The organism is Bartonella sp. MM73XJBT (assembly GCF_028618465.1).
Classification (GTDB): Bacteria; Pseudomonadota; Alphaproteobacteria; order Rhizobiales; family Rhizobiaceae; genus Bartonella.
In genome coordinates this window covers 57,672-115,342 of record NZ_JAQISY010000005.1, presented here as the reverse complement: position 1 = coordinate 115,342, position 57,671 = coordinate 57,672, and the positions used below count along the sequence as shown (strand labels likewise).

Here is a 57,671-nt window from a genome sequence, read left to right as displayed (position 1 = left end):
TTTGACTGAAGCAATATCACAGGATATCATAGAAAGTTCATTAATTCCCAATCCAGTCAAAATCATTGCTGCAAAAGGATCGCCAGCCATACCGCCACAAACACTAACCCAACACCCGTGTTTTTCTGCACCTTGAACAGTTTGATGTATCATGCGTAAAACTGCTGGATCAAGACTATCAGCTTCAGAAACGAGATAAGGATTCTGTCTATCAACAGCCATTGTATATTGTGTTAAGTCATTGGTTCCAATCGAAAAAAAATCAACATAAGCACTTAAAACATCTGCCATAATGGCAGCTGCTGGAACTTCAATCATAATACCAAGCTTTAATTTTGGTGCATCAATATCGTTGCGAATTTCTTCTGTGATCTTTTTTATAGACAAAATTTCTGAAACAGACATGACCATTGGAAACAGAATCCATAGATCTCCACCTTCTTTTGCAACTCGATAGAGAGCACGTAACTGAGGAACCAAAAGATCACGCCGTCGCAACAAAAGCCGCGTTCCCCTAACACCCAAAAAGGGGTTGTCCTCTTTAGACAAATGTAAATGTGTAACCTGTTTATCCCCACCAATATCAAGTGCACGAACAATTAATGGCTTATCTCCTACTGCTGCAATCATCGCACGGTACACATCAAATTGTGCGTCTTCATCTGGAATATGTGGACTATCTAAAAACAAAAATTCTGTACGCATGAGCCCAACACCCTCAGCCCCTAAATCTAGTGCAATAGGAACCTGATTTGCGTAGTTGACATTAGCCATGATACGAATTCTTTGGCCATCTGTCGTTTGTATTGGTAATTTACACACACCTATCTCATGGACACGCTTTTGCGTGGCAATACTTATCTGCCTTTGAGCATCCTCAACATCTTCAGCAGCAGGATCAAGATAAACAAACCCGTTATCGCCATCAATAATAGCTTGGACACCACACTCAACTGATAAAATATCTACACCCATAGCGACAACCATCGGAATACCAAGGGTACGTGCCAAAATAGACGTATGAGAGAGTGGACCTCCCCATGCCGTTGCTAACCCTTGTACTTTTGTACAATCAAGCTGCGCTACATCAGAAGGAGAGAGATCACCCGTAACCAGAATAACACCGCGTGGAATATCATTTAAAAAGAATGATCTATAGGATGGATTGATTTCTCCTAAAACACGACGACCAACATCAATTAAATTAACAGCACGTCCTGCTAATATAGGATTGTCTATCTTAGAGAACATATCTGTAAATTGCCGAACTGCTCTATCCCAAGACCAAGCGACACCATGACCTTCTGCCATAAAACGATAAGCCTGAGCTATCAAATTTTCATCTTCAAGCAAAACCATTTGTGCAGAAAAAATCGCAGCCGAATCTGCACCCATACGTGCTGTAATATCAGCAATAACAGATGCCATTTTATGTTTTGTTTTTGTAAGAGCATTTTCAAGACACGCTGCACCAGCTGCAAAACCTATTGGCTGATCTATTATGGAAATATCGTTTTGCTTTAAAACAAAAATCTTGCCAAAAGCTAACCCTGAACTTGCCCCAACACCAGAGATCTCTTTTTGTCTGAAACGTGGATACCAACCATGAAAAGTCTTTGTTTGAGATTCCATTTCTCTCACCATACACTTTTCACTTATACTCACTTTCTTCACAACAGAAATCGCATTCTTAAGAAGTTGTGTACCTTCTACAGCATCCGTTGAAAAAATGAGAACATCACCGTTTTTTGCTCCTAATTGCAATAAACCAACCAAATTTTTCATTTCAACGGCATATTGACCGTGGCGAACTCTGATAGAGCTTTGAACTTTTTTCGCAAAATCAACCCAAAGAGAAGCTGGGCGCGCATGAAGACCACTTGGATAATCTAAAGTCCATGCTAGACACACTGAAAGATCACCTATAGATGCCTTTCCTATTTTCATGTCCTTACCAAAAAGAGTTGTGACAATCTGTTGTTTGTCAGCAGTTGTCAAAAGTGTTTCAAGCCGTTCCTTATCAAATAAAAGAGGTGTTAACTGTTGGCAAATTTCTCTATAGCGATCCGCACAAGCAGCAATGGCAATAACCAAACGCGCCTTATTTCCATCCCACCACTCAACACCAGCAGGAATCTGTATAACAGCAATAGCATCCCTGATAATCAAATCACCACTTTCAAACATTCCGTGGGGAATTGCTATACCATTCCCAAACCAAGTATTCGTTATTGATTCACGTTTGAGCATACTTGCTAGATAACATTTGTTAACAGCACCAACCTGCACAAGCAATTCAGCAGCAGCATGGATCACATCATGCTTATGATCAAAAGTAGCTGCAAGCTGTACAGATCTGACAGACAAGATTTCACCCTCATTAAAATCTGTATCCATTGCCTCCACTTCCTCACGTCTCATAATAAATTTAAACTGCCTCACATTTAAGTATGAATCTGTCTGATCAATTTCATTTCAAAGCCGCAGTTTTCAAAAATACAAACGATCAATAACACTACAATTTGCCTCTGTTATACAGAAGATAACTTAAGTAAAGCATCCAAATGCCCCAACATGACTGATTCAATAATTGGAAAACAACAGCACCAAAATTGCCCTAAAACTATCATAGGCAAATATGATTTTCCTTCTGTACTTCACAAAGACAAATGCCCCGCTCTTTACATACCCAACTTACTAAAAAACTATTTTAAAAAATGCTCCCACTCTCCCAAGTTACTCTATATAACTTGTTATTATTCCCCATTACTAAGAAAGCCATTCCCCCATCATCTGCAACTTTAACTGATCTCCTCTCAACTCAGCAAGCCATATTTCTCTCTTTGCTTCTCTCTGATCCACTACAGAACACAAATACCTCCACGTCATTTTCCTCTTTAAAATCCGGCGTCGCTAAATATCTCATAACATAAAATCCTCACCATATCATTTTAACGATATCATATGTTTTCCTTTCTCAAATCAATAATGCAACCACATAGCCCCTCTGTCTCCGCACCAGTTAAGTATCTCTCCCTAAAAATATGTGAGATTGCTAAAGAAAATAAAATTATAAAATGAAAAACGCTTTTAGCTTAGATCAATCTTCTCTTAAATACTGATAGAATTTATATTCATAACATCCCATAATAGATAGATCAAAAAAACCTCGATATCACTGATTACATACCTGTCATTTCGATCATCTCAAACCACGACTCCTTAAAGGTGATTTCCCCTCTTCTAGATGGTCCTTCCCTAAAAACATTTCATTTCAAAATAGTTTTGATCAACACTTTGTATAACCTCTTTTAAATATTTTTTCTCTCCCAAACGGATAACCCCATCAATATCTATAACCGTTTAAAGAATATTTATGTACACCCTTAACCTCTGCAAATTTGTTCACCCTTACCCAAATGATCAAGCAAATATTCCCATCAAATTTCTCTAAAATTCTCTGAAAAGATAAATTATTGAGCATTTTTTGCACGTCAAAAGAAAAAATCTTCTTACTCATATTATACACCAACTTATCGGAAAGTTCTATCACCGTATCAACGTCTTCATTACAAACTCAATAGAGTCGTCATTTTTTCATTATTTGAGAAAAATAGTTGCCTAAATTCTACCGTTTCAATTATCTACATGCTTCTGTGTTTATTATACCATCAACAAAAAAAGGGAAAGATAGTATCCTATCTTTCCCTTTTTAATATTCATGATCTTACCACTAAATTCCAATGAAATTTCGGCTTATATAGAAAATATTATAATCTATTCTGATGCCTCTCCCACAGGAATGACCGAAACATAGGAACGATTATTGGCTTTTCTTTGAAAAGAAACTACGCCATTTGACAGTGCAAAAAGGGTATGGTCTTTTCCAATACCAACATTGTTACCAGGATGCCAGCGTGTACCACGCTGGCGAATAATAATATTTCCAGCGATAACGGCTTCACCACCAAATTTTTTAACGCCAAGACGTTTCGATTCTGAATCGCGACCATTACGCGAGGAACCACCAGCTTTTTTATGTGCCATGGACGTTCTCCTTTAATCTTCTTTATTCTTTGATGCTCCTGCCGCTTTTTGGGGCGGCATAGTCTTTTTTTCAGCTGCTTTCTTAGCTGTTTTTTTAACAGAAGGAACCGCTTTTGTTTCCTCTTTTAATGCAGTTGCTTCTTCTTTTTCTTTAATTGGTTTTGTTGCTGCTTTTTTAGGTTTTGCACCACCCATTAAAACTTCTAAAATACGCAGTGTTGTTAGCTCTTGGCGATGACCACGCGTACGTTTCGAATTTTGACGACGACGCTTCTTAAATGCAATAACCTTACGTCCACGTATTTGCTCTACAATTTCAGCCGTAACTAAAGCATCCGCAACAACAGGAGCACCAATAACCGCATCACCCTCTTGCCCTACCATCAATACATCATTAAATTCAATGATGTCACCGGCAGTGCCAATAATTTTTTCAACTCTCACCACTTGGTTAGCAATAACGCGGTATTGCTTACCACCAGTTTTAATGACTGCGAACATTTTTTATCCTTTCGTTCACTCCAGCTCTTATTTAACTCTTATTGAATTTCTACCTTGTCAATAAGGAAAAATAGGCCGCTTTTTATCAGTCGTAATCAATTTTAAAAGAAGGATAAAATACCCCTCTAAACACAAATATGCGCAGATTTCTCCGCGCTTGTATTTCGCATATATGACGGAATTTCTCTTCTCTGTCAATAAACCCCCATAAAAAAACAAAAAAGGGTTGTACTAGGAGCAATTGAAGTTTATCTACCCGTCATATACTTATGATAGTATAAATCTTGTTGTGCTTTTATACGGAGAGATGGCTGAGTGGTTGAAAGCACCGCACTCGAAATGCGGCATAGGGGCAACTCTATCGGGGGTTCAAATCCCTCTCTCTCCGCCAAAGCGCTCAATAAAGTATCTTTTTTAAATTATTTTTAATGCATGTGTGTAGCTTGCCGGCAGATTTTGTATATTTTGACACCTAGTTTTGTATCAATGTTATTCTTTTCAAAGTTTTTTAAGGGGTTCTCAAAGGATTTTCAGGGACCTTTCAGAGATCATTTAAAATCCCTTTAACAAGTCTTTTTTTCTTTTAAAGGTCACAATTTTTGAGAGTAGGTCATCAACAGAAATCGTATTATAGGAATTACATTATTTGAGAAGCAGCATACATAAAATGCTATGATTTCTTTCAGTGTAAATTGGCTGAAGGCTTTTTGGATTTCTGGCACGTTATTAAAAAACAAAAGAAATTTTGAAGAATTCGGTCAAGTTGACCGAATTGTGCTTCAATTTAATCTAGTGGACAAACACGAATAATGTGGCCGTCGGGATCTTTGATGAGGAAGGTACGTCCAAATATGTCAGTATATGGTTCCTTCAAGACATTTATCTCAACAGTGGTTTGCTCTTGCCATTCCGCATAGAGCTTATCTACATCTTCTCCAGTAGGCAACATAATACCAATTTCTGAAAAACGAGGCACATTTTCCTCAGGCGTATCACCCCCAGACCAAAGTGCAAAGAGTGCATCACACGAAGAAGCAAATGCAACATAGCGTGGCGAAATGAATACAGGCTCTTTCTTAAAGATGAATTTGTAAAAAGCAGTAGAATACTCTACGTTTGATACGTATACTAACTGTAGGTTTGGGGTAACAGGATAAGTAGAAATATTACTCATAAATCCTCCGTGATTTAGTAGCTGTTGCTTGACACGATATACCTATTAGAGGATATCTCAATAAGAGTTTGTGATGCTTCCATTCGCAGTGTGCTCTATTTATATCTTTTTACTCGCTTATTGCTCGAAGCCACTACTTTATAGTCTTCTCTAACCTGATTTTACCACCAATATAAGCAGCTGCTGATGTGATAGGATCAACCGATTTTAATTTTTTATGATTGTCCGCTCTTTGTTGATTTTCTGCTGCTAAAATTCAATTAACAAACAATCTATGAATGATAAATGTACATAAAATGGTGAATTATAACGCATTCTTCTCTCATAAATCCCTTTTCCACCTGATTTAGAATTACTATAACTTATGTTGCGACACTGTATTGATTTATAATGGTAATTTACCTTTTTGCATGTTAAATGACAGTCTCGAATATTGTAAAGTGCTCTCCTTTTACGTCATAAGCTGAGGATGAGGGTGTGAATTAAGAAATTAAAAGCTCTTTATAGACTATTAAATACAAGGATTATCGCAATATTTTGAGCTGATAAATAGAATGATGCGGGCTTACTCTCTCATAAGCGTAAAGATGGTGGTACACAATGGATTCTGCGTTATTTTGCACGTCTTGCCTGAATATGTGCTAACAATCCTAATGTTGAGCTATCGCGTTTATCTGCTTTATTTTCTCCGCGAAGTATTGGTAACAATTCATCTGCTAATTCTTTACCAAGCTCAACCCCCCATTGATCAAATGAATTAATGTCCATTAAAATACCTTCGACAAAAATACGATGCTCATAAAGTGCGATGAGACGACCGAGCGCAAAAGGTGTCAATAAATCCTGAATCAACATAATACTGGGGCGGTTTCCTGCAAAGCTTCTATGAAGTGCTAATTTATCCGCTTCACACGCATCAATGCCATTTTTTAAAAGAATACGCCGCGTATCTTCGACACTGCGTCCTTTCATTAAGGCCTTGGATTGCGCTAAGCAGTTTGCTATCAACATATCATGCATAGGACATAAATTTTGCTCATGCCCTTTGATAAACAAAATAAATTCTACAGGAATAACATCTGTTCCTTGATGCAGAAGCTGAAAAAAAGCATGTTGTCCATTGGTTCCTGAATCTCCCCAAACAACTGGACCACTTGAAAAATTTAATGGTTTGCCTTCCAAAGAAACTTGCTTACCGTTGGACTCCATATCAAGTTGCTGTAAATAAGCTGGAAAATGCTCTAAACGTTGTGCATAGGGAATAACAGCACGCGATGAATAACCACAAATAACACGATGCCAAAATCCTAAAAGTGCGAAGCGAATAGGAATATTTTTATGGAAAGCCATTGTTTTAAAATGCTGATCCATTTGGAGAGCGCCTTGGAGAAACTGACGAAAATTATGCCCCCCTATTGCTAACATCACAACAAGACCAATAGCTGACCAAATTGAATAACGGCCTCCAACCCAATCCCAAAATCGAAAAACTCTCGAAGAATCTATGCCAAATTCCTCTACTTTATCAAGGACACTCGAAACAGCAACAAAATGTTTACAAACAGCCGTTTCCCCTAAATGTGAACGAATCCATTGACGTGCAACTTGAGCATTTGCCATTGTTTCAGCCGTTGTAAAAGTTTTAGAAGCAATGACAAATAGTGTTGTTGCTGGATTCAAAACAGAGAGAACATCAAAAATATCTGCACTATCCGCATTAGAAACAAAATGGCAATGGGGACCATCATGATAAGGTTTTAATGCACGTGTAACCATCGCCGGTCCAAGATCAGAACCACCAATACCAATATTTACAATATCGGTTATCTTCTCACCACCATGCCCCTTATAGCTGCCATCACGCACTCTTTCAGAAAATCTCTCCATATCATGGAGAACAGCTTGAATATCCTGAATCAAATCATGGCCATCCAACATGAAAACTTCATCAGCAGGTAAACGGAGTGCAATATGAAGAACTGAGCGCTTTTCCGTTGTATTAATAGCCTGCCCCGAAAACATTGCTTCACGCCTGCCTAACACATCTGCTGCAACAGCCAAATCATCTAGGAGTTGCAATGTTTTAAACGTTACGCCACATTTTGAAAAATCAAAAAGGAGATCGTCAAGTCTTAAAAAAAAATGGGAAAAACGCTGTTTATCTTCCAAAAAATGCCTACGGATGTCACTCACACCATCCTTTGTAGCGTGTTCTCTTAAAGCCTTCAAAATACCCTCAAAAGCTTTCTCGTTCCGTAGCGACAAACGATCTTTCATAGATTTATCCCGTACAGTTATGACAATGAAATCTACACACAAAACGCATCATAAAATAGTGAATACCTCCTTTATTACTCATCCTTTTACTGCTCACATACAAAATGAAGGGGTATAAAGAAGAAAAATAAGACCCGAAAACGACATTTTTAAAACAAATAAAAAACTTCTCAATTTTTTTATCAAATGTATCATTCAACTTGGCTGAGTTCTGTTGCTAAACGTACCGCTTCTTCTGCTTTTGGCCTTACAAAACTTCCAAGAAAAAGATAAACAACCGGTGTGACGTACAACGTAAAAATAGTTGCTAAACCCAGACCACCAACAATAACCCAACCTAAAGCTACACGTGCTTCGGCACCAGCACCTTTGGCTAATACTAAAGGAATTCCTCCTAAAATGGCACAAATCATCGTCATACAAACTGGACGAAGACGAATATTTGCCGCTTCTTCTATAGCCTCACGAACAGTTTTGCCTTGATTTCGTAATTGATCTGCAAACTCAACAATGAGGATACCATTTTTGGCCATAACTCCAATCAACAAAATCAAGCCAATTTGACTGTAAATATTAAGGCTGACACCGCTCAACAACATAGCAATCACAGCGCAACCAATCCCTAATGGTACGGTCGCCATGATAATAAATCCTGAAATAAAACTTTCAAACTGTGCAGCTAAAACCAAGAGAATAATCACAAAGGCAATTCCAAATACAATCATAAAATTGGAAGATGTTTCATCAAGCGTTGCCGCCTCCCCTAAAGGAACCACATAGTTCCCTTTTGATAACAGAGGAGCAGCAATTTTTTGTACAGTCTGATAAGCGTCCCCTAAAACAACCCCTGGAGCAAGATTGGCACTTAAAATAACAGCATTCATACGTTTTTCCCGTTTTAATTGGGGCGCAATAGCTTTTTCATGTAAATTTGCAACGACAGATAAAGGAACATATTGTTTTCCTTTTGTTTTTAAAAAGATATTTTCCAAATCATGAGGACTTCTCATAGGATTCTTCCGCGAAGTCAGTTTAACATCATAAGAATGATCATCTACATAGATGGAACCTATCTTTTTACCATCCAACATTGCTTGTAATGTATTGCCCAAATTAGTGATATCAATCCCTAAATCCGCAGCTTTTTCTCGATTCATTTCAATAAAAAATTGTGGTTGCGTTGCATCAACAGTAAGACGTGGACGAATAAAATGTGGATCAGCTTGTAGGGCACTCACAAGCTGATCAGCAATTGGCTGCAATTTTGTGTAATCATTGCCAAGAATTGCAAATTGCAACCCTTGCCCTGTTCCTCTCACACCTAAAGAATTTCCCTGCGCTGCAAACACAAAAACTGCTGGAAACTGTCTTACCTTTGCATTAACATCTTTTACAATCTCTTGTTGACTACGCAAGCGTTTATCCCAAGATGAAAGCAACAAAACCAAAAAAGCAGTATTGGGCGAACCCCCAACCCCCGCAATAGAGTAGCTATTAACAATCTCTCCAGCATCACGTAAAGGTTGTAAACTTGCTTCAATCTGCTCTACTTGCTCATTGAGATATTGTGTTGAAATACCCTGTGGTCCATTAATGACTAAAAAGATAAGAGCCCTATCTTCTGCTGGTGTTAATTCCTGTTGTAATTTCGTATAGCCTCCAACACAAAGACACGCAAAAATAAGCGAAGCAAAAACAACTGTCCAAGGCCTTTCTAAACATTTATGCAAACTATAAGCATACCATTTGCTAAAAAAAGAGCCTAATTTATCCAGAAAAGCAAAGTAATGTTCCCCTTCTCCATTACCCTCAACATGTCCCTTAAGAAAGCGTGAAGCTAACATGGGACAAAGCGTCAAAGCTACAATAGAAGAAAGTAGAATCGAAATTGCTAATACAAAACCAAATTCTCTAAAAAGTCCCCCTACTTGCCCAGGAAGAAATGAAATAGGCACAAAAACAGCAACGAGAGTTAATGTTGTTGCTAAAACAGCAAAAAATACTTCCCTTGTTCCTAACACTGCTGCTGCCCGAGAACCTAATCCCATATTACGCCACCGAACAATATTCTCAAGCACAACAATCGCATCATCCACCACGAGCCCTGTTGCCAAAACAAGTCCCAAAAATGTGAGAATATTTAACGAAAATCCTACAAGATAAATGGCAGCAATTGTACCAATCAAAGCAACAGGAATAGATAAAGCGGGAATAAGTGTTACACGAATATCTCTCAGAAAGAGAAAAATAACTAAGATAACGCTGAGAATAGCAATAATCAGTGCAACCTCAACCTCATGAAGTGCACTTTTAATAAAAAGTGCATCATCACTAATAACACTCATATGCACAGAAGAAGGAACAACAGTTTTAAGATGATCAAGAGCTTCTCGAACACCTTGAGAAATATTAAGGGTATTGGATTGTGCTTTACGCACAATCCCCAACCCAATGCCTGTCTTTCCATTGATACGAAGAATAACCGTTTCCACATCAGGTGATAAAGTAACATGCGCAACATCACCAAGATGCACATGTGGTTTTAAAACAACTTGTTCAAAAGCTTCTGATGTCGTTAAACGCGCGGTAGCACGTACAATTAAAGTCTGCTTAGAATTACGTAATGACCCTACCGGTACATCCGTTGCCATATCAGAAAGTACACGTGAAATATCTGCTACAGTTAACCCATAGCTAGCAAGCTTTGCTTGATCAACATCAATTTGAAAAATCTTTGTACCAGCACTATCAACCTGTACATCACCAACACCATCAACAGCGGACAGTGCATCGACAATTTGGTCATTTACAACCGTTGTTAAATCATCAATATTCATGGTTGATGAAGTCACAACCAAATACATCATCGCAGCAGCATTCGAATCTGCTTTAATAATCATAGGTGAATCAGCATTTGGAGGCAAAGAATAAGCAATACGAGAGAGAGCATCACGAATATCAGATGCTGCAATATTTAAATCAACCCCAACATTAAAATGAACCTCTACACGAGAACGGCCAAAAGAAGAACTTGAAGAAATCGTTTTAACACCTGAAACACGAGCAACAGCATCTTCTATAACTTTTGTAATTTCTCGATCAATTGTTTCCGCCGATGCACCAGAAAAAGTGGTCATAATTGTTGTTACTGGAGTATCAACATCGGGGAGTTCGCGTACATCAACATTCAACCATGCAGCAAATCCTGCAATCATAATCATCGCATTCAAAACAAAGGTGAAAACTGGTCTGCGAATAAATAATGCAATCATCCCACCTTGCTCGACCTGTGCTAAAGGATGTTTGGTGCTCAATTCTTGACTCATTGTACATCCTGCTCACGAAGTGTTGATAATTGCTGTTGATCGGTTTTTGGATCATCAATAATCACTTGGCTTCCTGAATGAAGCATCTGCACTCCCTGTATGACAACTTGATCACCATTTTTTAAGGAGGCTTTCACAAATACCTGATCTGCTTTATGCTGAATAATTGATACTGGAACGGATTCTACCTTACCCTCCCTCACACGCCAAACAAATGATCCTTTGCTGTTCCATTGAATTGCAAGAGGATTCACAACAGGGAAAGAACCTCCATGAAATTGCAAAGCAATAGAAAAAGACATACCAGACATGAAGGTATCTTTTTCATTCTTGATTTTAACCTGAACATGAAGTGTACGGCTTTCTGGATCAACGATATTATCAATCGCATGAATATAACCAACAAAAATTTTATCAGGCTGTGCTGTTAATGTCGCTGTTACTTCATCTCCTTTATGGATATGCGATATGTAACGTTCAGGAACCCATATATCGACTAAAATACGTTCTCTATTCTCAATACGACCTATTACGGTATTGGGAGTCACAGCATTGCCTTCACCAATGGGTAAAATGCCAATAATTCCACTAATTGGTGCTCGAATTATTCGCCTATCAAGATCTAACTCAGCATTACGCAAAGCCAAATTTGCGTTATCCAGTTCTAAGTGGGCAGTAATCTCCTGAACCTCTGTTGCTGTTTTGCTGGCACGTAATTTAAGAATACGTGAAAGTGTTAACGCACTATTATCACGTTGTACTTTTGCTTTTGCAACTGCTATTTCTTCCTTTTTAGAATCAAGCTTTGCAATTACATCACCCACTTGTACTTTCGTACCAGCTGACACAAAAATCTTATCAACAATGCCTGATGACCAAGGCGTTAATTCTACAAAAGCTAATGCTTGTCCACTGCCAAGCGCATTCAACTGTTCATAAAAATCTTTAATTTTTACAAGATCAACAACAACATGCGTTGGCAGACTACCGCTAGGCATTTTTGAAGTTTTATGCGATATATTTATCGTTTTATCCACTACAGAAATGCGTTGCTGTGAACTTTGTTTGCCTGCCCAATAAGTAACCATCAAAACGATAACGAGAAATACCAGTGGAAAGGCTTTTTTAAACAGCTTCATACATCTACCCTTGCTGTGTCATGAATATGTAAATTTATCTGAAACAGTCCTTAACAGTAACATCCGAGTTTCATACAACAACCGAACTGCAGGTAGCGCATCTTAGCCCCCACCGCAAAAAACGTATCTCATGTTTCGTTTGACTATCTTTCGTAAACGAAAAGGTCAAGTTAACTATCGTTCATCTTAAATGATACTGTTTACAAAATACAAAAACAACCGTCTCAAAATCCAACTAAAACCTGAAAAATAGAGCAGTCTTTTTAAAAATATATCATAAACGGAGAGGTAAAATTTTTATTTCCACCAAGTTTTGCTTGCAATTCCTTCATGAAACGATTAGGAACCCTTTGTCTTAGGTAAGATAGAAAATTGGAAATCTATGCACCCGTAGCTCAGCTGGATAGAGCACCAGACTACGAATCTGGGGGTCAGGAGTTCGAATCTCTTCGGGTGCGCCATTTTTATAAGTCTCTATTTTCCTCAGTAGTGGGGTTTAATAATACTTCTTTTATTGAACTATTTCCCATTGTATTTATGGCGTTGTCAGATTGCATCATACTTGCTCCTTAATAATTGCGAATCAAAGCTTCTTTTCGAGATATTTTTAGATACAGCAGATATTTAATGCGTTTTTATTCCTTAATAATGGAAATCTTTGCAAATTTTTTGCATTTCTTAAAATGCAAAATAAAATATTTTATCTTCTTTTAAAAAATCTTCACCGTTAAAAAAATTACAAAACTTTTCAAGCTATAACATTCTTTCTTCATAATATGAGGAAAATTGAGAAGAATGCGTTGTAATGAGCTCCAAAAACGCAACGGTTCATTCTCATGAACAGTTTCTGATATAAATGCATTTTTTCTCAATCACGTACCCTTTCTCAAAGCTTATCAGAATTAAAAATGGAGGGATTCTTTATTTTAAATTATAACATTTCTTTCACTCTAGTATTCCTTAGTATTCCCTCTTCCACAGTATGTCATCAATTTTTATGATGTCTTGTACCCTCTTATTCTATAGGTTATCTTGTCTGATTATAGTACACGCTCTCAATGTCAACAAAAGCCAAGTTTAAAGGGTTCTTCCATGCCTAAAACAGATATTGAAATTGCTCGCACTGCTCAAAAGCAACACATTACTGAAATTGCAAAAAAAATCGGTATTGCCCCTGAAAATCTCATTCCTTATGGACATGATAAAGCTAAAATTTCTTCTGCATACATAAAATCACTCAATAAAAATCCGGATGGGAAACTTATCCTTGTTACAGCTATAAATCCAACACCTGCTGGAGAAGGAAAAACAACAACAACGGTTGGTCTTAATGATGCTCTCAATCTCATCGGAAAAAAAACCATAGCCGCCTTGAGAGAACCATCTTTAGGTCCCTGTTTTGGTATCAAAGGTGGTGCTGCTGGAGGTGGTTATGCCCAAGTCATACCGATGGATGATCTTAATTTACATTTTACCGGTGATTTTCATGCCATTACAGCTGCTCATAATCTTCTTGCTGCAATGATAGATAACCATATCTACTGGGGAAATACTTTGAATATCGATCCTCGCCGCATTGTTTGGAGACGAGTCCTTGATATGAATGACCGTGCATTGCGTGACATCGTCACTTCCTTGGGTGGAGTAACCAATGGTTTTCCTCGCCAAACTGGCTTTGATATCACTGTTGCATCAGAAATTATGGCACTTTTTTGCCTTGCCAACAATCTAGAAAATCTTATGCAAAGACTGAAAAAAATTATCGTTGCTTATCGTTATGATAAAACACCTGTGACAGTTGCTGATCTCAATGCAGAGGGAGCAATGACAGTTCTTCTTAAAGATGCTATGCAACCTAATCTTGTACAAACAATCGAAAATAATCCTGTTCTTGTGCATGGAGGACCTTTTGCCAATATTGCTCATGGCTGTAATTCAGTTATAGCAACCAAAACCGCTTTAAAACTTGCCGATTATGTTGTCACAGAAGCAGGATTTGGAGCCGATCTTGGAGCAGAAAAATTTTTCAATATAAAATGTCGACAAGCAGGTATTATCCCGAATGCTACAGTAATTGTAGCAACAATTCGTGCATTAAAAATCAATGGTGGTGTGAATAAAAATGATCTGACAAAAGAGAATATTGCCGCTTTAGAAAAGGGTGCAGCCAATCTTTTACGACATATCAAAAATATGGAATACTACGGTATTCCATGTGTCGTCGCACTTAATCATTTTGATACCGATAGCGATGCTGAAATAAGTACGTTACAAAAAATAGTTGCAACAACCGGACATAAGGCTATTATTTGTAAACATTGGCAACAAGGGGGCAAAGGCGCAGTAGCACTTGCACAGGAGCTCGTTGCCTTAATTGAAGAAAAAGATTCTCATTTCAAAGTTTTATATCAAGATGATCTTCCTCTCGTTCAGAAAATTAATTCCATTATAAAAAATATCTATGGTGGTCGTGGAGCTATCATCTCTGCCTCTCTTCTCAAGCAGCTTGAATGTTGGGAAAAAGAGGGTTATGGCACATACCCTATTTGTATGGCTAAGACGCCCTATTCGTTTTCTGCTGATCCTACTCAATACGGAGCTCCTGTTGATTTTGAAATTCCTATACGTGAAGTTCGTCTTTTAGCAGGTGCAGGCTTTATTGTTGTCATTTGCGGTGATATCATGACTATGCCTGGCTTACCGCATTACCCTGTTGCTGAGAAAATTTATCTTGATGAAAATGACCAGATACAAGGACTCTCATAAGCTTATATCTGTAAATTCAATCATTCATTATGAAAAGTATCCGACAGCAAAAAAATAAAATTTTAAAAAGCGATATAGACAAACACTTTCTTTATGTGGTATGTGTGCCTGTATTGTGCGTATAATGTACGTATGATGTATGTCCTTTTAGATATCTATTTAAGAGAGACTGGTTTTTTCTATTATTGTATGACAGTGAAACAAAGTAGGATAGATAGTGCAAGTACTCGTTCGTGATAATAATGTTGATCAAGCGCTACGCGCATTGAAGAAAAAGATGCAGCGTGAAGGTATCTTTCGTGAAATGAAAATGCGTGGTTATTATGAAAAGCCATCGGAAAAACGTGCTCGTGAGAAAGCTGAAGCTGTTCGCCGTACACGTAAGCTTGCTCGTAAACGTGCGCAAAGAGAAGGTGCTGTTTAATAACGGTCGAGCTTGTGCGATAAAGTAGTGTTTTTTGCTCTATAGAATTTCGTAGCAATAACAGTGGGTAAAGTGTTCAAATAATTTAGTACGATGAGAGGTATTCTTTATCGTTTGTGGTTTTGTTCATCTGCTGTTGTGTGTTGATACGTTGTTTAGGTCGTAGCGGTTAGTCTTCATTATAATGAGTGGGTTTATTTAGCTCTTCATTATGCCGTGTTAGGATTTTTGCGTGGAATATGGGAGCCGTTTGTTATTACGCAGAGTATAACATAGTGTAGAGATTTTTATACCTCTTAATATTATTTTTTCTTCATATGTACATTCTTTTGAGGATTTTATTATTTTCTACTCACTCTTTAGCATCTTTCAAATTCTCTTAATCAGCTCAAATCACGAAATATAATTAGCTATGACAATATGCAATTGAGCGTGTAGAGGGTATAAATATCCGACATGCAGTCTTTCTCCTTAACATTTATTAAATGAGACAATAAAACTCTATGATCTTTGGTTTTTCATGACAATTTGGAATTCATGATAAGCTCTTATAGGCTCCTGTATTTGCTTTACCGCACTCCAGCATTACTCATTAAACAAATAGTGTTATTTTATAACCAAAATAAAGAGCTTGTACGAAATGTTAGCATCCAAAATTGTCTCATGTTTGTGAAATTATAACCTCTCCCATTTTGGTTTATCCTCAATAGTGCGAATGCTTTTGTATTTGAACATCTCATTGAGAGTATATTTCTCTCTCTTCTAAAACTGCTTTTCAAGTTACATGCTTATTTCTCTATTGAGCTCTCATTGAACAGTTTTTTAACCATAAGACAAATACAGCTTTTGCATCATTTGATGAAATAAATCAAACAGTTAGGCACAATACCTTACCGCCAATCTGTTTATAAAAGCTGATATAACTCGTATACACTTCAATCCACTCAATATTTATCTCAATCATATAACTGGATGAAAAATTCACTGTTGATTTAAAGGTACCCTCTCATACATAAAGAAAACATTAAGCAGTTTAAATTTTTATTTTAACTTATTCCATGATTCTTGTAACCATTTCCTTATTGTTTAGATCTCTTTAACTAGCAGTATGCCATAGCTTTTATCAGTTCTCAATTCTCTCTTTCAGATCTTAGATTGCCAATATAGAGAAACAAAAAAATTAAAGGTTTAAGTGTGCAATATTCTCGTTGGTTTCGATTCTCAGTACTCACATCATGTATCCTCACAGCAGGTGTTTTTGTATTCAATTCCCCTCGTTTTGTGCACGCACAAACAGTCAATCAAAACTCAGAGCAAAATTTAGGACCAAGTGGTTTACCACTGCCACGGTTTGCTTCCATTAAACCGACCCGTGTGAATGTGCGCATCGGACCAGGAAGCAATTATACTATTCTCTTTACCTACAAAAAACAGGGGCTTCCTATTGAAATTATTCAAGAATACGACCAATGGCGCAAAATTCGTGATACTGAAGGTGATGAGGGGTGGATCTATCAATCGCTTCTCTCTGGAAAAAGGACCGCTATAACCATTCCATGGCAAAAAGATAAAACAAAAAGGCTGATGCTACGCAAAAGTCCCGCAGACAACGCAGAACTTGTAGCAGAAGTAGAGCCCAATGTCATTGGTAATATTCGCCAATGTAATGGACAGTGGTGCGAACTAAGCATCAATAATATCCGAGGCTGGCTTCCTCAATCCCTGTTATGGGGGATCTATCCTGATGAAAAAGTAAATAATTGATGAACTTTTTAACCAATAAAGCTTAATTTTTATCTCTTATTGAACTCTCTCATGTTCTGTAATCAAATTAGCTTTTCGGTTTTAATCGAACTATCAAGTCAACATGTGAGATTTCCATACCTTCTGGTGGTTTAGGCAAATTCCCAATAATAGGCGCTTCTCCTAAATCGCAAGGAATATCAAGAATACGATTTTCACCTTCTATATAAAAGTGGTAGTGATCAGATGTATTGGTATCAAACCAAGTTTTCGAACCTTCTACAGCAATAATCCGTAATAACCCCGCTTCCGTAAATTGATGGAGCGTATTATAAACCGTTGCCAAAGATACAGGCACACCTGCCTTTACCGCTTCTTCATAAAGCTCTTCAGCAGCAATATGACGGTTACCTTGAGAAAAAATCATATGAGCAAGTTCTAACCGCTGACGTGTTGGTCGCAAACCATTTTTACGCAAATACTTTTCTAACGTAGAAATCGAATAATAACGTATAACCTTCTCACAATCTTTCGCAGGCTGCTGCTCTTGATTGAAAATGAAATTGTCTGCGTTCACTGACATGTTTAAAACCACAATATAATTCTGTTCAAATAAGTAAAATATAAAAAATGGAAACAGTGTGATATAATTTTTCATTACAATTTTTTATAATCACACACAGGATACATAAAAAAGGGCTTTTGTCATTAAAAATGATATAAAATCATTTCCCTCTCTTTAAAATTTGCTCTAAAAGTAGATTGGGGAAAAGCACAGAAGTCAAAATATATGCAAACAAATGGAGTAACAATGGCTGAACAAAAGTCTCGCTATACTTATGAAGAGCTTCTAAGCTGTGCTCGCGGCGAAATGTTTGGTAAAGGTAATGCACAATTACCTGCCCCACCAATGTTGATGATTCATCGAATCACCCAAATTAGTGAAACTGGGGGTGAATACGATAAAGGAATGGTTCGCGCTGAATTTGACATTACCCCAGACCTATGGTTCTTTGATTGTCACTTTATAGGTGATCCAGTTATGCCAGGCTGTCTCGGGTTGGATGGTATGTGGCAATTAACAGGTTTTTTTCTAGGCTGGTTAGGTGAACCAGGAAAAGGGAGAGCTATATCAACAGGTGAAGTAAAATTATCAGGTATGGTAACTCCGCAAACCAAACTTCTTGAATATGGAATAGATTTTAAACGTATCCGGCGTGGAAATTTGGTGTTAGGAATAGCAGATGGATGGGTAAAAGCAGATGGAGAAGCTATCTATAAAGCAAGTGATTTACGTGTTGCCTTATTTAAAGAAGATTAAAATTATTTCTGCTAACAGAACATTTTGTTATTCTGTATGAAACAAGGAGGTATGGATGCGTCGCGTTGTTGTAACTGGAATGGGAATTGTCTCTGCAATTGGAAATAATATAGGGGCAGTTTTAACCAGTTTGTATGAAGCCAAATCCGGAATTTCTTATGCACCTCAGTATGCTGAATTAGGTTTTCGTAGCAGAGTTTACGGTAAACCTGATGTTAATATAGAAGAACTGGTTGATCGACGTGCTTTGCGTTTTCATGGACGTGGAACTGCTTGGAATCACATCGCTATGGATCAAGCAATTGTTGATGCGGGTTTAGAGCTCCATGACGTATCAAATGAACGCACGGGTATCATTATGGGCTCTGGAGGCGCTTCAACTCAGTCAATCGTTGAAGCTGCTGATATTACACGGCAAAAAGGTCCAAAGCGCGTTGGTCCTTTTGTCGTACCCAAAGCAATGAGTTCTACAGCCTCCGCAACACTTGCAACTTTTTTTAAAATTAAAGGCGTGAACTATTCAATTTCTTCAGCATGTGCAACCTCTAATCATTGTATTGGAAATGCTTATGAATTAATACAATATGGCAAACAGGACCGCATCTTTGCTGGTGGTTGTGAAGATTTGGACTGGACATTATCTGTACTCTTCGATGCTATGGGTGCGATGTCCAGTAGGTATAATGACACACCAGAAAAAGCTTCACGTGCCTACGATGTCAATCGTGATGGATTTGTTATTGCTGGTGGAGCAGGTGTTTTGGTTCTTGAAGAGCTCGAACTTGCCAAAGCGCGTGGCGCAAAAATCTACGGAGAAATTGTTGGATATGGCGCTACATCGGATGGGCATGATATGGTTGCTCCATCCGGTGAAGGAGCAGAACGATGCATGCGCATGGCGCTTGCAACCGTAAAGAATAAAATTGATTATATCAACCCTCATGCAACAGCAACACCTGTTGGTGATCCTCCCGAAATAGAAGCAATTCGCCGTATCTTTGGAGCAGGTGATCAATGCCCACCAATTTCCGCCACAAAATCTCTGACCGGTCATTCTTTAGGGGCCGCAGGTGTTCACGAGGCAATCTATACATTGTTAATGATGAATCATAATTTTATTTGCGAGAGCGCCCATATTGAAGAGCTTGATCCAACTTTTGCTGATATGCCCATTGTTCGTGAACGTCGTGATCATCAACAACTTAATACTGTATTGTCAAATACATTCGGTTTTGGCGGTACCAATGCAACGCTCATTTTCCAACGCTATGCATAAATAGGGATTCTTAGCTGGTTGAAAAAAGCACGGTCTTACGGAGAATAATATGAAAGGTTTGATGGAGGGCAAACGTGGCCTTATTATGGGGGTTGCAAATGACCATTCGATTGCATGGGGCATTGCGTGCCAACTAGCAAAAGCAGGAGCTGAATTGGCATTTACCTATCAAGGAGAAGCCTTCGGAAAACGTGTTCAACCTTTAGCAGAACAGCTCGGTTGCAAATTATTGCTTGAATGCGATGTTGAAAAAATTGAAGATGTCGATCGTGTCTTTGAACATCTTGAAAAAGAATGGAAAACGATTGATTTCGTTGTTCATGCTATCGGCTTTTCAGATAAGAATCAATTAAAAGGACGTTATGTTGATGTAACAACACGTGAAAACTTTCAGCGCACAATGGTTATTTCTGCTTATTCTTTTACTGAAATCGCTCAGCGCGCTGGTAAACTTATGCCCAATGGAGGTGCTCTTTTGACACTTACCTATGGAGCTTCACAACAAGTTGTCCCTAATTACAACATTATGGGTGTAGCTAAAGCCGCTTTAGAAGCTATGGTACGTTATTTAGCTGCGGATTTTGGTCCTCAAAATATTCGTGTTAATGCAATTTCAGCTGGACCTGTGAGAACTTTAGCGGGCAATGGTATTGCAGCTGCACGTGCGATTTTTTCCTATCAACGTCGTAATGCGCCATTGCGCCGCACCGTAAATATTCATGAAATAGGAAAATCTGCTCTTTATTTACTCTCTGACTTATCATCAGGCGTTACTGGTGAAATTCATTATGTTGATTCAGGCTATAACATTATGTCTATGCCAACACTTGAAGAATTAAAACAAAGTGAGGAGACACAGGGAGAATGAATCTTCATAATGCTTTATTAAAGTGCGAAAATGACTATTTACATAGCCTTTTTAAAATGTGTTGAATGCTTTCTTCTCATCTGTAGAATCTATAATTGAAGAAAATAGCTTATTTTTTTAAAGATATGGTGTAAGAAGGGGTTTAGTTTTTCATGGTTAACCCATATTGCCATGCTTAAGTTATATCGTGTAAAAGAGTAGCTCCTATAGCCCTCTCATTTGCTATTTGCTAGAATCTTATTGTTTTTGTCTTATGGTCAGCGTAATAAACTTCAAAGTTTCTGTTATATTATTACCATATCTTTTATCTGTGCGAATAGTTTAGAAACATACTGTATCATGTATTTCATCTTTGAGTGCTCGGCTCAATAATGTATTGGCTGCTTCGACTACACTTTTATCGCAAAATAGGACTTGATAGATCTGCTCTGTAATTGGCATTTCTAACCCTATGCGCTGTGCTAATGCATGCACTTCTTTAGTATTTAAATAACCTTCAACAACTTGACCAACCTGTTTTTGCGCTTCTTTTATATTCATTCCTTGACCCAGCAACATACCAAAACTGCGATTGCGCGATTGATTATCCGTACATGTTAAAACCAGATCACCTAAGCCTGTCATGCCCATAAATGTGGAAAGTTCAGCACCCATAGCAACACCCAAACGACTGATTTCAGCTAATCCTCGTGTGATGAGCGCTACTCGAGCGTTTGCCCCAAATCCCATGCCATCTGATATTCCTGCACCAATAGCAATAACATTTTTGACTGCTCCACCCAATTGAACGCCAATCATATCAGAATTTTTATAAACTCTAACACTTTTATCACAATGGAAAAGTTGCTGTAACTCTTTACTAAATTCAACATCAGAAGCTGCTACTGTAATTGCTGTAGGTAAACCAACAGCAATCTCCTTGGCAAAGGTTGGTCCAGAAAAAATCGCTAAAGGAATTTTATCTCCTAAAATTTCACAAGCAACTTCTTGTAAAAGGCGTCCTGTACCATGCTCCAAGCCCTTCGTTACCCAAATAATACGTGAATGTTGATCCAAATAAGGTTGGATATTGTATAATACTTGGTGAAATCCATGACTTGGAACCGCAATTAATATATTTGGGCTCGCTGTTATTGCAGTTTCAAGCGAAACTTCGGGAGATAGATTTTCAGGAAATCGAATATCTGGTAAAAATGCTTGATTGCAGCGACATTTCTGTAATTCTTTGATATGCTGAGGATTATGCCCCCAAAGTAAAACACGATGGCCATTACGAGCCAAAGCAATCGCCAATGCCGTGCCAAAAGAACCAGCCCCAATAATTGTTATCGAAACGACTTTCATCAAACTTTCTGATTATTCTCCAAATTTCTCTTTGTAATCCGTTATGGTTTTATTCTAACATACTGTGAAACCTTTTCAAAATTCTCATACCCTCTGTATTCAATCGTATGAAAATAATATTATAGCTTCTCCAAATGACTGCTTACCTCAGGTCAAAATTGAGGTTTCACTTAAGCACCTATAGACTTTTTCGTTTAAAATAAACGTATATTCAAAATGATGCCTCTTAAATTTACTCTCTGCTCCTCTGTTTATCACTCACCTTGCGCCCCATAATCTTGCCCCCATAATTTTGTTTGTGACTAAAACTTACAAAAAAGCCAATGCACTTGGCATTGGCTCTATGAATATTTTTGCTCTTGATAATTTTATTGCACAGGCGCTTGCGTGCTTGGTGCTGGTTCCATAGGCGTTTCCACACCTGGCGCCTGCTCTACAGGCGCCTGTGTACTTGGTACTTGCCCCATAGGCATTTCCACACCTGGTGCCTGCTCTACAGGCGCCTGTGTACTTGGTACTTGCCCCATAGGCATTTCCACACCTGGTGCCTGCTCTACAGAAGCTGGTGTACTTGGTACTTGCCCCATAGGCATTTCCACACCTGGTGCCTGCTCTACAGAAGCTGGTGTATTCGGCCCTTGCTCTGTAGAAACCTGAGTACTTAACAAATCTCCTGCTGGCTTCTGTTTCTCTGATAATTTGTCCGTTGATATAGAACTATCTTCTGTTGTTCTTTCCGGCTCAATAATACGTCCTGAACCACCCATCATATTATAATTCAAATGAGAAATAGCCCACCACGTACCTCCAATAATAATCAAAACGCAAATGGCTGCAAACCACAAAGCACTTAAATTCCATTTCGCATCTGGGCCAGAATTCAAGTGCAAAAAGAAAACAATCTGCACTATGATTTGAATAATCGCCATTCCAATAAGATATGCAACCTTTGTACTAATTGCCCAACTCTCCATCATTCCATACATCACAGGAATAAAAGAACCCAAAGTAAAAAATACAGCCAGAATAAAGCCGATTAAATAGGAACCAGTACTGGGACCATGTGTTTCATTTTGCATGTTCATTACAGCGCTCCTAACAGATAAACCATGGTGAAAACACCAACCCATACAATATCAAGCAAATGCCAAAAAATTGAAAGGCATGCTAAACGCGTTTTATTATCCTGATCCAAACCACTCCGACGCAGATGAAAAAACATCACAACCATCCAGAGAAGACCAACACTCACATGAAGACCATGAGTGCCAACCAAAGCAAAAAACGCTGACCAATAAGCAGATAAAACTTCTTTTCCAAAAAGCTTCAAACCCGTTGCAGGGTCAATACCAGCATAAGCACCAGGATCGTAATAAAATACTTCGCCCAAAAGTTCATGGAATTCGTAAATTTCCATGCCAATAAAGCAGCATCCGAGTACAAAGGTTATAGCCATCCATACACGCACACCACTAAGATTACCTTTATGGGTTTGTACCATCACAAACCCATAAGTAATTGATGAAAGCAATAAAATAGCAGTTTCAACTAAAACAAACTTTAAATCAATAAATTCATTGCCTGCTTTTCCTCCACCATAAGAAGCAGAAAAAACAGCAAAACTTGAAAAAAGTGTCGAAAATAGGATCAAATCCGAAAGGATATAAACCCAGAAACCAAACGTCATGACCGAACTGTTGTCGTGATGATGCTCATCAATGTGAGCATTCTTCATTGTCATCGTACTCATACTGTTGCTCCCTGTTTTTTAAGGACAGCTGTAAAAGCATCTTCTGTCTTTTGCACTTCTTCAGCTGGAATATAGTAACCATGATGATCACCTGTTAACGAATGATGCACAATCGTTGCAACAAAGCCAATCATTCCAATCGCAACGAGCCACCAAATATGCCAAACAAGCGCAAAACCAACAACTAATGAAAAGAACCCAGCAATAATTCCTGCCGATGTATTTGATGGCATATGAATTTTTGAAAACCCACTTGTTGGACGTTGATAACCATTCTTCTTCATATTCCAATAGGCATCATCAGAATGTACCTCTGGGATAATTGCAAAATTATAGGAAGGAGGTGGTGAAGAGGTAAACCATTCAAGCGTACGTGCATCACCCCAGGAATCATTTAACGTTATTGGTAAGTGTCCCTTATGCTTAATACCGTACCAAATTGCCAAAACAACTTGCAGCACAAAACAAAGGATACCAAGTAAGATAATAAAAGCTCCCAATGCTGCAATCATAAACATCGGCTGCCAACTAGGCTCCATGTAATGTTGGAGACGGCGCGTCGCACCCATGAGCCCAAGCGCATAAATTGGAAAAAAGGCAAGATAAAAACCAATGAACCAACACCAGAAAGATGCAATGCCTAGCATCCGGTTTGGTTTATAACCAAAAACTTTTGGAAACCAAAAGGCAAGTCCAGCTAGATAGGCAAACACAACACCTCCAATAATCGTGTGATGGAAATGCGCTACCAAAAACAGCGAATTATGAAATTGCCAATCCGCAGGCACAATAGATAATAAAACACCTGTTAATCCACCACCAACAAATGTAAAGATCATCCCCATGCACCAAAGCATTGGAGGCTCAAAACGAATCCGCCCTTTATACATGGTTAGTAACCAATTAAAGACTTTTACACCCGTTGGAACTGCAATGATCATCGTAGCAAGACCAAAGAAGGTGTTGACAGCTTCTCCCCCTCCCATTGTAAAGAAGTGATGTCCCCAAACAACAAGTGAAAGAATCAAAATAACCAACATTGCCCATACCATTGAAGTATAACCAAAAAGGCGTTTTGAAGAAAACGTTGAGACAACTTCAGAAACAATCCCAAAAGCAGGAACAACCAAAACATAGACTTCAGGATGCCCAAAAATCCAAACATAGTTAATCCATACCATTGGATTTCCACCACCAACATTGGTAAAAAAATTCATGCCCAAATAACGGTCACATGCCAAGAGAGCAAACGCTACAGTTAAGACAGGATAAATCACTAAAATAAGAACATTGCTAACGAAAGCACTCCAACAAAAGACGGGCATTTTCATCATCGTCATACCAGGTGCTCGCATTTTTATCATAGTTGCAACAAAATTGATTGCTCCCATCGTTGTTGCAATACCAGACAATTGAAGTGACCATAAATAATAGTCTACCCCTGTATCGGGACTTCCTTGCAACTCTGTGAAAGGTGGATACATCAACCAGCCACCACGACCAAAATTACCAACACCTAGTGATATGTTAATCAGTATTGCTCCTGCAGCTGTAATCCAAAATCCCAAATTATTGGCAAAAGGAAAAGCAACATCACGAGCACCAATTTGAAGTGGTATAATATAATTGAAAAGACCAAATAAAATCGGTGTGGCCATGAAAAAAATCATAATGGTACCATGGGCCGAAAAAATCTGATCAAAATGCTCAGGAGGTAAATAACCCGCTGTTTCGCTCCCAAGAGCCAAAGCCTGATGCGTTCGCATCATAATTGCGTCCGCGAAACCGCGAACAAGCATAATAATACCAAGTACTATATACATAATGCCAATGCGTTTATGGTCAACTGTTGTAATCCAATTTCGCCATAAGACTCCCCACCATCCAAGTACTGTCAAAGCAAGAACAGCAATTAAACCACCCACAAAAATCGCAATACATGTGTATAAAACAATCGGTTCATGTGCCAGTGCGTGAAAAGCACCAGCTGTAGGATCTGTAAGTCTTCCAAACATTTCTCAACCCGTATAAGATAAATTTCATTTTAAAAAGACCTTATTTTAAAAGGTCTCTTTCTCGATTGATGCACTCAATAACCATCAGGATCAAAAACTGAACAAAGTGCACCCCAAAGTGTCTGAGCCGCAGCTCGCTTCATTAAATCTTCATTACACACCGTATTTGCATCAACACATCGATTAACAATCCGGTAGTAGAGCTGCTTCTCAACAGGTGCAAAATAACGTACCTCAGCATCCTTTTCCTTCGCAGCAATATCACCCATACGAGGCGCAATAGAAAGCTGACGATAAGATGCACGATCAAGTACTTGACCATGGGCCCGAGCTTTAGCAACCCAATTATCAAAATCTTGCAAAGATACAGAATGCCATTTAAACCGCATTCCTGCGAAACCATCACCACTGTAATTCGCCGAAACTCCTTTGAATACTCCTTGCTTATCAGCTATCAAATGCAATTTAGAATTCATTTGCGGCATCGCATAAAGAACTGTGCCCAGTTTTGGTACCCAAAAAGCATTAACAGAATTCTCTGACGTCAACTGCAATAAAACCTGGCGACCTTCAGGCGCATAAACTTCATTGACTGCTGCAATCCCATATTGAGGATAAATAAAAACCCATTTCCAATCCGTAGCCACAACATTTATTTGCAACGGCTCTCCTTCCCCAACAATTTCCGTGGGAAGCGGATTTTCAGGTTCAAGCTTATAGGTGTAATAGGCAGTCAATGCACCCAAAACAGACACGATAACAATTGGAATGCCCCACATCAATGCTTCAATTTTATTGGAATGCCCCCAATCAGGTAAATATTCTGCAGACGTATTTGATGCATGATATTTAATGGCCAAAAATACCACACTCACCATGACTGGAATCACAACACAAAGCATAACAGCAACACAAATAACAATCAAAATAAGCTGTTGCCGTGCAACATATCCCGCCGGGTGAAGAACGTCAAACTTACAACCTGATAAAAGCAACACAACTCCTAAAATTACGAGCATCTTTATTTGTTTAACAAAGTTTTTCATTTCACCTGCCCCATCATAAATATCAGAAGTTGCCATCAAAACATGACAAAATCTTAATAATATGCTTACCGATTTAAAAAGAATTATCAAGTAAATTCAAATGCCCTCCTCGACATTATACAACTTTTAATTCCTCTATGCCAAATTTAAACCTCTTGGCAATATATTCAAGCGCAAACCAATACCCATCACTCCCACAACCAGCAATGACAGCATCCACACCAGCAGACGTATAAGAGTGCTGGCGAAAAGCTTCACGATGATAAATATGAGACAAATGAACCTCTACTTTTATCCCTGTAAACATTTTTAAAGCATCAAGAATTGCAACAGATGTATGGCTATAAGCAGCAGGATTGATAATTAATCCTGCACTCATTCCAACCGCTTCCTGTATCCATTCTACCAATTGCCCTTCATAATTGCTTTGATGGAAATGTACAATTAAACCAGCTCTTGTTGCCCATTCCTTGCAAAATTTTTCAATATCTTCTAGAGTTTTAGTTCCATAAATTTCTGGCTCACGTTTCCCAAGAAAATTTAAATTAGGACCATTTAAAACCGTTATAATTCCAGACATCATAAGCCTCTTTTTCTCGACCATTCTTTCTCAAAAAATTTGAGCACGTTTTTACTGAAATAAAGCCCCATCCTTAATCTCAAAAAACTCTGCTCGTCCTTTTAAGGAATCAAATAAAATGCGGTCTGTTCCTGTCATAAATGTTTGCCCCCCTAAATCATCAAGAATATCAAATAAAGCAGCGCGCCGATGAGAATCAAGATGTGCTACCATTTCATCAAGAAGAAGTATAGGCGCCCTCTGCGACATCATACCTGTTAAACGCGCATGACACAAAACCAAACTTGTTAGCAACGCCTTTTGCTCACCCGTAGAACAAGATGTCGCAGCCATGTTTTTATCAGCATAAAAAACTTGTAAATCTGTGCGATGGGGGCCTTCCAGAGTCCTTCCAGCTGCTCGATCTATTGCACGGTTATGTTGCAATCGATCATAAAATTGCTCTTCAACCTCAACAGCCGATAATTTACTCAAAGCGGTTTCTAAAAAACCATCAATTTGCAAAAAAGCGCTTGGAAAAGCTCTCTGAGATGGCGTTTGTACAAACAGATCATTTAAAAGCCGAATAACATCAATACGTGCCGCAGCAATAGCCGTTGCCAGTTCTGCCATCTGCTTTTCTAACGCATTAAACCAAGCATAATTTTCATTGCCATCCACAAATAAACGATTGCGCGCACGCATCACCTTATCATAATCTGCTATGCGACGACTATGCAAAGGGTCAATAGCTAAAACCATACGATCTAAAAAACGACGCCGCTCAAGAGAAGGTCCTGTAAAAAGCCCATCCATAGAAGGTGTAAGAATACTGATATGACAGTAATCTGTTAAGCAATCACCTGGCTCATTCACACCATTAATATGTATTTTTCGACTATTAGTCCCAATTTCGAATGCTGTACCAATCTTTACTTCGCCATAAAGAGTACATTCAAGACGTGCAAAGACAATAAATCCTTCACCACCACCATTTGCAAAACTAACATCAGAATAAGCAGCACGCCGCAAACCGCGACCAGGAGAAAGAAAAGATAACGCTTCTAAAAGATTCGTTTTACCAGCACCATTATTGCCAGTAAAAACCACATGCTGACCTGAAAAATGGATATTAAAAGAGGAATAATTACGATAATGCACAAGCTTTAGCTGCCTCACTGCCACTTTGTGCACATGACCAGCTATGCAGTGCAAAACAATGGTCCCTAAACGCGAATGGGCATCAGCACATAAAGCGCATCTGAATCATCATTATCACGAATCAGAGCTGGTGCTACAGCATCTGCCAACATAAAAACCATCTCATCACTGGAAAGTTGCCCAGCAATGTCCAAAAGATAACGTGAATTAAACCCTATCTCAAGCGGATCAGATGTATAAGTTGCCGCTAATTGATCTTCCGCACTACCTGAATCAGGATTATTAACGACAAGCCTCAATTGTCCACACTCAATCGTTAATTTCACCGCACGTCCACGATCACTCGAAATCGTTGAAACACGATCAACAGCAGAAGAAAAATCTTGTCTGTTAACAATTAATTTTTTATCATTTTCAAGAGGGATAACACGTTGATAATCTGGAAATGTTCCATCAATTAATTTCGATGTAAAAACCACAGAACCTACAGAAAAACGAATTTTTGTCTCTGAGACTTCTACACACACATCACCATCAATTTCTTCCGAAAGAAGCTTTTGCAATTCTCCTACAGTTTTACGAGGAATAATGACACCTGGCATACCATCAACACCTGAAGGAGCTTCCATATCAACTTGTGCCAAACGATGACCATCAGTCGCAACCAAACGCAACTTCAAAATTCCATCATTCACAACATGAAAATAAATCCCATTGAGATAATAACGGGTTTCTTCTGTAGAAATAGCAAATTGCGTACAATCAAGTAAATGTTTCAACCCTGAAGCCGATAGAGAAAAACGATAACCAAACTGACCTGGAAGAGACTCAGGAAAATCTATCTTTGGAAGACACTGAAGCTGAAAATGCGCACAACCCGAAACGACAGACATTGTGCTTGCTTGATTTTCATCGACTGATAAGACAATTTCACTTCCATCAGGAAGTTTTCGAACTATGTCATATAACAAATATGCTGGTACAGTTATTGCTCCTGCTTGTTCAACATTGACTGTAAAAGATTCCGTAACCTCTAAATCAAGATCTGTCGCTTTTAACTGCACATTTCCATTCTCTGCATCAATCAAAACATTTGATAAAATAGGAACGGTATTACGACGTTCCACCACACGGTGAACACGACCAAGAGATTTAAGAAACTGACTGCGATCAACTGTAATACGCATAAAATCTCCGTTACAATTCACTAAAAATTATAGAAATTCTCTAGAAAAATAACCTATTTCCTTAAGAATCATTCGCCAGATTTTATTCAACCTCTCTTAAAATGGCAAGTGACACTTGTATAAGAAAAAAGCTAGCATCCCCCCCCTGCACTATTTCTTTTAAAATAAGGAAAGACTGTAAATACTAAGCAGCCTGCTCTCCAATTAATCGCTTAAGCAATTCAAGCTCTTTGGCCAATGTCTGATCACCACAAACCAAATCCTCAATTTTACGAACTGCGTGTAAAACTGTCGTATGATCACGACCACCAAAACGGCGCCCAATTTCTGGCAACGAGCGAGGCGTCAACATTTTTGCTAAATACATCGCAACTTGCCGCGGTTTGACAACTGTACGTGTCCGACGATTGGATAATAAATCCTGTTTAGAAACATTATAATGACGTGCAACCGTACGCTGAATCTCTTCGATTCGAATGCGCTTAGGCTCACCAGAACGTGTCAAATGGCCTAATAATTCATCAATGCGCTCCAAGGATAAATCCGTTTCAAATGACTGGCGGAACAAGAGTTGATTAAATGCTCCCTCAATATCACGTCCTGATCCTAAAACTGTCCTTGCAATATATTCTAGAATATCATCAGAAATCGAAAGCGTACTATCATCTTGCTGTGCTACCTTCAATCGCTGCTGTAGCATTTTCAAACGCATTTCATAATCTGGCGCCTCAATTTCAAGGGCGACCCCGCCCTGAAGACGAGACCGGACCCGAAGGTCAAGCGATTCTAATTCTGCTGGTGGACGATCCGCAGCGACCACAACTTGCTTCGCACTATCAAGCAACATATTAAGTAAATGACAAAACTCGTGCTGAATCGACTTTCCTTGCAAAAATTGCATATCATCAATAATGAGAAGATCAATATCACGAAGCTGCTCTTTAAAAGAAAGAGCATCATTATCACGAATTGCCGTTGCAAAACGCCACATAAAATATTCAGCAGTCAAATAAATAACACGCGCAGGCGTTAAACGCTTCAACGCCTCTGCCGCAATAGCTTGAAGCAAATGTGTTTTCCCTAAACCAACAGAGGCATGAACAAAAAGAGGATTAAATCTTAAAGCACTTTTATGCCCTTCTGCAATCGAACGCGCCGCAGCTAAAGCAACACGATTAGAAGAACCTTCCACAAAACTTTCAAACGTATAGCGTGAATCAAGTGGTGAACCAAAAACACCAGCTTGAACACTCTTTACAGAATTCTTTGTGTAATTCTCAACAAAAAGCGGAGTCGTTTGTTCTTCCAAAACAACAGGAGCTGCACTTGTTTTACAAACCACACCTCCAGAAACGCGTTTCATACCGCGAACAATAACTTCAACACGAAGAATCGCTGCGTTCTCTTGTTTCCACAAATTTACCAAAAGAGAACCATAGTGATTATTAATCCATGAACGTAAAAATGCTGTGGGAACAGAAAGCTTTACAAGATTACGACTATATTCAGCAAGCTTTACACGACCAAACCAACTCGTATAAGCTTCAATACCAACCTGCGCCTTTAACTGGGCCATCACCCGCGCAAAAGCCGCCGCACCTTCCTCCTCTGAAATAATAGGAAAACCTCCAGAAATATTTCTACTCACTGCTCCACCACTATCCGTCATCTTGATTACTTTTTCTGCCGACAGGATATTCACCGAAACCCTTTTAAAGGAACTAGCTCTAGAGTTCAATTTATCCACCATCTTCCATCCTGATAAAAATAAAAATTTTGTCCTGCCAAATCACTAAAAACCAACATAGCAAAGGCAAAACGCCCTACCCCAAATAAGATTACTCACCCTCCCCTAGGATAGTTTCATTACAACCCCACCAATAAAGATGACCAATAAGATTTACTTGCACTCATGATATGACCCATTCTTCTAAAATGGCCAACATACCAACAAAGAAACAAAAAACACGTTAGAAAAAATCTATCCAACATGAGAGCACATGACAGCTTAAACTCAAGCATCTTACACTCATACATACCACAGGATAACAAACTGATGTGAACCCTGCATGTTTCTAGTCTCCATGAGAAACATACAAAACAGCAGAGGTAAAATGCAAGGGGTCAAAATAAAATCAAAACCTCTTATAAACCTGCTCATATAAATTAAAGATGAGGAAAATTATTGATTCAATTCATTTTTTTTCTCTAAATTTACCAATAATTAAAGAATCCCTTCGAATTAAAAAAAAAAAATAAAAATGCTTGACAAAAAAGACTCTGTAAAAATCCACAAAGCTTGTGGATAACCATACAAACTCTATAAATCTTCTCGTCTTTCTCATAGAAGGAATCATCACTGATTCCCCCTCTTAAAAAGTGGAGCATTTGGGGAAAATAAAAAACCAGCATCCATAGATGCTGGTCTGATTTTTAAATCTTTTAATAAAATCGAAAAAGTTTAAACGCTCAGAGCTTTCAAACGCTTTGCTAAACGCGATACTTTTCGCGCAGCAGCATTTTTGTGAAAAACGCCTTTGGAAACAGCCCGCATAATCTCAGGTTCAAAATTCTTAAATGCTATTTCCGCAGATGCCTTATCACCACCAGCCACAGCATCATCAAACTTACGAATAAAAGTACGAACGCGCGAACGGCGTGCCCTATTAACCTGCGTGCGTGCCGCAACTTTTCGTACCGCTTTTCGAGCGGAAGGTGTATTCGCCATAAATATATCTTTCTTTCAACGCATCGGATATGGTTAGTCTCAATAATATCTCTACCAATCCAAATAAATCTAATTCAAGCAATACTAATAAAGCTGCCAATAACTGTGCAGCTTATAACGCAATCCTTAAACCAACGTCAATCGAATTTTCACAGATTAAGTATAAAAAAACAAACCCTAACCTTTTGAGATCTTCGTCGTTTAAAGACACTCCTAAACGCATAAATGCGGTTTAAACTGCCAAATTACGCAAAACATATTGCAAAATACCACCATGGTGCAAATAATCTAACTCGTCTTCAGTATCAACACGGCATAATAATGGAACAGTTATTATCATCCCATCAGAAAAAGTGATGGTGGCAACAGTTTTTTGACGAGGTTTTAAGTTATGAATCCCTTCAATGGTTACCTTTTCATCCCCCTTTAAACCCAAAGATCTCCAGCTCGTATCCTCTTCAAATACAAAGGGAACAATTCCCATACCAACAAGATTAGAACGATGAATCCGCTCAAAAGATTGAGCAATCACTGCTTTTACACCAAGAAGGTTAGTCCCTTTGGCTGCCCAATCACGAGACGACCCATTGCCGTATTCAATACCAGCAAAAATAATCAGCGGAACGCCTTCTTGTTTATATGCCATGGCTGCATCATAAATGGCTTGCTCTGTTCCTGATGGATAATGAACTGTATAGCCTCCTTCACGACCATTTTCTCCTAGCATGAAGTTACGAATGCGAATATTGGCAAAGGTTCCACGCATCATCACTTCATGATTCCCACGACGCGTTCCATATTGATTAAAATCAGCTACCTTCACCCCATGATCTGTCAAATATTTTCCAGCAGGAGAATCAATCTTAATAGAACCAGCAGGAGAAATATGATCTGTTGTGATTTTATCACCAAACAAACCTAAAATCCGTGCATCTTTAATGTCTGGCAAAACCTCAGGCATCTTCCGCATATCATCAAAATAAGGTGGATTACGCACATATGTTGACTGTTCGTCCCAAGCATACGTTACCCCTGTTGGGACCTTAACTTTTTGCCAATTTTCATCCCCCTTAAACACATCTGCATATTTTTCAGCAAAAATCTTACGCGTAACATTCTTTTCGATAAATTCTTGTATTTCTTGAGAGGTTGGCCAAATATCTCTCAAATAGACTGGTTGGCCATCTGAACCTGTTCCAAGAGGCTCTTTGGTTAAATCTTTACGCACCGTTCCTGTCAAAGCATGAGCAACAACTAATGGTGGTGAAGCTAAATAATTTGCTTGCACATCGGGTGATACACGCCCTTCAAAATTACGATTTCCTGAAAGAACGGCAGCAGCAATGAGACCATGATGATTAATCGTTTTAGAAATAGCAGGATACAAAGGACCAGAATTTCCAATACAGGTTGTGCATCCAAATCCGACTAAATTAAACCCTAGTGCATCCAAATCTTTTTGCAGCCCTGAATTGCATAAATAAGCTTCAACAACTTGTGAACCAGGCGCAAGAGAAGTCTTAACCCATGGTTTGCTTTTGAGACCTTTCGCTACAGCATTACGTGCTAAAAGACCCGCAGCAATGAGAACGCTTGGATTTGATGTATTCGTGCAAGAAGTAATGGCAGCAATCACCACATCGCCATGACCAAGCGCATATTCCTCCCCTTCAACCTGATAACGACTATCTTGCTCAGAAGTCTTCTTATAATCCTCGACTAATGCTTTCTCAAAGCCTTGCCCGACACTTTCCAATGCAATACGCCCTTCAGGACGTTTAGGACCGGCCATAGAAGGCACAACATTTTCCATATCTAATTCTATTGTATCACTAAAAATGGGATCGATTATAGCTTCATCATGCCACATCCCTTGCGCCTTGGAATAAGCTTCCACTAACGCTATACGATTCTCATCACGCCCTGTCATATGGAGATAGCGTACTGTTTCCTTATCAATGGGGAAAAAACCACAGGTTGCTCCATATTCGGGAGCCATATTTGCAATCGTTGCTCGATCAGCAAGCGTCATATGTTCTAGACCAGGACCAAAAAACTCAACAAATTTACCAACAACACCCTTCTTGCGTAAAATTTGTGTTACCATCAACACTAAATCGGTCGCTGTTACACCTTCTTTAAGTTTACCTGTGAGACGGAAACCAATCACTTCAGGCAATAACATAGAAACGGGCTGACCTAACATTGCGGCTTCAGCTTCAATACCACCAACGCCCCAACCTAAAACACCCAAACCATTCACCATAGTCGTATGCGAATCAGTCCCCACACAAGTATCAGGATAAACCGTCTGATGCTGCTCCTCACCCTTCAACCACACGCATTGCGCTAAATATTCTAGGTTCACCTGATGACAGATCCCTGTTCCTGGAGGAACAACGCGAAAATTTTGAAATGCTTGCTGACCCCATTTCAAGAAACGATAGCGCTCACCATTGCGCTCATATTCATGCTCAACATTTTCCTTAAAAGCCATGGGATTGCCAAAGTCATCAACGATAATGGAGTGATCAATGATAAGATCAACAGGAATGAGAGGATTGATTTTTTCAGCATTCCCTTCAAGTTTAACCATAGCATCACGCATCGCAGAAAGGTCAACGACCGCAGGAACACCTGTAAAATCTTGCATAAGAACGCGTGTAGGGCGATAGGCGATTTCTGCTCTAGCACTGCCTTTATCATTTAACCACTTAGCAACGTTTAGGATATCTTCTTTCTTAACCGTGCGTCCATCTTCAAACCGTAATAAATTTTCAAGAATTACTTTCATCGAAAACGGTAAGCGAGAAATGCCATTAAGTCCATTTTTCTCTGCTTCGATCAAACTATAATAAGTATATTCCTTGCCACAAACATTTAAAATTCTACGACAATTAAAGCTATCAATTTGAGTCACGACTGTCCACCCTCATACTACAAACCATCTAATTTTCCGGAACAAACAACACAAACCACGAGTCAAGGTCGCAGCTTGAGTGCAGACGCAATAACTTCTCCCTTCCATTTCCTCCTCTACCTTTTCATCAGCAAATTCAGAAATCGGAAATAAAAACCATTCTCCACCAGATTTTGATGTAATACAAGCTTTATAAAACTATTTCTAGAACTATTCTAGATACAATTACATAAAAAACATGTTTTTTTATCTTATACTGCAATAAAGATTATAGAAATAAAAGAAAAATAGGTACACACATGGTGTTATTGGGCATAGATTTAGCAGCTCACAGAAACGAAGAGGTTCTGTTTCAAGGTCTTTCTTTTTGTCTACTCCCACAGCAACTTATGACCATCACAGGTCCAAATGGCATCGGTAAATCTACATTACTGCGAATCATTGTTGGTCTTCTTAAAGCCACTGAAGGCAATGTTATCCTTAAAGACCAAGAACAAACATATCCGGTAGCAACTGCGTGCCATTATCTTGCTCCCCAAAACGCTATGAAACCTTTTTTATCTGTCATCGATAATCTACAATTTTGGTCAGCATTTTATGGACAATATCTACGCTCTCCACATGAAGCCCTTGTTGATATTGGTCTTTCTGATCTTGAACACTTACCTTTTCATGTCTTGTCAACTGGACAAAAAAGACGCGTAGCTATTGCCCGTCTTTTGCTCTCCTATCGTCCTATTTGGATTTTAGATGAACCAATATCGGGCATTGATAGCTATGCGCAAAGTCTCTTTGCTCATATTTTTCAGCATCATCTAAACCAAGGTGGTATGATTATTGCTGCAACCCATCACCCCCTCGGTATTCCAGAAAATCATAATATTGCTTTGGAAAAATTCTTCCCTCTCCAAGAAAGATAAAAAATGAAAGCATTGTTCTGGCGTGATCTTAAATTAACTCTAGCACCACAAGCCTCTTCATTAAAAGGGCTGTTGTTTTTCATCGCCGTTATTATGATAACTCCTTTTGCCATTGGGCCAGATCCTAAAATACTTGCACAAATAGGCCCTGGCATATTATGGTTTGGGACCCTTCTTGCAGGACTCCTTAATCTCAATAAACTTTTTCAAACCGATCATGATGATGGAAGTCTTGATCAATTCATTCTTTCTGGACAAAGACAAAGTTTTACTCTGATTGTATTTACTAAATGCCTCGCCCATTGGGCAGGAACAATGCTTCCTCTTATTTTTGCTACACCAATTTTAGCATTCATGCTCCATCTCGATGCAATAACAACTTTTACAACAATACTCACCCTCTTATGTGGAACACCTGCTATTATTTTCATTGGCGCTATAGGAGCTGCCCTTGCAACGTCATTGTTACATAGCACTCTTCTCATCTTTATTATTATCTTACCATGGATCATTCCTATCGTGATTTTTGGCGTTTCAGCCGCTACAGCTCCAACAAATCCAAGTGCCTCTTTTCTTAGTTCCTTGACTCTTCTTATCGCTTTCTCACTTCTTTTAAGTCTTTTTAGTTCCTTTGTTGCTGCTATAACACTCAAGCTTTTAGCAGAAGAGTAAAAGAGGATTGCTACACAGAAAAACTCTGCCTATTATAAATTTCATGAATGAAATATCTCACAAACATAACATGGGGACACTCCCAGTAAGTTTAATCCGTTTTATGAAAATAAGTCGTGTTGTTTTGCCTTGGTTAACCAGTATGACATTGGTCCTTCTTATCCTAGGACTTATTCTAATTATGTATTCTCCTGATGACTATCAGCAAGGTATTACCGTTAAGATTATGTATATTCATGTACCATTCGCGTGGCTCTCTACATTTTGTTATATCATCATAAGTGCTGCTGCTTTAGGGAGTCTGATTTGGAGATATCATCTTGCTGATGTAGCACTTAAATGTGGTGCACCTATTGGAGCAATCTTTACAGCCTTGGCTCTGATAACAGGCGCGCTTTGGGGACGCCCTACATGGGGAACATGGTGGGTATGGGATGCACGACTCACATCAGTTTTGATCTTATTTTTTATCTACCTTGCCATTGTCATGCTTGCTCGTGCTTTCCATAATCAAGAAAAAGCTGCACGCGCAACAGCCATTCTCACACTCGTTGGACTTGTCAATATTCCTATTATCAAATTTTCTGTTAATTGGTGGAATACACTCCATCAGTCTTCATCGCTCTTACGTTCAGGGGGACCAACAATCGAGCGTGCTATGTTATGGCCCCTTATCGCAATGATATTTTGCTTTAGCTTTCTGTTTATTTTATTCTATTTGATGGCTATGCGCAACGAAATCAACAGCCGTCATATCCAGATACTTCAAAGAAAAAAAGCCCGTCATGCGCAACATTAGGAATTTTCATCATGCCTGATTTTAATAGCATTCATAGTGGACTTTTAGGAAATCTCTCTCAGCAAATTGACTTTTTTCTTGGTACTCTTCACCACAAGCAAATTGTTATTTTGAGTTACATGCTTTCCGCAATCCTCCTTCTGTGCCTTATGAGTCACATCCTTTGCAAAGCTCTCTATCAAAAAAAAATCCTACAACAGTTGAACAAAAAAGAGCTGTTTTGGAAAGAAAAACATAATGAAAAATACCCCTCAAAAAATTAAAAAAAACACATCTTTATCTATCGTGTTTGGTCTTTTGGGACCATTTGTGTTTTTTCTTTTTCTCACTGTGCTTTTCTTCTATCTTATAGGGAGAAAATACCCCAATGATACTTCCCTTCTGCCAAACAGATTCGTTGAAAAATCAGCTCCCCTAATAAGTCTTCCCCTTCTTGTCAATGAAAATCATTTCCTCCATTCAGACCAATTGAAAGGACGTGTAATATTAATCAATTTTTGGGGATCTTGGTGTTCTGCCTGTCGTAAAGAACATCCGTTTTTAATGAAGATTGCACAAGATAAACGTTTTGATCTTATTGGTATTAATTATAAAGATAATAAAGAAAACGCTCAACGCTTTCTGAATCGTTTTGGAAACCCTTTTAAAGTAATTGGCTTTGATGCTTCAGGATATACAGCCATTAACTGGGGAGTATATGGAGCACCAGAAACCTTTCTTTTGAATAAAGAGCACATTATTATTGCTAAACATGTTGGCCCCTTAACGTGGCAAATTTATCAGAACAAAATCCTGCCAAAAATTGAAAAGGCTATCATGCAAGAAGAGATATCCAATAAAAATACATTGATGCGTAAAGATAATGCGTTGTTTTCCCATATTAAAGAATGAGAATAGGGTTAAATTTTCTTATTTCTCCCTCTGATGATAAATTCTCAAAAAATTTGCTCGCATGATATAGTAAGAAGAGACACATAAATAAAACCACTTGAGAAAACTTACTCTGCATTCTTGTGGAACTTAATGCAAAAGTAGCTGTACATTAGGAATAAGTAAATATGATAGTACGCCATAGACTTTGCATTATGCCACTAAAGCAATAGAATAAACAAAGTAAATTTCTTTAAGATCAGTGCGTAACTGAATAAATGGTGTAATCTTCTGCATAAGAAAAACGACGCCACTATAAGAGTATGAAAAACAAAAGCGTGAAGCTTTATACAATCTGCATTATTCATAAAATACTGCTGTAGATACTTTGATCCGTAAAGCTAAATAAAAACAGTAAAAATAGACAATTTTTCGACCTTGACAGAGCCTCATTATACAATAACACAAAAAATAATACTTGGAGATATCTCTTAACAGAAAAAACTTCCCTTTTCAGCAAAATTCTCACCTTTGATAGTAATGATACAATAGAGAAGTTAATAGCGCTTACATTCAAATATTATATTCTTATCCGACGTCTTTCAGAGATTGGCTGAAATGCTATTTTAGCATGAAAAGCACAGTAAGGACTATTTTCACCGGAATCAGCACCACAAAAGTGAAAATCTGATGATAAAGGATCTCCAACGGGCCACCTACATGTATTCTCACTCAATTGCAAAAGATTAAGGTGGCGTGATATAGGCACAACGACATTCGGTTTCTCAGGCACATCGGTTTCTTTTATATCCTCGACTACAGTCTCCATCTTTACATCCGTTGCTCCAACGCTGCAAGACGGAGCAATCGTTGGCGATACCGTCGATGTTGTACGACGCATACGCGGAGATGATGGACTACTGGCAGGTGTCTTTTGGGCACGTACACTCCCTTGTGCTGTTTTACCACGTCCCGGTAACTTTAATCGATGCACTTTACCGATTACCGCATTCCTGCTGACCCCACCTAACTGGGCGGCAATTTGACTTGCACTTAACCCCTCACTCCAGAGTTTCTTAAGAAGTTCAACGCGTTTATCTGTCCAACCCATATCAGCACTCCAATTCTGATCACCTCAATGAGATGCAGCCCTTTGCATCTTCAAATATTTGAATAATGTCCCCAATGAATTGAATGAAAAAAATTACTCCACCCTAAGCACAACAATTTCATTCAACCTATGGAACTTAAAACTTCAACACAATCTTGTTTGCTGACTTAAACTACAATATGCATTGACTCTCTGACAAGAGTGTTTCCCACTTGAAAAGTTTATTTAGAACGTTTTCCCCAACTTGCAAATCAAGTACAGGCCAAACTATCGTATTTGCTTAAGACTTTCCCCTAAAATACTTATTGCAGAACCTTTATTGACTTTCTAGCCATCTCGCTAATGATTTATCATATGGGTGTAACAATGAAGCGTATAATGAAGTGATGATTATACTGTATCTAAAGGTAGAACACTGCTTTATTTATCACATTGTTTTGTTTATTGTATAACAAAATTTAAAATATAAAAGGAAATAATAATGGGCACTACTGCTCTACAGCCACTTTATAAGTGTTTTGCTCGACGTAATTTGCATTTTAAACAAGGCAGTGGTGTCTGGCTTATTTCTGATAAAGGAGAGCGTTATCTTGACTTGACATCTGGTATTGCTGTTAATGCATTAGGATATGCGCACCCAAGGTTGGTCGATACTCTCAAAAAACAAGCTGAAAAACTTTGGCATATTTCCAATCTTTTTCAATCACCTGAACAAGAAGCTTTTGCTGCACGGCTTTGTGCAAATAGTTTTGCTGATAAGGTTTTCTTCTGTAATTCTGGTGCTGAAGCATTAGAATGCGCGTTCAAAACAGCTCGTCATTATCATTACGCATCCGGACATCCAAAACGCGTTGAAATTATTACTTTTGAAGGTGCCTTTCACGGACGCACACTTGCAACGCTTGCTGCTACTGGGCACGAAAAATATCTCGAAGGCTTTGGACCAAAAGCTGGTGGATTTATTCAAATTCCTTTTTGTGATGAAAGCGCTTTGCGAAACGCCATCAATAAAAATACCGCAGCTATTCTTATTGAGCCTATTCAAGGTGAAGGAGGAATACGAACGGTTTCTCACGAAACTTTAAAATTTTTGCGCAAAATATGCGACGATCATAATTTATTATTGATTTTAGATGAGGTCCAAACGGGTATTGGACGTACAGGAAAGCTTTTTGCCTATCAATGGAGTGATATCACACCTGATATTCTTACTCTTGCAAAAGGATTAGGTGGTGGATTTCCGCTGGGAGCTTGTCTTGCAACAGAGAAAGCCGCAAAAAGTATGACACCAGGGACCCATGGTTCAACCTTTGGAGGAAATCTTCTTGGAATGGCGGTAGGCAATAGTGTCCTTGATATTATATTAGAACCAGGCTTTCTTCAACATGTTGAGAAGATAGGCGATAAGCTTAAAAATGGACTTTCGAAAATGATCGATATCTATCCTGATATTATCTCTGCAATTCAAGGGGTAGGACTGATGATAGGCATTCAGTGTGTTGTTCCCTCAAATGTAGTCGTAAGTGCCTTGGAAAATGAATATGTTCTATGCACTTATGCCAACAATAACGTAGTGCGCTTATTGCCTCCTCTTATCATCACGGAAGAAGAAATCGATGAAAGCTTACGTCGTATTGAAAAAGCAATTGCCTCTCTTTCGCAAAAAAATAAAAAAAGGAAAATATGACAAACATGACAAATGCTCTTCGCCACTTCACCGATTTATCCATTTTAACCCCGCAAATAGCACGTGCTCTTATCGATTATGCAAAAAACCTTAAGGCATCTTTCAAAGCAGGGAAAAGCTCAAAACCTTTTGTTGATAAAACACTCGCAATGATTTTTGAAAAACCATCCACACGAACCCGTATTTCATTTGATATCGGCATGCGCCAACTTGGGGGAGATACAATCATGTTAACGGGTTCAGAGATGCAACTTGGTTATTGTGAAACTATCGCTGATACAGCACGGGTCTTATCGCGTTTTGTAGATATTGTTACATTACGAACAACAACACATAACCGAATGCTTGAATTGGCACAATATGCACAGATTCCTGTTATTAATGCTCTTACAGATGACACACATCCTTGCCAAATTCTAGCAGATATCCTAACTTATGAAGAACATCGTGGGCCCATTGCAAAAAAAATATTTGCATGGATGGGAGATGGTAATAATGTGCTTCATTCCTTGATCGAAGCGGCTGCCCTTTTTAACTTCCACTTACGTATTGCCACTCCAAAAGGCAGCGAACCACAAGAAAAATTTGTTCACTGGGCACGTGAACGAGGTGCTCATATTACATTAACGCATAATCCTCAAAAGGCTGCTAAAGATGCCGATTGTATTATTACAGATACATGGTTTTCCATGGGACAAGAGTTTCGTGCCCGCGATCATTCTATTTTTCAACCTTATCAAGTCAATGAAGCTTTAATGAAATTAGCAAAACCCAATGCTCTTTTCATGCATTGCCTTCCTGCTCATCGTGGTGAAGAAGTTGTTGATGCTGTGATAGATGGAGCACATTCGGTTGTTTTTGACGAAGCGGAAAATCGTCTTCATACCCAAAAAGCAATTCTTGCATGGTGTTTACAAGATGGATTTTTCTCTTCACAATATCTTGCAAAACAGATCATATAAAAGGCAAGAATATGCGCAAAAAATCCACAGATGAATCTTCTCTCAATAATATTCACTTGAGTGAAGATGATACTGTTATTCCCTTTCAAGTAGAAGAACTGAATATTCGTGGGCGTGCTGTACAACTTGGTGACGCTTTAAATTCTATTCTTACAAGACATCAATATCCTGAACCAGTTTCTTACCTTCTCGCAGAAGCTTTAGTTGTGACCGTTTTGCTTGGAACTTCCCTAAAACTCAAGGGAAAATTTATTTTACAAACCCATTCCAATGGGCTGGTTAATATGTTGGTATGCGATTTCTCTCCTCCCTCTCATCTGCGCGGTTATGCGCGTTTTGATAAAGAACAGTTAAAAAAAGCAATTGCTAATGAGCAAATATCTTCAGAAACCCTTTTGGGAAAAGGCACTTTAGCCTTCACCATCTACCAAGGCTCCCATACACAGCCCTATCAGGGAATCGTTGCATTAGACGGAACAAACTTACAAGAAGCTGCTCGTATTTATTTTGATCAATCAGAACAAATTCCTACCGATATCAGTTTGGCAGTCGCTATATTGGTCAATCGAGACCAACAAGGAAAAACACAGAAAAACTGGCGAGCAGGAGGGATTTTGACCCAATTCTTGCCCAAAGCAGCATCTCATCATCAAATAGATAATCTAGGTCAAAAACAAGAAGAAGGGAAAATCGATATACAACTTGAAAACCAATGGCAAGAAGCTAAAGCGCTAACAGCAACCATTGAAAGTGCAGAATTGACAGATCCCCAAGTCGGCAGTAAGCGGCTATTATTCCGTCTTTTTCATGAATACGGTGTCAGAGTTTTTAATCCGTTTTTTCTTGTGGACCAATGCTCTTGTTCGCGTGAAAAAATTAAAGGAATGCTTGAAGGCTTCCCCCCTGATGAACGAAATGAAATGGTTAAAAATCAATATATTTCCGTCACATGTGAATTTTGCTCAACAACTTATCGTTTTAAACAGCAAGAATTTTCTGAAGAAAAAATCTAATAAATATTTCTTACAAACAAGAAAATGCTTAGCTATACAATCCTAAATCTTGTCACATCAATGTGTATGCATTCCCTATGCTCTTTTATAAAAATAACTTATAGTTTCAAATATGCTTTGTTCTTTCTGTTACTAAAACCACTTTAATTACACAACTGCACCTAGAGACAGACCATATCAACCTTTCAAATCTTTTGTATATCTTGTTCTCGACACACACCTCTCTTTCATTTCGAATACAGCTCTCCTTCATATTTGCATATCATAAATTAGTTTTTTACACTGAAGAACTCTTCCTTTTTAAATTATCAACATATTGATTATTAATGGTAAATAATCTTTTTCAGATTCAATAAACTTGCTCAATATAATGGTATTTTCTTATTCAAATCCTTTTATTATGAATCATAAAAAATATTGAGGAAATAAAAATGAGGAAAATAATCCTTATGAATCGTTTGAATATATGAAGTATAGAATAGAGATTATAAATATAATGATGGTCCTACTTTGTTCGTTGAGAAACATAAGAATAAGGGCAGTAAAACTTCATTATTGTATATGTCTTAAATAAAAAGTGACGATAAAATATTTTATGCTCTTTTATAAAAAACTGTCTATAGCATCTACCAATCTCAATATGCTGCTATGCTAGCCCAAAGCATCAAAAATAAAGATAACAAACAAATATTTCATTCTTGAAGAGAATGAGAATCTTTTAAAAATTTTGTAGAGCTTTGGATATTCTTTCTACAGGCTCGTTATGCTACGAATATTTTTGAACTGATAGTGGTTATTTCCTTACAGATTGGCTTAAACAGATAAACAGAATTGCTCTTTATAAAAATCAGACACAATAGCACAAACCTCATGATTAAAGTTTGTGCTCCCATATTTCTGCCAAACATATAACTTGTAAAATACCATAACGAACAAAAGAAAGATTGAACCTACAATAACTCAAATGATATCATGCCCTTTGCCTAGTGCAAAACGGCGCAACCAGATATAAAGCGCACCTCCACCACCATGTTGGCGAGCCGCCTGCTCAAAGGCATGCACATAATATCGAAAAGTTGGTGTTGATAACCAATGAGGAACAAACTTATACAAAGCAGCAGCACTCCCAGGTGATCGTCCTTTTCCTGTGATCACAAGCACATAACGCAATCCATTCTGCTGAGATGATTGTAGAAATTTTTTTAAGAAAAAATAAGCTTCTTCCTGCATACAACCATGAAGATCAAGACGCGCCTCTATAGGATAATGACCTTTGGCAATCTTGCGATATGCAGCACGATCAAAAAAATGGATTTTATGCGCTCGTGCAAGCGTTTCCTTTTCTGTTTTAACTACTGTTTGTTTCTGTGTATTTTCTTGAGATAATGAAAACATTGGCGCTAGGCGCTGTTTTGCGTTATCAATACTTGCTGCATCTTTTGTAAGAGAAGAATAGAGTTTACCATGAAGCGGTCTTATTGTACGGCACACCCTCTCCCATAAAAGACGATCTTGTGGAGTCAAGAATTCCTTTTTGCGTCTCCATTCCTCCGTAGACATTTCAATCTTCAATCTCTTATAAAGCTTATTTATTATGATCTTATGGGATAAAAAATCTTAATTTTCATCTTCTGTTGCAAAAAGTTTCCAATTTGGATCTGATGATAGGCTGTTGCGAACAAAAGTCCAAACATCTCTAATTTCTACGATAGCATCAGGATCACCATCTATACGCTCTCCTTGCCCATTATAGGTTACAGAAATCATCTCACTGATAATCCGCACAGTTATAAATTCGTCCTTGTCTTGTATTGCTGCTGAAACGAACTCTATCTTATTAATTCCAACGAAAGTAAACTGAACTCTTTCATTATTGTTTTCACGTTTCTCAATAGCAGCACAAAAGCTTTCAAAAACATTTTGAGAAAGCAATCTTTTAAGTTGATCTCGATCACCTCTAGCAAAAGCTGTAACAATCATTTCATAAGCAACCCGTGCACCTTTTATAAAAAATTGAGGAGAAAAATGAGAATCAATTTTGCGAAGCGCTCGCAAACCTTCATTCAGTATAGTTCCTTCTGGTGAAATCGTATCAATCTCGCTAAAATCATTCTTTTGCGAATTTTCTTGATGAGGGAACGAAACAATATTATCTGTCGTTTCTGCCTCAGTTTGTTTTTTAGAACGATGCGAATAAGGATCAAAGGGAGGCTTTTCAAAACCAATTCGTTTTCCTAATACATTACGCAGTTGCACAAAAACGATAACCATAATAACAAGAGCTACGACAAATATAACGTCAAATTCCATGGGTGCTGTCAATCTCCAAACCTAAGATGATCTGTATAAACATTGCAGTCAATATCATTTATCAATAAATATGTAAAATGAGGAATCTACTATTCAAATATTTTTATAACCTCTCATGTATTTTTATAACCTTTCTTCATGTATGTTTAAAAGAATGACTCGTATAATCTTCTATCCTAAACTATTCAGAAGGGAGTTTTCATGTGATAAAGTCTTACCCTATAAATCCTCGCTTTTTTATCATTATTTTCCTTAGCGCTCTTTTAATTGAAATCGCTGGTTTTATTTTTGTTGGAAAAGAAATTGGAATTCTAGCAACTTTGAGTTTGATTGTTCTCACAACAATAGTTGGGGGCATTTTATTGCGAGTTCAAGGGTTTAGCCTTTTAAAAAATATACAAAGTGAACTTATTCAAGGACGTAGACTAGAAAACACTATTATCAATGATACCTTCGTCATTGTGAGCGCTATTTTGCTCATTCTCCCTGGATTTGTAAGCGATATTTTGGGAATATTACTCCTTATTAAGCCAATTCGTTCTCTTATCTGGCATTTCTTTTCATTATCTAGAAATAAAATAAACACCCGTACTAAAAATAAAACCAATACTCAAAATGCTGCTGAAAAAACCATTGATCTTAAAGCAGAAGACTACGAAGTTTATAATACTACAGAATCCTTATGGCGTAAAAATGATGATAATCATTGAAATTCCCAACAATCTGTATCCAAATTAAAAAATAATCAAGACAAGAGGAGCGTTTCTTGCAACCTTTTGCAAGGCGTGATAACCAGCTTAATCTGCGGTTCTAAAATAGAAAAATATATATTATCATAAATGAAAAGGTTTATACTATGGCTGAAGGTGAAATGAACAACAGTGGTGGAGAGCCAGTTTTTGCTGTATTAACGCAATATTTAAAAGATTTCTCATTCGAAAACCCAAGTGCTCCTCATTCACTGCGTTCGCGTGAAAAAGCACCACAAATAGATATCAATATTAATGTCAACGCAAACCCAATTGGTGATGATAATTATGATGTTATTTTATCCCTCTCCGTAAAAGCCAATGATGACGCGGAAACACTGTTTCATGTAGAACTCATTTACGGTGGTGTTTTTCATATTAAAAACATTCCACAAGAGCATGTTATGCCTCTTGTTTTTATTGAATGTCCTCGTCTTTTGTTTCCATTTGCGCGGCAAATTATATCTGACGCCACCCAAAATGGGGGATTTCCACCTCTTTGGATTGATCCAATTGATTTTGCAGCATTGTTTCAAAAACGTCTTGCTGAAGAACAAAATGACAATCAGAGTCAGGTACAACCATCTTAAAAATTTATTTTTTATTGTCAAAAAGGCCCTGAAATATCAGGGCCTTTTTTTACAACTTTTTTGCATGATACGCTGCTAGCATTGCGATATTGACAACATCCGTATCATTTCCACTAAACGGTACAATTTGGACAGATTTTTCCAATCCAATCAGAATAGGTCCAATAATGGTTGCTTCACCAAGCTCTTGCAACATTTTACTCGCAATAGAAGAGCTATGATAGCCAGGCATTATTAAAATGTTAGCTGGTTCTGTTAATCCCATAAAGGGATATTGCTGCATTAACTTCAAATTGAGCGCTACATCTGCACTCATTTCTCCATCAAATTCAAAGTCAACCCCGCGTTCATGCAAAATACGAACAGCATTTTGGATATTTTGTGTAACTTGTCCCTTCATATAACCAAAAGTAGAAAATGCTAAAAAAGCTACCCTTGGCTGATATCCAAATCCATGGACAAAAGAAGCTGTTTGTTCCGCTATATCAGCAAGTTCTTCGGCGCTAGGATCCTCGTAAACAGCTGTATCTGCAATAAACACAGTTCGCCCACGGCAAATAGCCATTGAGATACCAATCAGCCGTTCTTTTGGTTTTTCATTAATCACACGACGTATATCGATTAATGCTGTTTCGTAATTGCGTGTTACCCCTGTAACCATTGCATCAGCATCCCCTAATGCCACCATACAAGCAGCAAAATAATTGCGATCATTATTGATACGATGGTGACAATCACGCAATAGCCAGCCTTGACGCTGCATCTTTTTATAAAGGTAATTCGCATAAGCATCCGTACGACAAGAAAGCTTAGCATTCATCAGTGAAATACCTTCTCGCTCAAGATCAATACCAGCAATAGCAGCAGTTTCTCTCACTTGTTCTTCATGACCAATCAAAATTGCTTGTCCTAGTTTTTGATGAACATAGGAAACAGCAGCTCGGATGACTTGCTCTTCTTCACCTTCTGCGAAGACAATCTGTTTTGGCGCTTGGCGAATATGATTATAAACTCCACGCATCACAGAGGAAATGGGATCACGTCTTGCACTCAAATCACGTTCATAAGCCTCTAAATCATCAATATGCTTTCGCGCAACACCACTCTCCATTGCCGCTTTTGCCACCGCTTTTGAAACAACCGTAAACAAACGTGGATCAAAAGGAACAGGAATGATATAATTGGGTCCAAATTTCAATCGCTTGCCACGATAAGCTTCTGCCACACTGTCAGGAACCTCTTCATGGGCCAACTGCGCTAAAGCTTTTGCAGCAGCAATTTTCATGTCCTCATTGATAACCGTCGCACGTACATCAAGCGCACCACGAAAGATATAAGGAAAACAAAGAACATTGTTAATTTGGTTTGGATAATCCGAACGACCTGTTGCCATAATGGCATCATTACGCACTTGCATAACCTCTTCTGGTGTAATTTCTGGGTCGGGATTGGCCATGGCAAAAATGATTGGCTGTGGTGCCATTGATTTGACCATCTCAGGGGTAATTGCGCCTTTAGCAGAAACCCCAAAAAACATGTCCGCACCTTCCATTGCTTCGGCAAGCGTGCGTTTATCGGTTCGAAGAGCATGGGCAGCTTTCCACTTATTCATTCCCTCTTTGCGCCCTTCATAGACAACGCCCTTCGTATCACAGAGTATAACATTTTCAGGTCGAAACCCCATTGCTTTAATCAATTCAATACAAGCAATTCCAGCAGAGCCAGCACCATTACAGACTAACTTAGTATTTTGCATATCACGCCCTGTTAAATACAGAGCATTCAGTACGCCAGCGGCAACAATAATTGCTGTACCATGTTGATCATCATGAAAAACAGGAATATTCATGATTTCGCGTAAGCGACTCTCAATCATAAAACACTCTGGTGCTTTAATGTCTTCAAGATTGATACCGCCAAAAGACGGTTCCAAATGACGTACTAAATTGATAAAATTTTCTGGATCGTCTGTATCAATTTCCAAATCAATGGAATCAATATCCGCAAAGCGCTTAAAAAGCACTGCTTTGCCTTCCATTACAGGCTTAGATGCAAGCGCACCTAAATTGCCCAATCCTAAAATAGCTGTTCCATTTGATATAACAGCCACAAGATTTCCTTTTGTCGTATAATCATAAGCCAATGCTGGATTTTGAGCAATTGCTTTAACTGGAACAGCAACACCTGGTGAATAGGCAAGTGCTAAATCATGCTGTGTTGCCATAGACTTTGTTGCAATAATTTCAAGCTTTCCAGGCCGACCACAACTATGAAAATCAAGAGCTTCTTGCTCACTAACACCATAAATCATTTGAGGTAGTTTCTGATTTTGCTTTTTCATTTCACTCAATTCTCTCCAAAACAGTGTCAATTATGCTCTATGATACGTGTAATTACCCAATTTTAAAATTTGATTCATACATGAGAAATCGCTATGCTTGCTTTAACCAACCTGATTACACGTTTCAATTTTTAGAGATAATGAAGATAAGTATTACTGAAGTAAACAAAAAAGGGCATTAAAACCTCACTTGAAGGAAACAGGCGCGTAAACATGGATAAAAAAAACAACTATAAAAATAATTTAATTCCTCAGCCTGCCCTCTCATCTGCTCCTCATCAACAACGCCTCACTCCTATGATGGAGCAATATATAGAAATCAAAGCAGTCAATAATGATTCCCTTCTCTTTTACCGTATGGGTGATTTCTATGAATTGTTTTTTAATGATGCAGTTGAAGCTGCCCAAGCTTTAGGAATCACACTTACAACACGTGGCAAACATTTGGGTGAAGATATTCCTATGTGTGGGGTTCCCGTTCATGCTGCTGATGACTATTTGCAAAAACTCATTGCTTGTGGTTACCGCGTTGCTGTTTGTGAACAAACAGAAGATCCTGCAGAAGCTAAAAGGCGTGGATCAAAATCAGTTGTTCGACGCAATGTCGTTCGCCTTGTCACACCTGGAACTCTTACCGAAGAAAAGCTTCTTGATCCAACGCGTGCAAATTATCTGATGACACTTGCTCGCATCAAAACCAGCGACGGAGAGGATTTTGCCCTTTCTTGGATTGATATCTCAACAGGCATATTTCGTGTAACAGAAAGCCGTCATGAAAAACTTCTGGCAGATATTATGCGCGTAGATCCTCAAGAAATTATTGTCGCTGACTCTTTCTTTCATGATAAATCCCATAAATCACTTTTTCATGTTCTCAATCGCATTGTTTTGCCTCAACCTGCTAATCTCTTTGACACAGTCACTGCTGAACGCGATATTTGCGGTTATTTTAAACTTTCAACCCTTGAAGGTGTTGCCGATTATTCTCGCCCTGAACTTTCTGCAATCGCTGCTGCCATTCGTTACATCGAAAAAACACAAGTCACGCATCGCCCTCCTCTTATGCGTCCTGAACGTCAAAATGAAAGTGCTACCCTTTTCATTGATGCTGCAACCAGACTTAGTCTTGAGCTTGTCCGAACCACTTCAGGACAACGTGATGGAAGCTTATTAAAAGCTATTGATCGTACTGTAACAGGAGGGGGATCACGTCTTCTTGTCGATCGCCTTATTGCGCCTCTCACCACACCCTCAGCTATTGATCATCGTCTCGATTCGGTTGCCTTTTTTTTACGAAACACCTCGCTTGCAGAAGCTATAAAGCTCATTTTAAAAGGGGGGCCAGACATGCCCCGTGCAGTGTCACGTTTGGTGCTTGGACGAGGTGGTCCCCGTGATATAGCTACAATCCAGCGTGGTTTTGAAATTATTCGTGAAATTCACCAGCTTTTTAATAATCAATTGCTTCCTCAAGAAATCAGTGACGTACAACAGGTTTTCTCACATTTGCCTACTGCTTTACATGATCATTTAGAACGAGCATTAGCGGATGATCTTCCTCTGCTTAAACGTGATGGTGGTTTTATTCGCCCTCAATATCATAAAGAGCTTGATGAAATGCGTGCTCTACGTGATGAATCGCGCCGTGTTATTTTGGAACTTCAAACACAATATGCCCAAGAAACAGATATTAAGACTCTTAAAATCAAGCATAATAATATTCTAGGCTACTTCATTGAAGTCACAAATGTGCAAGCATCCGCACTCACAAATAACCCTCAAGCCAAAGCACGTTTTATTCATCGGCAAACAATGGCAAATGCTATGCGCTTTACCACAACAGAGCTTGCTGACCTTGAAAGCCGTATTGCCCATGCAGCTAACCACGCACTGACACTTGAACTAGAAATCTTTGAAACCCTTGTGCATGAAATTACTGAGCAGGTTGATTTCATTCGTAAAGCAGCCGAAGCACTTGCTGTCTTGGATGTATCCATCGCATTAGCACATCTGGCTGAAGAACAAGGATATTGTCGTCCTAAAATTGATCATTCTCTTACATTTCATATCACTGCTGGGCGCCATCCTGTCGTAGAGCAAGCACTCCGAAAACAAGCAGCAGAACCCTTTGTTGCCAATAATTGTGATCTTTCTGTACAAGAAAATCATCAATATGCAGCAATCTGGCTTTTGACCGGTCCCAATATGGGAGGAAAATCCACTTTTTTACGGCAAAATGCACTTATTGCTATTATGGCGCAAATGGGATCCTTTGTTCCAGCAACTTGCGCACATATTGGCGTCGTTGATCGCCTCTTTAGTCGTGTTGGTGCTTCCGATGACCTTGCAAGAGGGCGCTCAACCTTCATGATGGAAATGGTGGAAACAGCAACAATTCTTAACCACGCTAGTCACAAATCCCTTGTTATTCTTGATGAAATTGGACGAGGAACATCAACCTTTGATGGACTTTCCATTGCGTGGGCAGCTGTGGAATATCTGCATGAAGTTAATTGCTGTCGTGCTATTCTTGCTACCCATTTTCATGAAATGACAGCACTGACAGAAAAGCTTAACCGCCTTCATAATGTAACAATGAAAGTTAAAAATTGGGATGGTGATGTGGTTTTTCTTCATGAAGTCACACCAGGAGCTGCAGACCGATCCTACGGCGTACAAGTTGCAAAACTTGCTGGGCTTCCGCCAGCGGTTATTGCCCGTGCTACAGATGTTCTCCACCAATTAGAACAAGGTGAAATGGCTGGGAAAGGACATAAACTCATTGATGATTTACCGCTTTTTTCCCTTAAAGCAGTATCTCCTGTCAATGAAAAAACACAAGACCATTGCATACTTCATAAAGCTTTAGCAAATATTCACCCTGATGAACTTTCCCCTAAACAAGCTTTAGAAGAAATTTACCGCCTCAAACAACTGGAAAAAAACTAAGCCCTTTATAGAAAATTAAAAAAAGCATTCTTCCTTGATCATTCTAACGCATATCGACTCTTCACTATCTTATCATTGCTTTCACACAATGTCTCTTTAAAAGCAGTAAAAAGTAGAGACCAAGAAAGCAAATGCATAACATTTCTTAAAGCTAATTGTTTTTATACAAAAATGCAATTTGTAGCACCCATATTCGTCAGCGTGATACTTGTCATTCTGATGCGCTCTGATTTTAAATATTCTTCCAGAGCATGTAAAATAATCAGTTTGAAACTCTGCTTTCCGATTTTCAAAAGTATCTCAAGCAATGTCCTTTAAATAATGGAGATTGCGCATTGCTTCACACTTTTGTTTCTCTCGTTTTTTCATGAAGTCACGACCTTCATGTAAAACAGAACGCCACCCAGTTGCACATTCACGGGCTTATTTTAAAGAAACATTTCTTAAAGCACAAAAGCCAATTTCACGGAACCTACCATGAAGGGTATAACGATAAAGCTATTAGCACCACCATCTTTATGCTTGTAAAGAAGCAAGCCGGCACCATCATTATATTTGCCAACTCCCAATGTTGCGATAACCCTTGCCTTTGAGAGCATTCATAAGAGACATTTTTACTCCTTTCTTGTCCAGTTTACCCACACGCCAGCCCGCTTATGACGTGCAAGCAAGTGATCTTAATCGATTCAATATGAGAGGATTTGTGATGAGAAAATCTCACGATATTCGGAGTTGTGATCCAAGTTGAAAAATGATAATTCATCATTATAAATCAATGTATTGTCATCTTACGAAAAAGACTTACAATTCTATTCATTTTCCATAAATGAGGTTTTTCATACAATCATATGCTACGAACCGCACCCTTAGCAGCAGAAGTTGTCATCGCTGCATAAGCTTTGAGAGCCTTTGAGACTTTACGCTCACGCTCCTCAACCGGTTGCCAAGCTGCTTTTCCTTTTGCTTCCATTTTAGCACGACGATGCTTTATCTCAGCGTCATCGACCAACATATGAATGGTACGATTAGGAATATCAATTTCTATGATATCTCCCTCTTCTACCAAAGCAATTTCTCCTCCCTCTGCAGCCTCTGGTGAGATATGACCTATTGAGAGTCCTGAAGTTCCTCCTGAAAAACGTCCATCCGTTATAAGTGCACAGTCCTTGCCTAATCCTTTGGATTTGAGATAACTTGTTGGATAGAGCATTTCTTGCATTCCAGGTCCACCACGGGGACCTTCATAGCGAATTAAAACAATATCGCCTGATTGAATTTTATTATTTAAGATTGCTGAAACTGCTGAATCTTGGCTTTCAAAAATTCTTGCTGAACCTTTAAAAGTTAAAATTGATTGATCAACACCCGCTGTTTTTACAATACAACCATCTCTGGCAATATTCCCATAAAGAACCGCTAATCCTCCATCTTGCGAATAGGCATGTTCTCTATCACGAATCACACCTTTTTCACGATCAAGATCAAGGGTTTCATAGCGACAAAATTGACTAAACGCTGTTTGCGTTGGAATCCCCCCTGGCGCTGCACGATAAAATTCATGAACCGTTGATTCATGTGTCTGTTTTATATCCCAGTGGCAAAGAGCTTCCCTCATCGTTTTTGCATGAACCGTATAAGTAGAGGTATCAATGAGTCCGGCAGCATCCAATTCTCCTAAAAGAGCCATAATTCCACCCGCGCGGTGGACATCTTCCATATGCACATTTGCAACAGAAGGAGCAACCTTACACAAAACAGGAATACGACGTGAAAGCCGATCAATATCCGTCATGGTAAAATCTACTTCACCTTCTTGCGCAGCCGCTAAAAGATGTAAAACAGTATTGGTGGATCCTCCCATAGCAATATCGACAGCCATGGCATTTTCAAAAGCCTTGCGTGAGGCGATCGAACGCGGTAAAACTGTCTCATCTCCTTGTTCATAATAACGTTTGACCAATGTAACAATCTGTCTTCCTGCTTCTTCAAAAAGCATTTGGCGATCTCTATGCGTTGCTAATATTGACCCGTTGCCAGGAAGAGAAAGCCCTAATGCTTCGGTTAAACAATTCATAGAATTAGCCGTAAACATTCCTGAACAAGAACCACATGTTGGACAAGCAGCACGCTCCATTTCCACAATTTCTTCTTCTGAATTATGCTCTGAAGCCGCAGCAACCATTGCATCAACCAAATCAACAGTAAGATTTTGACCTTTCCATTTAATTTTACCTGCTTCCATAGGACCGCCTGAAACAAAGATTGTTGGAATATTCAAGCGTAAAGCAGCCATTAACATACCTGGCGTTATTTTGTCACAATTGGAAATACAGACAAGTGCATCAGCACAATGGGCGTTGACCATATATTCAACAGAATCAGCAATAATTTCACGTGATGGCAAAGAATAGAGCATTCCATCATGCCCCATCGCAATTCCATCATCTACAGCAATAGTATTAAACTCTTTCGCAACACCGCCAGCAATTGCTATCTGTTGTGCTACCAACTGTCCAAGATCTTTTAAATGGACATGTCCTGGTACAAATTGTGTAAAAGAATTGGCAATAGCAATGATAGGTTTGCCGAAATCAGTCTCTTTCATCCCTGTCGCACGCCAAAGACCGCGAGCCCCTGCCATATTGCGTCCATGAGTCGATATTCTTGAACGGTAAGAAGGCATTATTTTTTCCCCTCAAATAATTCCATTTTCTTTGTTTTGCTGCAATCTCCCCTTAAAAACAAGAGGTCGCCTGCGAAAAATAAAAAAAGCCCGTTATTGAGGCAATTAAATCACAAAATTGAAAGCTACAGCTATCGTTGGTTATCCAAAACATTTTCTGCAAAAATGATCGCTAAAGCTTTTGATTTAAGAAATAATATGAGAACAGACTTTCATTTTCCGTGTAAAGATATTTGCGCAAACTACAAAATATCACTCATCTGCTCTTGCGCTTTCATAGCAATAAATTTCCTGAGTATTATAAAGAAAAGGCGTATAGCGAACTCTTGTAAATAGGCACATTATGCAATATGCAATCATTGAAAATGCTATAGATAAAAATGCACCCTTCACAGCAGATAAATTCTTTTTATAAAATATTGATAGCTTATTGAAAAAAACTTTGGTCTTTTTGGTGGAGCTAAGCGGGATCGAACCGCTGACCTCTTGCATGCCATGCAAGCGCTCTCCCAGCTGAGCTATAGCCCCATATAGTCGCCCCTTTAAAAGAAAGGCAAACAACCTGACTGAAATTTTCTAGAACGATAAAAATCGAAGATCAAGAAAAATTTGCATTCAATGAAAAGAATAACTTTACGCTTCTCTTAACTTTCAAGAATCGTCGTCGTTAGAAACACCGCCTCCGAGAATATCGGCAACATCATCATCCTCATCGTCCTCATCATGGGACAAAAAGGCATCATCGTCATCACCAAGATCAACATCACCATCCTCCAAATCAGGAAGATCATCATCTTTAGAATCGTCACCATCCTCTTCAAGAAGCATAAAGGCAGATTTCTCAAGTGCTGTATCAAGCTCTTCAGTATCAACATCTTCTTCACTATTTGCTTCAGCTGCTGCAACCTCAAAATAAGAACGTGGATAAGAAATCCCTGTATAAGGCGATACAATAGGGTCGCGATTAAGATCATAAAACTTCTTTCCCGTTTCTGGATCAACACGCTTAGTTCCAAGATCCTGTTTTGCCATAAACCGTGCCTCTTTTACTTAACTATCATTCCATTAAAAAATAAATTTCATGGTGCTTAATCAAAAAATAATGTCTTTGTCAAAAGATAAATACATCATTCTCCATAGATTTCCTCATGACGCCTCTCAAAGCATGTGCTAAGGAGGGGATTAATTTCGTAAAATTTAGATAAAATTAAATAGAATTTCTATGCAAAAAGCAATACCTATAACCGCTTACAAATCTACCCGTCTTTCTGGAAAAATTAAAATACCAGGAGATAAATCAATTTCTCACCGATCTCTTATATTGGGAGGACTCGCAACTGGTGAAACACATATTCACGGACTACTTGAGAGTGATGACGTTTTAAAGACAGCGGCTGCTATGCAAGCTTTGGGCGCCTGTATGAAAAAGAAAAATGATTGCTGGATTATACGAGGGACTGGAAATGGTTGCCTTTTAGCGCCACAAAACCCTCTCAATTTTGGTAATGCTGGAACAGGTGTTCGCCTCGTTATGGGAATGGTTGGCCCTTATCATATGAAAACAACCTTTATCGGTGATGCCTCTCTTTCCAAACGTCCTATGGGACGTATTCTCGATCCATTACGATCAATGGGTGTTGACGTTACAGCAACTCGTGGTGACCTTCTTCCTTTAACGCTTCATGGTCCCAAAATGGCTAACCCAATTTGCTATCGTATTCCCATGGCTTCTGCCCAAGTTAAATCTGCAATCCTGCTTGCTGGTCTCAATACAGCTGGTACCACAACCGTTATTGAACCAATTCCAACACGAGATCATACGGAAAAGATGTTAAAAGCATTTGGTGCTGCACTTGAAATAGAAACAGATATAGAAGGCACACGTTTTATTCACCTCAATGGCCAACCACATCTTACCGGACAAATTCTTGATATCCCAGGAGACCCCTCTTCCGCGGCTTTTCCACTGATCGCTGGCCTTCTTGTAGAGGACTCTGATATCACCATTGAAAATGTTCTTATAAACCCTTCTCGAATAGGACTTATCGAAACATTATGGGAAATGGGTGCTCAAATTGAACTTTTGAACCAACGCCAAACAGGTGGAGAGGATGTTGCCGATCTGCGTGTTCAATCCTCAACGCTAAAAGGCGTTGTTGTGCCCAAAAAACGAGCCCCATCAATGATTGATGAATATCCCGCTTTAGCGGTAGCAGCAGCCTTTGCTGAAGGCAAAACGATGATGCTCGGAATTGAGGAATTACGCGTTAAAGAATCAGATCGACTCTCTGCAATCGCAAAAGGACTCAAAATAAATCATGTAGAATGTGAAGAAGGGGAAGACTTTCTCATTGTTCATGGAAAAGGCTCCGGAAAAGGATTGGGTGGTGGAAACGTTACCACATATCTTGATCATCGAATTGCTATGTGCTTTCTGGTTTTT

Annotated in this window: 42 protein-coding genes, 3 tRNA genes and 2 pseudogenes (2 of these 47 cut by a window edge); 20 read left to right on the top strand and 27 right to left on the bottom strand. The window is 38.7% G+C overall.

Annotated features, from left to right (window positions below; genetic code table 11):
* From ptsP to rplU, 3 genes are all read right to left on the bottom strand, one after another.
* Nucleotides 1-2,397, bottom strand: the 5' portion of a protein-coding gene (gene ptsP, locus PVV69_RS03190) for a phosphoenolpyruvate--protein phosphotransferase (RefSeq protein ID WP_273756408.1). Its footprint begins 108 nt before the window's first position; the window shows 2,397 of its 2,505 coding nt (coding positions 1-2,397); its start codon is at nucleotides 2,395-2,397; the stop codon falls past the left edge of the window.
* 1,380 nt (nucleotides 2,398-3,777) lie between these two features.
* Nucleotides 3,778-4,047 (bottom strand): 50S ribosomal protein L27, encoded by a 270-nt coding sequence (rpmA, locus tag PVV69_RS03185; RefSeq protein ID WP_273720166.1) that lies wholly within the window; start codon nucleotides 4,045-4,047, stop codon nucleotides 3,778-3,780.
* Nucleotides 4,048-4,059: 12 nt separating this feature from the next.
* Entirely contained in the window at nucleotides 4,060-4,548 is a 489-nt protein-coding gene (gene rplU / locus PVV69_RS03180; RefSeq protein WP_273756407.1) for a 50S ribosomal protein L21, read from the bottom strand.
* Between the two features lie 301 nt (nucleotides 4,549-4,849).
* Between rplU and PVV69_RS03175 the strand changes: the two genes are divergently transcribed.
* A tRNA-Ser gene (locus PVV69_RS03175) sits at nucleotides 4,850-4,939 on the top strand.
* A gap of 393 nt (nucleotides 4,940-5,332) precedes the next feature.
* Here the strand turns inward: PVV69_RS03175 and PVV69_RS03170 are convergent.
* The 4 genes from PVV69_RS03170 to PVV69_RS03155 all read right to left on the bottom strand — a co-directional run bounded on the left by PVV69_RS03170 (nucleotide 5,333) and on the right by PVV69_RS03155 (nucleotide 12,464).
* Entirely contained in the window at nucleotides 5,333-5,722 is a 390-nt protein-coding gene (locus tag PVV69_RS03170) for a VOC family protein (protein WP_273756406.1), read from the bottom strand.
* 612 nt (nucleotides 5,723-6,334) lie between these two features.
* Nucleotides 6,335-7,999 carry a glucose-6-phosphate isomerase gene (gene pgi, locus PVV69_RS03165; protein WP_273756405.1) on the bottom strand — a complete coding sequence of 555 codons (1,665 nt, stop codon included), beginning with the start codon at nucleotides 7,997-7,999 and terminating at the stop codon, nucleotides 6,335-6,337.
* 191 nt (nucleotides 8,000-8,190) lie between these two features.
* Nucleotides 8,191-11,325 (bottom strand): efflux RND transporter permease subunit, encoded by a 3,135-nt coding sequence (locus PVV69_RS03160; protein ID WP_273756404.1) that lies wholly within the window; start codon nucleotides 11,323-11,325, stop codon nucleotides 8,191-8,193.
* Entirely contained in the window at nucleotides 11,322-12,464 is a 1,143-nt protein-coding gene (locus tag PVV69_RS03155) for an efflux RND transporter periplasmic adaptor subunit (RefSeq protein WP_273756403.1), read from the bottom strand. Before PVV69_RS03155 ends, PVV69_RS03160 begins: the two co-directional genes overlap by 4 nt.
* Before the next feature lie 384 nt (nucleotides 12,465-12,848).
* Here PVV69_RS03155 and PVV69_RS03150 point away from each other — a divergent pair.
* The 4 genes and pseudogenes from PVV69_RS03150 (at nucleotide 12,849) to PVV69_RS03135 (ending at nucleotide 17,418) form a co-directional block, all read left to right on the top strand.
* Nucleotides 12,849-12,925, top strand: a tRNA-Arg gene (locus PVV69_RS03150).
* Between the two features lie 631 nt (nucleotides 12,926-13,556).
* Nucleotides 13,557-15,230, top strand: coding sequence for a formate--tetrahydrofolate ligase (locus PVV69_RS03145; protein WP_273756402.1), 1,674 nt, complete (start codon nucleotides 13,557-13,559; stop codon nucleotides 15,228-15,230).
* A 217-nt stretch (nucleotides 15,231-15,447) separates the two neighbouring features.
* Nucleotides 15,448-15,682 (top strand): annotated as a pseudogene (rpsU, locus tag PVV69_RS03140) (30S ribosomal protein S21).
* 1,166 nt (nucleotides 15,683-16,848) lie between these two features.
* Nucleotides 16,849-17,418: an SH3 domain-containing protein gene (locus tag PVV69_RS03135; protein WP_273756401.1), complete on the top strand. Its 570-nt coding sequence runs from the start codon at nucleotides 16,849-16,851 to the stop codon at nucleotides 17,416-17,418.
* A 67-nt stretch (nucleotides 17,419-17,485) separates the two neighbouring features.
* On the opposite strand, the gene irrA is transcribed toward PVV69_RS03135, so the two are convergent.
* A complete protein-coding gene (gene irrA, locus PVV69_RS03130) occupies nucleotides 17,486-17,980 on the bottom strand; it encodes an iron response transcriptional regulator IrrA (protein ID WP_273720180.1) in 495 nt (164 codons plus the stop codon).
* Nucleotides 17,981-18,208: 228 nt separating this feature from the next.
* Between irrA and fabA the strand changes: the two genes are divergently transcribed.
* Genes fabA through fabI form a run of 3 tightly spaced genes read left to right on the top strand, consistent with a single transcriptional unit; the run spans nucleotide 18,209 to nucleotide 20,862 of the window.
* Nucleotides 18,209-18,718, top strand: a complete 510-nt coding sequence (fabA, locus tag PVV69_RS03125) for a 3-hydroxyacyl-[acyl-carrier-protein] dehydratase FabA (protein ID WP_273720182.1) — start codon at nucleotides 18,209-18,211, stop codon at nucleotides 18,716-18,718.
* Nucleotides 18,719-18,773: 55 nt separating this feature from the next.
* Entirely contained in the window at nucleotides 18,774-19,994 is a 1,221-nt protein-coding gene (gene fabB, locus PVV69_RS03120) for a beta-ketoacyl-ACP synthase I (protein WP_273756400.1), read from the top strand.
* Nucleotides 19,995-20,043: 49 nt separating this feature from the next.
* A complete protein-coding gene (gene fabI / locus PVV69_RS03115) occupies nucleotides 20,044-20,862 on the top strand; it encodes an enoyl-ACP reductase FabI (protein ID WP_273720185.1) in 819 nt (272 codons plus the stop codon).
* 321 nt (nucleotides 20,863-21,183) lie between these two features.
* Here fabI and gpsA read toward each other — a convergent pair whose 3' ends face one another.
* The 11 genes from gpsA to acnA form a co-directional block, all read right to left on the bottom strand.
* Nucleotides 21,184-22,206 carry an NAD(P)H-dependent glycerol-3-phosphate dehydrogenase gene (gene gpsA, locus PVV69_RS03110; protein ID WP_273756421.1) on the bottom strand — a complete coding sequence of 341 codons (1,023 nt, stop codon included), beginning with the start codon at nucleotides 22,204-22,206 and terminating at the stop codon, nucleotides 21,184-21,186.
* Between the two features lie 368 nt (nucleotides 22,207-22,574).
* A complete protein-coding gene (gene cyoD / locus PVV69_RS03105; RefSeq protein WP_273756399.1) occupies nucleotides 22,575-23,291 on the bottom strand; it encodes a cytochrome o ubiquinol oxidase subunit IV in 717 nt (238 codons plus the stop codon).
* Nucleotides 23,291-23,956 carry a cytochrome (ubi)quinol oxidase subunit III gene (locus PVV69_RS03100; protein WP_273756398.1) on the bottom strand — a complete coding sequence of 222 codons (666 nt, stop codon included), beginning with the start codon at nucleotides 23,954-23,956 and terminating at the stop codon, nucleotides 23,291-23,293. The genes cyoD and PVV69_RS03100 overlap by 1 nt, the downstream gene beginning before the upstream one ends.
* Entirely contained in the window at nucleotides 23,953-25,971 is a 2,019-nt protein-coding gene (cyoB, locus tag PVV69_RS03095; protein ID WP_273756397.1) for a cytochrome o ubiquinol oxidase subunit I, read from the bottom strand. Before cyoB ends, PVV69_RS03100 begins: the two co-directional genes overlap by 4 nt.
* A 74-nt stretch (nucleotides 25,972-26,045) precedes the next feature.
* Nucleotides 26,046-27,017, bottom strand: coding sequence for a ubiquinol oxidase subunit II (gene cyoA, locus PVV69_RS03090; RefSeq protein ID WP_273756420.1), 972 nt, complete (start codon nucleotides 27,015-27,017; stop codon nucleotides 26,046-26,048).
* 115 nt (nucleotides 27,018-27,132) lie between these two features.
* Entirely contained in the window at nucleotides 27,133-27,597 is a 465-nt protein-coding gene (aroQ, locus tag PVV69_RS03085; protein WP_273756419.1) for a type II 3-dehydroquinate dehydratase, read from the bottom strand.
* A gap of 51 nt (nucleotides 27,598-27,648) precedes the next feature.
* On the bottom strand, nucleotides 27,649-28,782 hold the full coding sequence (gene recF, locus PVV69_RS03080; RefSeq protein ID WP_273756418.1) for a DNA replication/repair protein RecF: 1,134 nt from the start codon (nucleotides 28,780-28,782) through the stop codon (nucleotides 27,649-27,651).
* 20 nt (nucleotides 28,783-28,802) lie between these two features.
* Nucleotides 28,803-29,924 carry a DNA polymerase III subunit beta gene (gene dnaN, locus PVV69_RS03075; protein ID WP_273756396.1) on the bottom strand — a complete coding sequence of 374 codons (1,122 nt, stop codon included), beginning with the start codon at nucleotides 29,922-29,924 and terminating at the stop codon, nucleotides 28,803-28,805.
* A gap of 184 nt (nucleotides 29,925-30,108) precedes the next feature.
* Nucleotides 30,109-31,674: a chromosomal replication initiator protein DnaA gene (dnaA, locus tag PVV69_RS03070; protein ID WP_273756395.1), complete on the bottom strand. Its 1,566-nt coding sequence runs from the start codon at nucleotides 31,672-31,674 to the stop codon at nucleotides 30,109-30,111.
* Nucleotides 31,675-32,385: 711 nt separating this feature from the next.
* Nucleotides 32,386-32,652, bottom strand: coding sequence for a 30S ribosomal protein S20 (rpsT, locus tag PVV69_RS03065; protein ID WP_273756394.1), 267 nt, complete (start codon nucleotides 32,650-32,652; stop codon nucleotides 32,386-32,388).
* 232 nt (nucleotides 32,653-32,884) lie between these two features.
* The gene (acnA, locus tag PVV69_RS03060; protein ID WP_273756393.1) at nucleotides 32,885-35,572 is read right to left on the bottom strand and encodes an aconitate hydratase AcnA; all 2,688 of its coding nucleotides are present in this window, start codon (nucleotides 35,570-35,572) and stop codon (nucleotides 32,885-32,887) included.
* Between the two features lie 299 nt (nucleotides 35,573-35,871).
* On the opposite strand from acnA, the gene ccmA reads away from it, so the two are divergent.
* From ccmA to PVV69_RS03035, 5 genes are read left to right on the top strand one after another with little or no spacing between them, the layout of a single operon-like run.
* Nucleotides 35,872-36,492 carry a heme ABC exporter ATP-binding protein CcmA gene (gene ccmA / locus PVV69_RS03055; protein WP_273720196.1) on the top strand — a complete coding sequence of 207 codons (621 nt, stop codon included), beginning with the start codon at nucleotides 35,872-35,874 and terminating at the stop codon, nucleotides 36,490-36,492.
* A 3-nt stretch (nucleotides 36,493-36,495) separates the two neighbouring features.
* Complete coding sequence (gene ccmB, locus PVV69_RS03050; RefSeq protein WP_273756392.1) at nucleotides 36,496-37,164, top strand: heme exporter protein CcmB; 669 nt, start codon at nucleotides 36,496-36,498, stop codon at nucleotides 37,162-37,164.
* A gap of 43 nt (nucleotides 37,165-37,207) precedes the next feature.
* The gene (locus PVV69_RS03045) at nucleotides 37,208-37,963 is read left to right on the top strand and encodes a heme ABC transporter permease (RefSeq protein ID WP_273756391.1); all 756 of its coding nucleotides are present in this window, start codon (nucleotides 37,208-37,210) and stop codon (nucleotides 37,961-37,963) included.
* Nucleotides 37,964-37,974: 11 nt separating this feature from the next.
* Nucleotides 37,975-38,226 (top strand): hypothetical protein, encoded by a 252-nt coding sequence (locus tag PVV69_RS03040; RefSeq protein ID WP_273756390.1) that lies wholly within the window; start codon nucleotides 37,975-37,977, stop codon nucleotides 38,224-38,226.
* Nucleotides 38,201-38,854 (top strand): DsbE family thiol:disulfide interchange protein, encoded by a 654-nt coding sequence (locus tag PVV69_RS03035; protein ID WP_273756389.1) that lies wholly within the window; start codon nucleotides 38,201-38,203, stop codon nucleotides 38,852-38,854. Before PVV69_RS03040 ends, PVV69_RS03035 begins: the two co-directional genes overlap by 26 nt.
* A gap of 559 nt (nucleotides 38,855-39,413) precedes the next feature.
* Here PVV69_RS03035 and PVV69_RS03030 read toward each other — a convergent pair.
* Nucleotides 39,414-39,944, bottom strand: a complete 531-nt coding sequence (locus tag PVV69_RS03030; protein ID WP_273720201.1) for a GcrA family cell cycle regulator — start codon at nucleotides 39,942-39,944, stop codon at nucleotides 39,414-39,416.
* Between the two features lie 481 nt (nucleotides 39,945-40,425).
* Between PVV69_RS03030 and PVV69_RS03025 the strand changes: the two genes are divergently transcribed.
* Genes PVV69_RS03025 through PVV69_RS03015 form a run of 3 tightly spaced genes read left to right on the top strand, consistent with a single transcriptional unit; the run spans nucleotide 40,426 to nucleotide 43,606 of the window.
* Nucleotides 40,426-41,631: an aspartate aminotransferase family protein gene (locus PVV69_RS03025; protein WP_273756388.1), complete on the top strand. Its 1,206-nt coding sequence runs from the start codon at nucleotides 40,426-40,428 to the stop codon at nucleotides 41,629-41,631.
* Between the two features lie 5 nt (nucleotides 41,632-41,636).
* Complete coding sequence (gene argF, locus PVV69_RS03020; RefSeq protein ID WP_404978364.1) at nucleotides 41,637-42,593, top strand: ornithine carbamoyltransferase; 957 nt, start codon at nucleotides 41,637-41,639, stop codon at nucleotides 42,591-42,593.
* 11 nt (nucleotides 42,594-42,604) lie between these two features.
* Complete coding sequence (locus PVV69_RS03015) at nucleotides 42,605-43,606, top strand: Hsp33 family molecular chaperone (RefSeq protein ID WP_273756386.1); 1,002 nt, start codon at nucleotides 42,605-42,607, stop codon at nucleotides 43,604-43,606.
* A 960-nt stretch (nucleotides 43,607-44,566) separates the two neighbouring features.
* Here PVV69_RS03015 and PVV69_RS03010 read toward each other — a convergent pair.
* Nucleotides 44,567-45,166 (bottom strand): Smr/MutS family protein, encoded by a 600-nt coding sequence (locus tag PVV69_RS03010; RefSeq protein ID WP_273756385.1) that lies wholly within the window; start codon nucleotides 45,164-45,166, stop codon nucleotides 44,567-44,569.
* Between the two features lie 57 nt (nucleotides 45,167-45,223).
* Complete coding sequence (locus PVV69_RS03005; RefSeq protein WP_273756417.1) at nucleotides 45,224-45,916, bottom strand: Tim44/TimA family putative adaptor protein; 693 nt, start codon at nucleotides 45,914-45,916, stop codon at nucleotides 45,224-45,226.
* Between the two features lie 203 nt (nucleotides 45,917-46,119).
* Here PVV69_RS03005 and PVV69_RS03000 point away from each other — a divergent pair, with 203 nt between their 5' ends.
* A complete protein-coding gene (locus PVV69_RS03000) occupies nucleotides 46,120-46,626 on the top strand; it encodes an FxsA family protein (RefSeq protein WP_273756384.1) in 507 nt (168 codons plus the stop codon).
* Nucleotides 46,627-46,772: 146 nt separating this feature from the next.
* On the top strand, nucleotides 46,773-47,255 hold the full coding sequence (secB, locus tag PVV69_RS02995; protein WP_273720212.1) for a protein-export chaperone SecB: 483 nt from the start codon (nucleotides 46,773-46,775) through the stop codon (nucleotides 47,253-47,255).
* Nucleotides 47,256-47,304: 49 nt separating this feature from the next.
* Here secB and PVV69_RS02990 read toward each other — a convergent pair whose 3' ends face one another.
* Nucleotides 47,305-49,596: an NADP-dependent malic enzyme gene (locus PVV69_RS02990; RefSeq protein WP_273756383.1), complete on the bottom strand. Its 2,292-nt coding sequence runs from the start codon at nucleotides 49,594-49,596 to the stop codon at nucleotides 47,305-47,307.
* 213 nt (nucleotides 49,597-49,809) lie between these two features.
* Here PVV69_RS02990 and mutS point away from each other — a divergent pair, with 213 nt between their 5' ends.
* A complete protein-coding gene (gene mutS, locus PVV69_RS02985; RefSeq protein ID WP_273756382.1) occupies nucleotides 49,810-52,545 on the top strand; it encodes a DNA mismatch repair protein MutS in 2,736 nt (911 codons plus the stop codon).
* A gap of 303 nt (nucleotides 52,546-52,848) precedes the next feature.
* Here mutS and PVV69_RS02980 read toward each other — a convergent pair.
* The 4 genes and pseudogenes from PVV69_RS02980 to PVV69_RS02965 all read right to left on the bottom strand — a co-directional run.
* A pseudogene (locus PVV69_RS02980) lies at nucleotides 52,849-53,157 on the bottom strand (Arm DNA-binding domain-containing protein); the annotation flags it as partial.
* A 232-nt stretch (nucleotides 53,158-53,389) separates the two neighbouring features.
* Nucleotides 53,390-55,228, bottom strand: a complete 1,839-nt coding sequence (gene ilvD / locus PVV69_RS02975) for a dihydroxy-acid dehydratase (RefSeq protein ID WP_273720218.1) — start codon at nucleotides 55,226-55,228, stop codon at nucleotides 53,390-53,392.
* 452 nt (nucleotides 55,229-55,680) lie between these two features.
* Nucleotides 55,681-55,756 (bottom strand) — tRNA-Ala (locus PVV69_RS02970).
* Between the two features lie 123 nt (nucleotides 55,757-55,879).
* Nucleotides 55,880-56,260, bottom strand: a complete 381-nt coding sequence (locus tag PVV69_RS02965) for a TIGR02300 family protein (protein WP_273720221.1) — start codon at nucleotides 56,258-56,260, stop codon at nucleotides 55,880-55,882.
* A gap of 190 nt (nucleotides 56,261-56,450) precedes the next feature.
* Between PVV69_RS02965 and aroA the strand changes: the two genes are divergently transcribed.
* On the top strand, nucleotides 56,451-57,671 hold the 5' portion of the coding sequence (gene aroA / locus PVV69_RS02960; RefSeq protein WP_273756381.1) for a 3-phosphoshikimate 1-carboxyvinyltransferase. Its footprint extends 108 nt past the window's final position; 1,221 of the gene's 1,329 nt are visible here — the first part of the coding sequence; it begins with the start codon at nucleotides 56,451-56,453; the stop codon falls past the right edge of the window.

What these genes read in the sequence shown, in the direction of transcription:
- rpmA (WP_273720166.1), bottom strand. Translation starts at nt 4,047, where the DNA reads ATGGCACATAAAAAAGCTGGTGGTTCCTCGCGTAATGGTCGCGATTCA.
- rplU (WP_273756407.1), bottom strand. Translation starts at nt 4,548, where the DNA reads ATGTTCGCAGTCATTAAAACTGGTGGTAAGCAATACCGCGTTATTGCT.
- PVV69_RS03170 (WP_273756406.1), bottom strand. Translation starts at nt 5,722, where the DNA reads ATGAGTAATATTTCTACTTATCCTGTTACCCCAAACCTACAGTTAGTA.
- pgi (WP_273756405.1), bottom strand. Translation starts at nt 7,999, where the DNA reads ATGAAAGATCGTTTGTCGCTACGGAACGAGAAAGCTTTTGAGGGTATT.
- PVV69_RS03160 (WP_273756404.1), bottom strand. Translation starts at nt 11,325, where the DNA reads ATGAGTCAAGAATTGAGCACCAAACATCCTTTAGCACAGGTCGAGCAA.
- PVV69_RS03155 (WP_273756403.1), bottom strand. Translation starts at nt 12,464, where the DNA reads ATGAAGCTGTTTAAAAAAGCCTTTCCACTGGTATTTCTCGTTATCGTT.
- PVV69_RS03145 (WP_273756402.1), top strand. Translation starts at nt 13,557, where the DNA reads ATGCCTAAAACAGATATTGAAATTGCTCGCACTGCTCAAAAGCAACAC.
- irrA (WP_273720180.1), bottom strand. Translation starts at nt 17,980, where the DNA reads ATGTCAGTGAACGCAGACAATTTCATTTTCAATCAAGAGCAGCAGCCT.
- fabA (WP_273720182.1), top strand. Translation starts at nt 18,209, where the DNA reads ATGGCTGAACAAAAGTCTCGCTATACTTATGAAGAGCTTCTAAGCTGT.
- fabB (WP_273756400.1), top strand. Translation starts at nt 18,774, where the DNA reads ATGCGTCGCGTTGTTGTAACTGGAATGGGAATTGTCTCTGCAATTGGA.
- fabI (WP_273720185.1), top strand. Translation starts at nt 20,044, where the DNA reads ATGAAAGGTTTGATGGAGGGCAAACGTGGCCTTATTATGGGGGTTGCA.
- gpsA (WP_273756421.1), bottom strand. Translation starts at nt 22,206, where the DNA reads ATGAAAGTCGTTTCGATAACAATTATTGGGGCTGGTTCTTTTGGCACG.
- cyoD (WP_273756399.1), bottom strand. Translation starts at nt 23,291, where the DNA reads ATGAACATGCAAAATGAAACACATGGTCCCAGTACTGGTTCCTATTTA.
- PVV69_RS03100 (WP_273756398.1), bottom strand. Translation starts at nt 23,956, where the DNA reads ATGAGTACGATGACAATGAAGAATGCTCACATTGATGAGCATCATCAC.
- cyoB (WP_273756397.1), bottom strand. Translation starts at nt 25,971, where the DNA reads ATGTTTGGAAGACTTACAGATCCTACAGCTGGTGCTTTTCACGCACTG.
- cyoA (WP_273756420.1), bottom strand. Translation starts at nt 27,017, where the DNA reads ATGAAAAACTTTGTTAAACAAATAAAGATGCTCGTAATTTTAGGAGTT.
- aroQ (WP_273756419.1), bottom strand. Translation starts at nt 27,597, where the DNA reads ATGTCTGGAATTATAACGGTTTTAAATGGTCCTAATTTAAATTTTCTT.
- dnaN (WP_273756396.1), bottom strand. Translation starts at nt 29,924, where the DNA reads ATGCGTATTACAGTTGATCGCAGTCAGTTTCTTAAATCTCTTGGTCGT.
- dnaA (WP_273756395.1), bottom strand. Translation starts at nt 31,674, where the DNA reads ATGGTGGATAAATTGAACTCTAGAGCTAGTTCCTTTAAAAGGGTTTCG.
- rpsT (WP_273756394.1), bottom strand. Translation starts at nt 32,652, where the DNA reads ATGGCGAATACACCTTCCGCTCGAAAAGCGGTACGAAAAGTTGCGGCA.
- ccmA (WP_273720196.1), top strand. Translation starts at nt 35,872, where the DNA reads ATGGTGTTATTGGGCATAGATTTAGCAGCTCACAGAAACGAAGAGGTT.
- ccmB (WP_273756392.1), top strand. Translation starts at nt 36,496, where the DNA reads ATGAAAGCATTGTTCTGGCGTGATCTTAAATTAACTCTAGCACCACAA.
- PVV69_RS03045 (WP_273756391.1), top strand. Translation starts at nt 37,208, where the DNA reads ATGAATGAAATATCTCACAAACATAACATGGGGACACTCCCAGTAAGT.
- PVV69_RS03040 (WP_273756390.1), top strand. Translation starts at nt 37,975, where the DNA reads ATGCCTGATTTTAATAGCATTCATAGTGGACTTTTAGGAAATCTCTCT.
- PVV69_RS03035 (WP_273756389.1), top strand. Translation starts at nt 38,201, where the DNA reads ATGAAAAATACCCCTCAAAAAATTAAAAAAAACACATCTTTATCTATC.
- PVV69_RS03030 (WP_273720201.1), bottom strand. Translation starts at nt 39,944, where the DNA reads ATGGGTTGGACAGATAAACGCGTTGAACTTCTTAAGAAACTCTGGAGT.
- PVV69_RS03025 (WP_273756388.1), top strand. Translation starts at nt 40,426, where the DNA reads ATGGGCACTACTGCTCTACAGCCACTTTATAAGTGTTTTGCTCGACGT.
- argF (WP_404978364.1), top strand. Translation starts at nt 41,637, where the DNA reads ATGACAAATGCTCTTCGCCACTTCACCGATTTATCCATTTTAACCCCG.
- PVV69_RS03015 (WP_273756386.1), top strand. Translation starts at nt 42,605, where the DNA reads ATGCGCAAAAAATCCACAGATGAATCTTCTCTCAATAATATTCACTTG.
- PVV69_RS03010 (WP_273756385.1), bottom strand. Translation starts at nt 45,166, where the DNA reads ATGTCTACGGAGGAATGGAGACGCAAAAAGGAATTCTTGACTCCACAA.
- PVV69_RS03005 (WP_273756417.1), bottom strand. Translation starts at nt 45,916, where the DNA reads ATGGAATTTGACGTTATATTTGTCGTAGCTCTTGTTATTATGGTTATC.
- secB (WP_273720212.1), top strand. Translation starts at nt 46,773, where the DNA reads ATGGCTGAAGGTGAAATGAACAACAGTGGTGGAGAGCCAGTTTTTGCT.
- PVV69_RS02990 (WP_273756383.1), bottom strand. Translation starts at nt 49,596, where the DNA reads ATGAAAAAGCAAAATCAGAAACTACCTCAAATGATTTATGGTGTTAGT.
- mutS (WP_273756382.1), top strand. Translation starts at nt 49,810, where the DNA reads ATGGATAAAAAAAACAACTATAAAAATAATTTAATTCCTCAGCCTGCC.
- ilvD (WP_273720218.1), bottom strand. Translation starts at nt 55,228, where the DNA reads ATGCCTTCTTACCGTTCAAGAATATCGACTCATGGACGCAATATGGCA.
- PVV69_RS02965 (WP_273720221.1), bottom strand. Translation starts at nt 56,260, where the DNA reads ATGGCAAAACAGGATCTTGGAACTAAGCGTGTTGATCCAGAAACGGGA.